48 protein-coding genes, 4 tRNA genes and 1 other RNA gene are annotated in these 55,554 nt (G+C 75.0%); 19 read left to right on the top strand and 34 right to left on the bottom strand.

The genetic code is table 11. The features are described 5' to 3' along the window. A partial coding sequence (locus tag ABD363_RS26415; protein ID WP_344607866.1) for a PAS domain-containing protein occupies positions 1 to 2,152 on the bottom strand: 2,152 nt, incomplete at its 3' end. Between the two features lie 340 nt (positions 2,153 to 2,492). Next, the gene (locus tag ABD363_RS26410) at positions 2,493 to 2,972 is read right to left on the bottom strand and encodes an SSI family serine proteinase inhibitor (protein WP_344607864.1); all 480 of its coding nucleotides are present in this window, start codon (positions 2,970 to 2,972) and stop codon (positions 2,493 to 2,495) included. A gap of 229 nt (positions 2,973 to 3,201) precedes the next feature. On the opposite strand from ABD363_RS26410, the gene ABD363_RS26405 reads away from it, so the two are divergent. Then, positions 3,202 to 3,292: transfer RNA gene (locus ABD363_RS26405), tRNA-Ser, on the top strand. Between the two features lie 208 nt (positions 3,293 to 3,500). Next, positions 3,501 to 3,573: transfer RNA gene (locus ABD363_RS26400), tRNA-Arg, on the top strand. Positions 3,574 to 3,836: 263 nt separating this feature from the next. Here ABD363_RS26400 and ABD363_RS26395 read toward each other — a convergent pair. Next, a complete protein-coding gene (locus ABD363_RS26395) occupies positions 3,837 to 4,313 on the bottom strand; it encodes a MarR family winged helix-turn-helix transcriptional regulator (RefSeq protein ID WP_344607862.1) in 477 nt (158 codons plus the stop codon). A gap of 123 nt (positions 4,314 to 4,436) precedes the next feature. Between ABD363_RS26395 and ABD363_RS26390 the strand changes: the two genes are divergently transcribed. The 5 genes from ABD363_RS26390 (at position 4,437) to ABD363_RS26370 (ending at position 10,800) form a co-directional block, all read left to right on the top strand. Continuing rightward, entirely contained in the window at positions 4,437 to 4,829 is a 393-nt protein-coding gene (locus tag ABD363_RS26390) for an HGxxPAAW family protein (protein WP_344607860.1), read from the top strand. A gap of 341 nt (positions 4,830 to 5,170) precedes the next feature. After that, positions 5,171 to 5,911, top strand: a complete 741-nt coding sequence (locus tag ABD363_RS26385; protein ID WP_344607858.1) for a response regulator transcription factor — start codon at positions 5,171 to 5,173, stop codon at positions 5,909 to 5,911. Continuing rightward, positions 5,908 to 7,527 (top strand): sensor histidine kinase, encoded by a 1,620-nt coding sequence (locus ABD363_RS26380; protein ID WP_344607856.1) that lies wholly within the window; start codon positions 5,908 to 5,910, stop codon positions 7,525 to 7,527. The genes ABD363_RS26385 and ABD363_RS26380 overlap by 4 nt, the downstream gene beginning before the upstream one ends. A 13-nt stretch (positions 7,528 to 7,540) precedes the next feature. Next, complete coding sequence (locus ABD363_RS26375; RefSeq protein ID WP_344607854.1) at positions 7,541 to 9,067, top strand: glycosyltransferase; 1,527 nt, start codon at positions 7,541 to 7,543, stop codon at positions 9,065 to 9,067. A 227-nt stretch (positions 9,068 to 9,294) separates the two neighbouring features. Beyond that, positions 9,295 to 10,800 (top strand): MFS transporter, encoded by a 1,506-nt coding sequence (locus ABD363_RS26370; RefSeq protein WP_344607852.1) that lies wholly within the window; start codon positions 9,295 to 9,297, stop codon positions 10,798 to 10,800. 261 nt (positions 10,801 to 11,061) lie between these two features. Here the strand turns inward: ABD363_RS26370 and ABD363_RS26365 are convergent, their stop codons facing one another. Beyond that, positions 11,062 to 11,541: a PPOX class F420-dependent oxidoreductase gene (locus ABD363_RS26365; RefSeq protein WP_344607850.1), complete on the bottom strand. Its 480-nt coding sequence runs from the start codon at positions 11,539 to 11,541 to the stop codon at positions 11,062 to 11,064. A 241-nt stretch (positions 11,542 to 11,782) separates the two neighbouring features. Then, on the bottom strand, positions 11,783 to 12,136 hold the full coding sequence (locus ABD363_RS26360; RefSeq protein ID WP_344607848.1) for an STAS domain-containing protein: 354 nt from the start codon (positions 12,134 to 12,136) through the stop codon (positions 11,783 to 11,785). Between the two features lie 219 nt (positions 12,137 to 12,355). Between ABD363_RS26360 and ABD363_RS26355 the strand changes: the two genes are divergently transcribed. Both ABD363_RS26355 and ABD363_RS26350 read left to right on the top strand, forming a co-directional pair. Beyond that, positions 12,356 to 13,093, top strand: coding sequence for an ANTAR domain-containing protein (locus ABD363_RS26355; RefSeq protein WP_344607846.1), 738 nt, complete (start codon positions 12,356 to 12,358; stop codon positions 13,091 to 13,093). 28 nt (positions 13,094 to 13,121) lie between these two features. Next, positions 13,122 to 13,820 carry a GAF and ANTAR domain-containing protein gene (locus ABD363_RS26350; protein ID WP_344607844.1) on the top strand — a complete coding sequence of 233 codons (699 nt, stop codon included), beginning with the start codon at positions 13,122 to 13,124 and terminating at the stop codon, positions 13,818 to 13,820. Here ABD363_RS26350 and ABD363_RS26345 read toward each other — a convergent pair. The 3 genes from ABD363_RS26345 to ABD363_RS26335 form a co-directional block, all read right to left on the bottom strand. Further along, positions 13,803 to 14,624 carry a YceI family protein gene (locus tag ABD363_RS26345; protein ID WP_344607842.1) on the bottom strand — a complete coding sequence of 274 codons (822 nt, stop codon included), beginning with the start codon at positions 14,622 to 14,624 and terminating at the stop codon, positions 13,803 to 13,805. The genes ABD363_RS26350 and ABD363_RS26345 overlap by 18 nt on opposite strands. A 134-nt stretch (positions 14,625 to 14,758) precedes the next feature. Next, on the bottom strand, positions 14,759 to 17,158 hold the full coding sequence (locus ABD363_RS26340) for an MFS transporter (RefSeq protein ID WP_486388798.1): 2,400 nt from the start codon (positions 17,156 to 17,158) through the stop codon (positions 14,759 to 14,761). A gap of 85 nt (positions 17,159 to 17,243) precedes the next feature. Further along, on the bottom strand, positions 17,244 to 17,744 hold the full coding sequence (locus tag ABD363_RS26335) for a MarR family winged helix-turn-helix transcriptional regulator (RefSeq protein WP_344607838.1): 501 nt from the start codon (positions 17,742 to 17,744) through the stop codon (positions 17,244 to 17,246). A 192-nt stretch (positions 17,745 to 17,936) separates the two neighbouring features. Here ABD363_RS26335 and ABD363_RS26330 point away from each other — a divergent pair, with 192 nt between their 5' ends. Continuing rightward, positions 17,937 to 18,131: a hypothetical protein gene (locus ABD363_RS26330; protein ID WP_344607836.1), complete on the top strand. Its 195-nt coding sequence runs from the start codon at positions 17,937 to 17,939 to the stop codon at positions 18,129 to 18,131. Between the two features lie 173 nt (positions 18,132 to 18,304). Here the strand turns inward: ABD363_RS26330 and ABD363_RS26325 are convergent, their stop codons facing one another. The 8 genes from ABD363_RS26325 to ABD363_RS26290 form a co-directional block, all read right to left on the bottom strand. After that, on the bottom strand, positions 18,305 to 19,234 hold the full coding sequence (locus ABD363_RS26325) for an RNA polymerase sigma factor SigF (RefSeq protein WP_344607834.1): 930 nt from the start codon (positions 19,232 to 19,234) through the stop codon (positions 18,305 to 18,307). Positions 19,235 to 19,500: 266 nt separating this feature from the next. Beyond that, positions 19,501 to 20,328 (bottom strand): RNA polymerase sigma factor SigF, encoded by an 828-nt coding sequence (locus ABD363_RS26320; protein WP_344607876.1) that lies wholly within the window; start codon positions 20,326 to 20,328, stop codon positions 19,501 to 19,503. 186 nt (positions 20,329 to 20,514) lie between these two features. Next, on the bottom strand, positions 20,515 to 20,808 hold the full coding sequence (locus tag ABD363_RS26315; protein WP_344607832.1) for a Dabb family protein: 294 nt from the start codon (positions 20,806 to 20,808) through the stop codon (positions 20,515 to 20,517). Then, positions 20,808 to 20,984 (bottom strand): hypothetical protein, encoded by a 177-nt coding sequence (locus ABD363_RS26310; protein WP_344607830.1) that lies wholly within the window; start codon positions 20,982 to 20,984, stop codon positions 20,808 to 20,810. Before ABD363_RS26310 ends, ABD363_RS26315 begins: the two co-directional genes overlap by 1 nt. Before the next feature lie 228 nt (positions 20,985 to 21,212). Beyond that, a tRNA-Ser gene (locus ABD363_RS26305) sits at positions 21,213 to 21,297 on the bottom strand. A gap of 59 nt (positions 21,298 to 21,356) precedes the next feature. Then, the gene (gene tadA, locus ABD363_RS26300) at positions 21,357 to 21,788 is read right to left on the bottom strand and encodes a tRNA adenosine(34) deaminase TadA (RefSeq protein WP_344607874.1); all 432 of its coding nucleotides are present in this window, start codon (positions 21,786 to 21,788) and stop codon (positions 21,357 to 21,359) included. 107 nt (positions 21,789 to 21,895) lie between these two features. Beyond that, positions 21,896 to 22,429 (bottom strand): tRNA adenosine deaminase-associated protein, encoded by a 534-nt coding sequence (locus ABD363_RS26295; protein WP_344607828.1) that lies wholly within the window; start codon positions 22,427 to 22,429, stop codon positions 21,896 to 21,898. A 300-nt stretch (positions 22,430 to 22,729) separates the two neighbouring features. Then, entirely contained in the window at positions 22,730 to 22,924 is a 195-nt protein-coding gene (locus ABD363_RS26290; RefSeq protein ID WP_344607826.1) for a hypothetical protein, read from the bottom strand. Between the two features lie 137 nt (positions 22,925 to 23,061). On the opposite strand from ABD363_RS26290, the gene upp reads away from it, so the two are divergent. Beyond that, on the top strand, positions 23,062 to 23,697 hold the full coding sequence (upp, locus tag ABD363_RS26285) for a uracil phosphoribosyltransferase (protein WP_344607824.1): 636 nt from the start codon (positions 23,062 to 23,064) through the stop codon (positions 23,695 to 23,697). A gap of 18 nt (positions 23,698 to 23,715) precedes the next feature. Here upp and ABD363_RS26280 read toward each other — a convergent pair whose 3' ends face one another. The 4 genes from ABD363_RS26280 to ABD363_RS26265 all read right to left on the bottom strand — a co-directional run bounded on the left by ABD363_RS26280 (position 23,716) and on the right by ABD363_RS26265 (position 26,152). After that, positions 23,716 to 24,333: a LytR C-terminal domain-containing protein gene (locus ABD363_RS26280; protein WP_344607872.1), complete on the bottom strand. Its 618-nt coding sequence runs from the start codon at positions 24,331 to 24,333 to the stop codon at positions 23,716 to 23,718. A gap of 122 nt (positions 24,334 to 24,455) precedes the next feature. After that, positions 24,456 to 24,752 (bottom strand): type II toxin-antitoxin system VapB family antitoxin, encoded by a 297-nt coding sequence (locus ABD363_RS26275; RefSeq protein WP_003991361.1) that lies wholly within the window; start codon positions 24,750 to 24,752, stop codon positions 24,456 to 24,458. Positions 24,753 to 24,898: 146 nt separating this feature from the next. Continuing rightward, a complete protein-coding gene (locus tag ABD363_RS26270) occupies positions 24,899 to 25,039 on the bottom strand; it encodes a hypothetical protein (RefSeq protein WP_344607822.1) in 141 nt (46 codons plus the stop codon). 435 nt (positions 25,040 to 25,474) lie between these two features. Next, the gene (locus ABD363_RS26265; protein WP_344607820.1) at positions 25,475 to 26,152 is read right to left on the bottom strand and encodes an HdeD family acid-resistance protein; all 678 of its coding nucleotides are present in this window, start codon (positions 26,150 to 26,152) and stop codon (positions 25,475 to 25,477) included. Between the two features lie 382 nt (positions 26,153 to 26,534). On the opposite strand from ABD363_RS26265, the gene ABD363_RS26260 reads away from it, so the two are divergent. Genes ABD363_RS26260 through ABD363_RS26250 form a run of 3 tightly spaced genes read left to right on the top strand, consistent with a single transcriptional unit; the run spans position 26,535 to position 29,699 of the window. Then, positions 26,535 to 28,622: a penicillin acylase family protein gene (locus tag ABD363_RS26260; RefSeq protein WP_344607818.1), complete on the top strand. Its 2,088-nt coding sequence runs from the start codon at positions 26,535 to 26,537 to the stop codon at positions 28,620 to 28,622. Beyond that, positions 28,615 to 29,223 (top strand): GNAT family N-acetyltransferase, encoded by a 609-nt coding sequence (locus tag ABD363_RS26255; protein ID WP_344607816.1) that lies wholly within the window; start codon positions 28,615 to 28,617, stop codon positions 29,221 to 29,223. The genes ABD363_RS26260 and ABD363_RS26255 overlap by 8 nt, the downstream gene beginning before the upstream one ends. After that, on the top strand, positions 29,220 to 29,699 hold the full coding sequence (locus ABD363_RS26250) for a cupin domain-containing protein (RefSeq protein WP_344607814.1): 480 nt from the start codon (positions 29,220 to 29,222) through the stop codon (positions 29,697 to 29,699). The genes ABD363_RS26255 and ABD363_RS26250 overlap by 4 nt, the downstream gene beginning before the upstream one ends. Positions 29,700 to 29,987: 288 nt before the next feature. Here the strand turns inward: ABD363_RS26250 and ABD363_RS26245 are convergent, their stop codons facing one another. The 11 genes from ABD363_RS26245 to ABD363_RS26195 all read right to left on the bottom strand — a co-directional run bounded on the left by ABD363_RS26245 (position 29,988) and on the right by ABD363_RS26195 (position 50,050). Next, on the bottom strand, positions 29,988 to 30,914 hold the full coding sequence (locus tag ABD363_RS26245; protein ID WP_344607812.1) for a DUF72 domain-containing protein: 927 nt from the start codon (positions 30,912 to 30,914) through the stop codon (positions 29,988 to 29,990). A 46-nt stretch (positions 30,915 to 30,960) separates the two neighbouring features. Further along, positions 30,961 to 33,105 (bottom strand): hypothetical protein, encoded by a 2,145-nt coding sequence (locus ABD363_RS26240; RefSeq protein ID WP_344607810.1) that lies wholly within the window; start codon positions 33,103 to 33,105, stop codon positions 30,961 to 30,963. Further along, a complete protein-coding gene (locus tag ABD363_RS26235) occupies positions 33,102 to 35,234 on the bottom strand; it encodes a hypothetical protein (RefSeq protein ID WP_344607808.1) in 2,133 nt (710 codons plus the stop codon). The genes ABD363_RS26240 and ABD363_RS26235 overlap by 4 nt, the downstream gene beginning before the upstream one ends. Next, positions 35,231 to 38,008 carry a serine/threonine-protein kinase gene (locus ABD363_RS26230; RefSeq protein ID WP_344607806.1) on the bottom strand — a complete coding sequence of 926 codons (2,778 nt, stop codon included), beginning with the start codon at positions 38,006 to 38,008 and terminating at the stop codon, positions 35,231 to 35,233. The genes ABD363_RS26235 and ABD363_RS26230 overlap by 4 nt, the downstream gene beginning before the upstream one ends. Continuing rightward, positions 38,005 to 41,706 carry a tubulin-like doman-containing protein gene (locus ABD363_RS26225; protein WP_344607804.1) on the bottom strand — a complete coding sequence of 1,234 codons (3,702 nt, stop codon included), beginning with the start codon at positions 41,704 to 41,706 and terminating at the stop codon, positions 38,005 to 38,007. The genes ABD363_RS26230 and ABD363_RS26225 overlap by 4 nt, the downstream gene beginning before the upstream one ends. 110 nt (positions 41,707 to 41,816) lie before the next feature. Next, positions 41,817 to 44,096, bottom strand: a complete 2,280-nt coding sequence (locus ABD363_RS26220; protein WP_344607802.1) for a VWA domain-containing protein — start codon at positions 44,094 to 44,096, stop codon at positions 41,817 to 41,819. Positions 44,097 to 44,170: 74 nt separating this feature from the next. Then, complete coding sequence (locus ABD363_RS26215) at positions 44,171 to 44,719, bottom strand: Pycsar system effector family protein (RefSeq protein ID WP_344607800.1); 549 nt, start codon at positions 44,717 to 44,719, stop codon at positions 44,171 to 44,173. Continuing rightward, positions 44,716 to 45,780: a hypothetical protein gene (locus ABD363_RS26210; protein ID WP_344607798.1), complete on the bottom strand. Its 1,065-nt coding sequence runs from the start codon at positions 45,778 to 45,780 to the stop codon at positions 44,716 to 44,718. Before ABD363_RS26210 ends, ABD363_RS26215 begins: the two co-directional genes overlap by 4 nt. Then, the gene (locus ABD363_RS26205; RefSeq protein WP_344607796.1) at positions 45,773 to 48,331 is read right to left on the bottom strand and encodes a hypothetical protein; all 2,559 of its coding nucleotides are present in this window, start codon (positions 48,329 to 48,331) and stop codon (positions 45,773 to 45,775) included. The genes ABD363_RS26210 and ABD363_RS26205 overlap by 8 nt, the downstream gene beginning before the upstream one ends. Further along, on the bottom strand, positions 48,328 to 49,218 hold the full coding sequence (locus tag ABD363_RS26200) for a hypothetical protein (protein ID WP_344607794.1): 891 nt from the start codon (positions 49,216 to 49,218) through the stop codon (positions 48,328 to 48,330). Before ABD363_RS26200 ends, ABD363_RS26205 begins: the two co-directional genes overlap by 4 nt. 121 nt (positions 49,219 to 49,339) lie before the next feature. Next, positions 49,340 to 50,050 carry a Crp/Fnr family transcriptional regulator gene (locus ABD363_RS26195; RefSeq protein WP_344607870.1) on the bottom strand — a complete coding sequence of 237 codons (711 nt, stop codon included), beginning with the start codon at positions 50,048 to 50,050 and terminating at the stop codon, positions 49,340 to 49,342. A gap of 567 nt (positions 50,051 to 50,617) precedes the next feature. On the opposite strand from ABD363_RS26195, the gene ABD363_RS26190 reads away from it, so the two are divergent. Together ABD363_RS26190 and ABD363_RS26185 are read left to right on the top strand one after the other, a co-directional pair. Further along, positions 50,618 to 50,995: an ArsR/SmtB family transcription factor gene (locus ABD363_RS26190; protein ID WP_344607792.1), complete on the top strand. Its 378-nt coding sequence runs from the start codon at positions 50,618 to 50,620 to the stop codon at positions 50,993 to 50,995. Between the two features lie 207 nt (positions 50,996 to 51,202). Then, positions 51,203 to 51,676, top strand: coding sequence for a GNAT family N-acetyltransferase (locus ABD363_RS26185; protein ID WP_344607868.1), 474 nt, complete (start codon positions 51,203 to 51,205; stop codon positions 51,674 to 51,676). A 24-nt stretch (positions 51,677 to 51,700) separates the two neighbouring features. On the opposite strand, the gene arsB is transcribed toward ABD363_RS26185, so the two are convergent. Together arsB and ABD363_RS26175 are read right to left on the bottom strand one after the other, a co-directional pair. Further along, positions 51,701 to 52,786, bottom strand: coding sequence for an ACR3 family arsenite efflux transporter (arsB, locus tag ABD363_RS26180; RefSeq protein WP_344607790.1), 1,086 nt, complete (start codon positions 52,784 to 52,786; stop codon positions 51,701 to 51,703). Then, the gene (locus ABD363_RS26175; RefSeq protein WP_344607787.1) at positions 52,783 to 53,091 is read right to left on the bottom strand and encodes an ArsR/SmtB family transcription factor; all 309 of its coding nucleotides are present in this window, start codon (positions 53,089 to 53,091) and stop codon (positions 52,783 to 52,785) included. Before ABD363_RS26175 ends, arsB begins: the two co-directional genes overlap by 4 nt. Before the next feature lie 137 nt (positions 53,092 to 53,228). On the opposite strand from ABD363_RS26175, the gene ABD363_RS26170 reads away from it, so the two are divergent. Beyond that, complete coding sequence (locus ABD363_RS26170) at positions 53,229 to 53,651, top strand: arsenate reductase ArsC (protein ID WP_344607785.1); 423 nt, start codon at positions 53,229 to 53,231, stop codon at positions 53,649 to 53,651. Positions 53,652 to 53,862: 211 nt separating this feature from the next. On the opposite strand, the gene ABD363_RS26165 is transcribed toward ABD363_RS26170, so the two are convergent. Beyond that, positions 53,863 to 53,950: transfer RNA gene (locus ABD363_RS26165), tRNA-Ser, on the bottom strand. Between the two features lie 72 nt (positions 53,951 to 54,022). Here ABD363_RS26165 and ffs point away from each other — a divergent pair. Together ffs and ABD363_RS26155 are read left to right on the top strand one after the other, a co-directional pair. Next, positions 54,023 to 54,121: signal recognition particle sRNA small type (gene ffs, locus ABD363_RS26160), an RNA gene on the top strand. A gap of 81 nt (positions 54,122 to 54,202) precedes the next feature. After that, positions 54,203 to 55,554: DNA polymerase III subunit gamma and tau (locus ABD363_RS26155; protein WP_344607783.1), on the top strand; the 1,352-nt coding region annotated here is incomplete at its 3' end.

Raw genomic sequence — 55,554 nt, 5'->3', positions numbered from 1 at the left:
CGGGCACGCCCTGGGGCGGCACGGTGCCGCCCAGCCCCGTGCCCGAGGCCGCGGTCCCCGCGGCGTGTTCGGCGGCCGTCACGACGGCGCCCTCGGCCACGCCCGCGTCCTCGGCGGGCCGTCCGCGCCGCCGTCCGGTGCCGCCGGACGGCTCGGTCGGTCCCTGCGCCGGCACCGGCGCGGGCCCGCCGGCCGCACGCCTCCGCCGCCGCCCGGTCGGCACGGCGGCCTCCCCTTCGGGGCCGCCGGAACCGGCAGGACCCTCGGGCGCACCGGACCCGCCGGGGACCTCGCTCTCCAGGAAGGCGTCGACGGACGCCCGCCGGGCCCGCCGCCCCCCGCCGGAGGCCTGCTCACCGGAGACCTGCTCACCGGGACCGGCCGCCTCGCCGCTCTCCGCGCCCGGCGCCGGGACCTCTCCCCGCGCCGGGTCCTCACCCGGTGCCGCGGCGGACGCCCCCGGGTCCTGGACCGAGGCCGCGACGGCCCCCGCCCCGCCCCCGAGCGGCACTTCGAGCACGTACGCGCTCCCGCTCATGCCCGGCACCTCGTGCGTCTGGAGCACGCCGCCGTGGGCCCGTACGATCCCCCGCACGATCGGCTCGTGCACCGGGTCGCCCCCGGCGTACGGCCCGCGCACCTCGATCCGTACGACCTCGCCGCGCTGCGCCGCCGCCACCACGACGGTGTTGTCCAGGTAACCGCCCGCCGGGACGGGCGTGTTGCCGGTCGCGTCGACGCCCGCGACATCCGCGACGAGATGCGCGAGGGCGGTCGCGAGCAGCCGCGGGTCGACCTCGGCCTCGATGGGCGGCGCGTGCACGGCGAACTGCACCCGCCCGGGCCCGATGAGCTCCACGGCCCCGTCGACACCGGCGGCGACGACGGCGTCGAGCATCACCTTCGTGCGGGAGATCCCCTCGGCCCCGGCGTCGAGCCGCTGGTACCCGAGGACGTTGTCGATGAGGGTGGTGATCCGCGAGTAGCCGGCCGACAGGTAGTGCAGCACCTGGTTCGCCTCGGGCCACAGCTGCCCGGCGTCGTCCGCGGCCAGCGCGGACAGCTCGCGGCGCAGCTCCTCCAGCGGCCCGCGCAGCGAGGTCCCGAGGAGGGTGAGCAGCTGCTCGTGCCGGGCGGCGAGCGCCTCGTACCGGTCCTTCTCGCGCTCCCCGAGCGCGGCGTACCGCTCCTCGCCCGCGGCGAGCTCCTCGGCGTGCCGCTCGCGCAGCTCCTCCAGCTCGGTGACGTGCCGCTGCCGCAGCGCGGTCAGCTCGGAGGCGTGCTCCTCGGCGAGCCGCTCCAGCTCCTCGGCGTGCCGCTTCTCCGCGTCCTCCTTCTCCTTGACGAGCGCGTCGTACGGCCGCCGGTCGGTGAAGGTCAGCACGGCGCCGACGAGCTGGTCGCCGTCGCGGACGGGCGCGGTCGTCAGGTCGACCGGCACCTTCTCGCCGTTCTTGGCGTACACCACCTGCCCGCGCACCCGGTGCTTGCGCCCGGAGCGCAGGGTGTCGGCGAGCGGCGACTCGGCGTACGGGAAGGGCGACCCGTCCGCGCGCGAGTGCAGGATGAGGGTGTGCAGCTCGCGTCCGCCGAGGTCGCTGGCCCGGTAGCCCAGGATCTGGGCGGCGGCCGGGTTGACCAGGACGATCCGCCCGTCCGTGTCGGTGCCGACGACCCCCTCGGCGGCGGCCCGCAGGATCATCTCGGTCTGCCGCTGCGAACGCGCCAGCTCGGCCTCGGTGTCGACGGTGCCGGACAGGTCGCGCACGACGAGCATCAGCAGCTCGTCGCCGGTGTAGCCGTAACCGTCGTAGGCCTGCTGGCCGTTCTCCAGGTTCGCGCTGGTGACCTCGACGGGGAACTCGCTCCCGTCGGTCCGCCGGGCGATCATCCGGGTCGGCTTGGTGCGCGCCCGCGGATCGAGGTGGTCGGGCCGCCGCATGGACCCGGGAATGAGCTTGGAGTCGAACTGCGGCAGCAGGTCGAGCAGTCCGCGCCCGACCAGCGCGGTGCCGGGCGTCTCGAAGGCCTCGAGGGCGATGGTGTTGGCGTTGACGACGGTGCCGTTGGCGTTGACCAGCACCAACGCGTCGGGAAGAGCGTCCAGTATGGCTGCGAGGCGAGCAGCGCCTCGGGATGGCCTGCTGCTCACGAGTCGCTTCCTCCCTGTTACCGCACTTGCCGACCGCCTGGGCCATCTTGCCAACCGGCCCGCGGCGTGTCACGCGAGGGAGTCTAAGGGCACGGACCGTGCCCGCGGCGCCGGATGAGAGGGAGGTCGCACGACGAAGTGACACAGAACATGTGACCGGGTGCCCTGACGTCGCGAGACCTTCGCGGGACCTTTACGCCTCACCTGCCTCCGCCACGGACGCCCCCGCGCCATCGCGGGCGCGGGCGGGCCGCGGGTCCCTCGGCCCCGGCCGCCCGCCGTCCCGAGTGCCTCTTGCCGCCGTCACGAGCGCCTCCCGCCGTCCCCGGCCCGCCCGTCGCTACCGCCCCGCGGACCGGACATCGGGCAGCAGCGGCACGAGCCGGTTCCAGCGGTCGATCCGGCAGCCGTCGCGGCGGTCGTACGTCGCGTCCACGGGCCGGCCGGCCCAGGTGCCGGTGACGTGCGCGGTGGCGGGCCCGCCGTACTGCAGGGTGCAGACGCCGTCCCGGGGGGCGGGGGCGAAGGCGTCCGACCCCCAGCGGGTGTTCCGCTCGACCGCGGCGCAGGCGGCCAGGGGATCGGGGTGATCGCCGCCGACGGGGTGGCAGTACAGCTCGAACGTGCCGTCCGCGCCCCCGCCCGCGCCCCGGACGGTGACGGTCAGATGGTCGCGGCCCCGGTCCTCCTCGCGGACCGGCGGGGGCGCCGAGGCGCCGGGGGCGGTCCCGGCGTGGGCGGCCGGAGGCGCGGCGATCAGCGACCCGAGGGCGGCGAGGGCGGAGGCGGCGGTGACGAGAAGACGGTTGACCTGCAACATGACCTGACTAACGCGGCAGGCCCGAGGACGTTGCGCGCCCGCCGCACGGCGGCCTCACCGACCGCGCCACCGGTGACGTCACGGGCGACACCGCCCGCGACACCCCGCGCGGAAGGACTTTGCCCTGCGGCCCGCCCGCCTAGTACCGTGGGGGGCGATTGGTGACAGCGGGCTCGCCTGTGTCATCATCGGCACGCACCAACCGCGCTGCGCGCGGGAGGCTGTGTATGGAGGCGTCGCCTAGTCCGGTCTATGGCGCCGCACTGCTAATGCGGTTTGGGCCTTAAAGCCCATCGAGGGTTCAAATCCCTCCGCCTCCGCGCACGATCCTTCGAAGCCCCGGCCCATCCGGCCGGGGCTTCGTCGTTGCCGGGCACCTGCCCGCCTCCATCGGCCCCTTCAGGGCGTTTCCGCAGGTCACAAGGGGTGGGACGAACGGATTTCACATCGCGGCGGCAGTCATGTAATGTTCTTCCTGTCGCCGCGAGCGGGCCGAAAGGAACGGAAGCGGCGAAGAAAACAGAACAAGCACTCGTAGCTTAACGGATAGAGCATCTGACTACGGATCAGAAGGTTGCAGGTTCGAATCCTGCCGAGTGCACGCAGGTCGAAGGCCCCGGAGCGATCCGGGGCCTTCGGCGTTTCGGGGGCGTACAGCGGCGAAGTACGTACAGCAGCGAAGTACGGCGACTGCCGCGGAAGGCGGGCGCGGCGGGATCAGGGGTGGCGGGCGGGTCACGGGATCCGTGTGAGCGGGGCTGGGTGCCCGTGCTCCTTGCCCGCCCGGGCAGGGCGGGCGGGTGCGGGCCCGCCCGTCGCCCCGCCGGCCTTCGACGCGGTCGCCGGTCCGGGCCGGCGGGCGGGTCAGCCGGTGCGGCAGTGCTCCTCCAGATAGGCCGCCGCCAGGGTGCTCGCGCGGGTGAACCAGTCGTGGAGGACGGCGATCTCGTCGGGGGAGTAGTCGGCGAAGAGCGCGGCCAGGCGGGCGTAGTACGGCTCGTAGACCTCGCGGACGCGGGCCACCGCGGCCGGTTCGGCCGCCACGCGGACGCGGCGGCGGTCCGCCGGGTCGGGGCGGCGGGTGATGTAGCCGGCGCGTTCCAGGCGGTTGAGGATGCCGGTCACCGCGCCTGTCGTGACATGGGCGCGGGCCGCCAGGTCGCCGGCGGTGAGCAGGTTCTCGCCCGCCTCGATGACGAAGGCGAAGCAGGTGAGGTCGGTGACGTTCAGCCCCACCTGCTGGGCGATCTCGTGCTGGCCGACCAGGTGGGTCGCGATGAGGTGGTCCATCGCCGACAGGGCCTGCTCGGGGGTGGCAGCCGGACGCGGCTTGGCTCGCATTCTCTTCCGTATTCCCTTAGCTCGTGAGAGGTTTCGTGGTTAAAATGCTTACGTTGTGAGGGAGTTTTTCCGGCCCTCCGTCCGGCGACGCGGGTTTCACCGCCCGCACAAGGAGGCAGGCACGTGAGCGCACATCCATATGACCACGGGCACACCGTTGCGGGGTGGACCGGTTTCGGGATCGCCACGGCCGGGGCCGCCGCGGTGGGGGCCGGGATCTGCGCGGGGTCGGCCGCACTGGTGGCGGGCGGGCTCGGGACCGGGGCGGTGAGCCTGCTCGTCACCTGGGCGCTGCACCTGGCCGGATGGGGCAAGCCGCCGGGGCGGCGGCCCCGGGAGCAGTGGGGGTGGCGGGTCCGGGACCTCGGCGCGCGTGCCGGGCACCCCGGGTGCCTGGGATGCCGGCTCGCGGGGCGGGGGGCGCGGCGTACGGCTCGCGCGGGCGGGGACCCCGGGGCGGTCACGGCGGCGCGTGAGGCGGCGCCGGCCGCGGCGGCCGCCGACTCCGCGGGCTGAACCCGGCCGTCCGCGAACGCGCGCGGACCCCGTTGCCGATGCCGCCCCTGCGCTCGGCGGCGGATGGCACAGGCGTGGAGGCGCTCGGGGCCGCGGTGGCCGGCGGACGGCCCCGCGCCGGTGCGGCACGGCGGGCGGCGCACCGCGCCGACCCGGGGAAGCGGGCGTCCTTCGGAGTCGTGGCAGGGAGGGGCGGCGGACCTGTGCGGGAGCGCGGGGACGTCCGTGCCCGGCGCGGGCGGGCGTGCCGGGGCGGTGCCTGGGAGAGCCCTGTGCGTTTCTCAGACAAATCACAGGATGCCGAAAGGGCGCTCTCAGAGCCTTTGGACAGGGTGGTCGCCATGACCACGACCTCGCCCCAGGGGCGCACCGAACTGCTGAGGCCGGACGGGAGCCCCGTCCGGGTGCTTGTAGTGGACGACGAGCTGTCCATCACCGAACTGCTGTCCATGGCCCTGCGCTACGAGGGCTGGCAGATCCGCAGCGCGGGAGACGGCCAGGGCGCCCTCCGGACCGCGCGCGAGTTCCGGCCCGACGCCGTCGTGCTGGACATGATGCTGCCCGACATGGACGGGCTGACGGTGCTCGGCCGGCTGCGCCGCGAACTGCCCGACGTGCCCGTGCTGTTCCTCACCGCGAGGGACGCCGTCGAGGACCGGATCGCCGGGCTGACCGCCGGCGGCGACGACTACGTCACCAAGCCGTTCAGCCTGGAGGAGGTCGTCGCACGGCTGCGCGGCCTGATCCGCCGCTCCGGCGCCGCCGACCGGCGCTCCGACTCGGTGCTGGTCGTCGGCGACCTCACCCTCGACGAGGACAGCCACGAGGTCACCCGGGGCGGGGACTCCATCCACCTCACCGCCACCGAGTTCGAGCTGCTGCGCTTCTTGATGCGCAACCCGCGGCGCGTGCTCAGCAAGGCGCAGATCCTCGACCGGGTGTGGTCCTACGACTTCGGCGGCCAGGCCAACGTCGTCGAGCTGTACATCTCCTACCTGCGGCGGAAGATCGACGCCGGCCGCGAGCCGATGATCCACACCCGGCGGGGCGCCGGTTACCTGATCAAGCCCGCTGTTTCATGAGCGGGCGACGACGGCCGCGTACGCAGCAGGCGGGCAGGGGGCGGGCGGGCACGCCGCGCACTCTGCGGACGCGGCTCGTCGTCGCGTCCGTCGTGCTGATCGCCGTGGTGTGCGCGGTGATCGGCACGGTGACGACGCTGGCGCTGCGCTCGCACCTGTACGAGCAGCTCGACGGGCAGGTCGCCGACGCCGGCAAGCGGCTGGCGGCCCCGGTCAGGCCCGACGAGGCGGACGACCCCGTGGCGCAGGACCAGCTGGAGGACTTCGTCACCCACGGGCCGACCCAGGAGTACACCGTCGCCGCCGAGATCGGCGCCGACGCCACGGTCACCCGGGCGGTCGTCGCCCGGCAGCAGTCCGACGACGGTTTCCGGCGGATGGCGGCCGTCGACCTCACCGGACTCCAGCGGACCGCGCTCGCGTCCGTCGCCCGGGACGCCGGGCCGCACACCGTCGAACTCCCCGGCCTGGGCGAGTACCGCGCCGTCTTCGTCCCCGGCGCCGGAGGCGGCTCCTACGTGGCGATCCCCACCGCGGACACCGACAACACCATCAACACCCTGATCCTCGTCGAGGTCAGCGTCACCGCCGCCGGCCTCGTCGCCGCCGGCATCGCCGGGTACGTGCTGGTCGGCGTCGCCACCCGCCCCCTGCGCAAGGTCGCCGCCACCGCCACCCGCGTCTCCGAACTCCCCCTGCACAGCGGCGAGGTCAACCTCGACGAGCGCGTACCGGAGTCCGAGTGCGACCCGCACACCGAGGTCGGCCGGGTCGGCGCCGCGCTCAACCGGATGCTCGACCACGTGCACGGCGCGCTGCACGCCCGTCAGCAGAGCGAGACGCGGGTACGGCAGTTCGTCGCCGACGCCAGCCACGAACTGCGCACCCCGCTCGCCTCCATCCGCGGCTACGCCGAGCTGACCCGGCGCGGCCGGGAGCAGGTCGGGCCGGACACCCGGCACGCCCTGGGCCGCATCGAGTCCGAGGCGGGGCGCATGACCCTGCTGGTGGAGGACCTGCTGCTGCTGGCCCGCCTGGACGCCGGGCGGCCGCTGCGGTTCGAGCAGACCGACCTCGTCCCGCTCGTCGTGGACACCGTCAGCGACGCCCGCGTGGCCGGCACGGACCACGCCTGGCGTCTGGAACTGCCCGACGAACCCGCCCCGGTGGCGGCGGACGCGGCCCGGCTCCAGCAGGTCCTCGTCAACCTGCTCGCCAACGCCCGCACCCACACCCCGCCGGGCACCACCGTCACCGCGCGCGTCCAGCGGCGCGGCCCGTGGCTGTGCGTGGACGTCGAGGACGACGGCCCGGGCATCCCGCCGGACCTGCTCCCGCACGTCTTCGAGCGGTTCGCGCGCGGCGACTCCGCCCGGTCCCGCGCGACCGGCTCCACCGGGCTGGGCCTGGCCATCGTGCAGGCCGTGGCGGCCGCGCACGGCGGCGCCGTGACCGTGGACAGCGTGCCGGGGCGGACCGTGTTCACCCTGCACCTGCCGGCGCTCGCGGCGCGGCCCGCCCCCGGGCCGGACCGGCAGCCGGCCCGCGAGACGATCCGGCGACCGTACTCACAGGCACGGCACAGCGTCACCACACGGGTGCGACAGGGCACTTGAGAAGAGTCGGGCCATGCGAACCGACTCTTCTCCCGGCACCCTGCCGGCGCGGGAGCACCTCCCGGCCGCAGGAGCCGGTACGCCTGTCCTGGACGTAGTGATCCCCGTCTACAACGAGGAGAAGGACCTCCGGCCGTGCGTCCGCAGACTGCACGAGCACCTCGTGCGCACCTTCCCCTACGCGTTCCGCATCACGATCGCGGACAACGCGTCGACGGACACCACCCCGCAGGTGGCCGCGCGGCTGGAGGCGGACATCGCGGAGGTCAGGTCCTTCCGGCTGGAGCAGAAGGGCCGCGGCCGGGCCCTGCGGACCGTCTGGTCGGCCTCGGACGCCCCGGTCCTCGCCTACATGGACGTGGACCTGTCCACCGACCTCAACGCCCTGCTGCCGCTGGTGGCCCCGCTGATCTCCGGCCACTCGGACCTCGCCATAGGGTCCCGCCTCAGCCGCAGCAGCCGGGTGGTGCGCGGCGCGAAGCGGGAGTTCGTCTCCCGCTCGTACAACCTCATCCTGCGCGGCTCGCTCCAGGCCCGCTTCTCCGACGCGCAGTGCGGCTTCAAGGCGATCCGCCGGGACGTGGCCCGGGTGCTGCTGCCGCTGGTGGAGGACACCGGGTGGTTCTTCGACACCGAGATGCTGGTGCTCGCCGAGCGCGCCGGGCTGCGCATCCACGAGGTGCCCGTCGACTGGGTCGACGACCCGGACTCGACCGTGCACATCGTCAGGACCGCGACCGACGACCTCAAGGGCGTCTGGCGGGTCGGCAGGGCGCTGGCCACCGGGTCGCTGCCGCTGGACCGGCTGGCCCGGCCGTTCGGCGACGACCCGCGCGACCGCGAGATCGAGGACGTGCCGAGGGGGCTGGCCCGCCAGCTCGTCGGGTTCTGCGTCGTCGGCGCCCTGTCCACCCTGTTCTACCTGCTGCTGTACACGGCCTTCCGGCAGTTCGGCGGCTCGCAGCCGGCCAACGCGCTCGCCCTGCTGGTCTCGGCGGTCGCCAACACCGCCGCCAACCGGCGCCTGACCTTCGGGGTGCGCGGCCGCGGCGGCGCCGTACGGCACCAGGCGCAGGGCCTGGTCGTCTTCGGCATCGGCCTGGTCCTCACCAGCGGCTCGCTCGCCGCCCTGAACGCGGCGGCCGCCGACCCGGCGCACTCCACCGAGCTGGCCGTGCTCATCGCCGCCAACCTCGCCGCCACCGTGCTGCGGTTCCTGCTCTTCCGGGCCTGGGTGTTCCCGGAGCGGCGGGACGGCGACCCCCGGCCCCCGGCCGCCGCCCGGCACGACTCGTCCCCGCCGGCCCACCGCACCGCGCGGCCCGCCCCGTACGGCGCGCCGCCGCAGCGCCCGACGGCACAGCCGTACGCCGCGGAGCCGCAGCCGCCGCACCAGGCCGGGCAGGCCGGACGGACCCCGCAGCACGGGCAGCACGGGCAGACCCCGCAGCACGGGCAGGCCGGGCGGCCTCCCCACCCGACGGCCCGGTTCCGTGCCGGTGCCGACGCGGCCGGCGCCGACCCCGGGGACCCCCGATGACGGCGCACCACGACCGGCCGGCCCCCCGGGCGGACCCGGCCCGGCCCCGGGAGGGCACGGGCCGCCCGGCCCCCGGGGCCTGAGGCCCGCCCTCCACCGCGCCCCGGAGGCCGGCGGGCCCGGGCGGTCCCCGCCCCCGAGGCGCCCGGGGGCGCCGGCCCGGCCGCCGTCGTGTCCGCCCCCGCGCCTGCTGTGCGCCGTACGAGGGCGGCTATACGGTGCACAGCATGACGACGTCCCCCCAGGAGCAGGCCCCGGGCCTGCCCCGGCCCGAGGAACAGGCCCAGGGGCACCCGCAGCGCTGGCTGATCCTCGGTGTCATCTGCCTGGCGCAGCTCACCGTGCTGCTCGACAACACGGTGCTGAACGTCGCCGTCCCCTCGCTCACCCGCGAGATGGACGCGGCGACCTCCGACATCCAGTGGATGATCAACGCCTACTCGCTGGTGCAGTCCGGTCTGCTGCTCACCGCGGGCAGCGCCGCCGACCGCTACGGCCGCAAGAAGATGCTGATCGCGGGGCTGGCACTGTTCGGCGCGGGATCACTGGTGGCCGGACTCGCCGACTCCGCGGGCCGGCTGATCGCGGCGCGGGCCGGCATGGGCGTGGGCGCCGCGCTGCTGCTGACCACCACCCTCGCCGTGGCGATGCAGATCTTCACGCCCGAGGAGCACCCCAGGGCGATCGGCATCTGGAGCGCGGTCAACGCGCTCGGCTTCGCCGTCGGCCCGCTGGTCGGCGGCTTCGTGCTGAACCACTTCCCGTGGGGTGCGATCTTCCTGGTCAACCTGCCGGTCGCCGCGCTCGGCCTGGTGGCGGTGGTGGTCCTGGTCCCCGAGTCCAGGAACCCGCGGGGCGACCGCCCCGACCTCCTCGGCGCGCTGCTCTCCACCATCGGCATGGCCTCGCTGGTGTACGCGATCATCTCCGGCCCCGAGCACGGCTGGACGTCGGGCCGGGTGCTGCTGACGGCGGCCGTCGCCGTGGTCGTCCTCGGCGCCTTCGCGTACTGGGAGACCCGGTTCCCGTACCCGATGCTCGACCTGCACTTCTTCCGGAACCGCCGGTTCACGGGCGCGGTCGCCGGGGCCGTGCTGATCACCTTCGGCATGGGCGGCGCGCTGTTCCTGCTGACCCAGCACCTGCAGTTCGTCCTCGGCTACGACGCCCTGGAGGCCGGCCTGCGGACCGCCCCGCTGGCCCTGGCGGTCGTGGCGCTGAACTTCTCCGGGCTGTCGGCGAGGTGGACGGCGAAGCTCGGGACGCCGGCCTCCATCGCGCTGGGCATGGTGCTGATGTCGCTCGGCCTGGTGTCCATCGCGACGCTGGTCTCCGGCGGTTACGCCGGGACCCTGCTGGGACTGGTGCTCATCGGCGTGGGCTGCGCGATCGCCAACCCGGCCATGGCACACGCGATCATGAGCGCGATCCCCCGGGAGAAGGCGGGGGTCGGGGCCGGGATCAACGGCACGCTGGCGGAGTTCGGCAACGGGCTGGGGGTGGCCGTGCTGGGGGCGGTCCTCACCTCCCGGTTCGCGGCGCTGGTCCCGGTGGCGGCGACGTCGTTGCCGGCGGCGCTGGCGGCGGCGGACGGCGCGGCGGCGAAGGGCCGGATCGTGGACGCGTTCTCCTCCGGTCTGCAGACCAGCCAGCTGGTGGGGGCGCTGGCCGTACTGCTGGGCGGGCTGCTCGCGGCGGCGCTGCTGCGGCGCGCGGAGCGGGCGGACGGCTGAGGCCCTTCGGAGGAATCCCCGGACGGACCCCCGTGGAGGAGGAGCGGCGTTCCGCGCCGGGCGGCGAGCGCGCGTGCCGGGCGGCGCGACGCCACTTCGCGCTGGAGCTGCTGATCGCCGGGATCGAGGCGATGGCCGACCGCGGCTGAGCCGGGCCGGGTCACGCCCGGCCGGGCCGGTCCTGCGGCCGGCCGGGCCGTGTCGCCCCGCCGGAACCGGTCCCGGCGGCGCGCCCGGCCCTCGTCCGCGGCCGGGCGGGGCTCAGTCTCCGGCCTGCTCCTCCACCAGCCGCGCCGGGAAGCCGCCCGTGGCCACCGGCCCCCACCGCTCCGGAGTGATCCGGATGATCGACTTGCCCTGCTTGACCATCGCCCGGCGGTACTCGTCCCAGTCGGGGTGCTCCCCGGCGATGTTCCGGTAGTACTCCACGAGCGGCTCCACGGAGTCGGGCGCGTCGACGACCTCCGCCGTGCCGTCGATCTGCACCCAGGGGCCGTTCCAGTCGTCGCTGAGCACGATCACGCTGACCCGCGCGTCACGCTTGGCGTTGCGGGTCTTGGCGCGGTCCGGGTACGTGGAGATCACTATTCGGCCCGCGTCGTCGACCCCGCAGGTCAGCGGCGAACCCTGCGGGCCGCCGTCGGCCCGCCGGGTGAGCAGGATCGCGCGGTGCCGGGGGCGTACGAAGTCCAGCAGCTCGTCCAGGGAGACGCGGGTGTTGGTCGCGATGTTCGGTGCCATGGGATCAGCCTAGGACCCCGCCGGCGGGTCCTCGCGACGCCGCGGCACGCGCGCCCGGTGTGCGGGGACGGCTCCGCCGGATGCCCCGTACGCCGCACGCCGGGCGCACGCGCCCGACGCCGCTTTCTCCGCCGCGCGGATCCGGGCACGAACACCTCGACGCGGCCGTCGAACCGGCCGCGCCCTCCGCCGCGCGGATCCGGGGGATCCGCCGGGAGGGCCCGGGCGCCGTGAGCGGGGGTCAGGCCCGCAGCGCCTCCGCGAGGCTGCCGTACACGGGGACGTCGCGGCGGACGCCGGTCACCTCCAGGACGTGGCTCGGCACCCCGTCCGGGGCCGCCACCACCCGTACCCGGGCCCGGGAGCGCAGCCGGTGGCGTACGTCGTTGATGAGACGGACGCCCTGGGAGTCCATGAAGCGGGTCGCGGTCAGGTCCAGCACCAGCACCCGCAGCTGGTCGGCGCGGGCGTCGGCCGCGGCCATGATGAGGGACAGCAGCTCCCCCGCGTTGCAGACGTCGATCTCGGGGGGCAGAGCGAGAAGGGTGCAGCCGGGCAGGTCGCGCGGCACGCACGGATTCGGGAGGAAGGTCACGGCACTCACCTGGCAGACGTTCGTCCGGATTCCGGCTAGGCCGCTTCCTGACCCGTTCGCTCATTCCACCATGCCGACGGCCGATCGCGAAAGGCGCCCGGGTGGACCGCCGGGCGGGCGTCACCCCCGCGCAACCGAGCGGATAGAGTTGCCCTTCGTCCTATGCTCGCAGTCAGGAATGTGCTGCGGAGCTCTCCTGCGCACGGCCCATGGCCGTGCATGCCGAAGAGGTTCGTGGTGCCTGCGTTCGAGTTTTCTGATTTGCCGCGTTCGCCCGCCGGTTTCGAGCTGGCCGAGGCCCTGACGGAGGCGGCTCGGCAACTGCACGAGACGGGCACCCCGAACAGCACCCTGCGCACCGCGGCCCGCCTGGCGGTGCACATCATGCCCGGCGCCGAGCACGTCGGCATCTCGGTGATCGACCGGGACAGCGGACCGCGCACGCTCGCCTGGACCGACGAGGTCGTGCGCTCCGCCGACGCCCGGCACGCCGGCCGCGAGTCGCCCCCGCACTGGGAGGACCTGTGGACCACGCCGGTGGTGCGGATAGAGGACAGCGCGGCCGACGGCGGTGCGGACGCCCTGTACGACCTCGGCCTGCGCTCGGCGCTGTCGCTGCGGCTGCGCGCCGACCGCCGCCGCCTCACCGTGCTCACCGCCTACGCCCGCAGGCCGCGCGCCTTCGACGAGGCCGCGACGCGGATCGGCCGGCTGTTCACCGCGCACGTCAGCATCGCCCTGGAATCGGTGACCGTGCGCGAGCAGCTCACCGAGGCGATGCGCACCCGGGACCTGATCGGCCAGGCCACCGGCATCCTCATGGAACGCCTGAACATCGACGCCGCCGGCGCCTTCGAGAGCCTGGTGAAGGCCTCGCAGCGGGAGAACGTCAAACTGCGCGACCTCGCCCGCCGCATCGTCGACGCCAACGACACCACGGGCGGGGCGGGGCGTTGACGGACGCGCGCGGGATACCCGTACGGTCATGAGACCCGAGACGCCCGAAACCCTGGAGGCGGCGATCGCGCGCGGCAGCGGCCTCGACACCCTGCTGCGGGACCTGACCGACCGCGCGGTGCAGGAGGTGCCCGGCGCGGACGCGTGCAGCGTCACGGTGCGCCGCGACGACCGGCTGCTGACCCTGGCGGGCAGCGCGGGCCTGCCCGCCGGCCTGGACCAGCGCCAGTACGAGAACGGCTCGGGTCCCTGCGTCGCCGCGGCCGACACGGGGTGCGAGCAGTACGCCCCCGACCTGGCCGCGGAGACCCGCTGGCCGGCGTACACGGCGTACGCGCTGTCCACCGGTGTGCGGTGCGTGCTGGCGCTGCCGCTCGCCGTCGGGGGCGGGACGGGCGCCGCGCTCAACTTCTACGGCCGGCAGCCCGGCGCGCTGGGCCGGCACCGCCGGGCGGCCCGCACCTTCGCGGAGCGGGCCGCGGACGCGGTGGGCACGGCCCTGCGGTTCGAGCGGCAGCGGCGGTCGGCCGCCGACGTGCGCGTCGCCCTGCTCTCCCGCAGCGTCATCGACCAGGCGATCGGCATCCTGATGGCCCGGGAGCGGATCGACGCCCGGGACGCGCTGCGGCGCCTGCGCCGGGTCTCCCAGGACACCAACGTCAGGCTGCGGGACCTGTGCAGCGACCTGGTGGCCGAGGTGGGCGGCGCCTCACGCGGGCGGCAGTGACTCGCCCTGCACCGCCTGGACGTCCAGTTCCACCCGCAGCGTCGTGCCGATGGCGGCGATGCCGGCCTGGACCACCTGGTTGTAGTGCATCGCGAAGTCCTCGCGCCTGAGCTCGGTCGTCGCGCGGAACGCCGCCCGGGTGCCGCCCCACGGGTCCGCGCCCGTGCCCAGGTAGACCAGGTCCAGGTCGACCGGCCGGACCACGCCGTGCAGGGTCAGCTCGCCGTGCACGGTGAAGCGGTCGGAGCCGGCCTCGGTCAGGCCGGTGGAGCGGTAGGCGATCTCGGGATACCGCTCGACGTCCAGGAAGTCCGGGGACCTCAGGTGCGTGTCCCGCATCCCGTTGCCGGTGTCGATGGACGCGGCCCGGATCACCGCCTCCACGCGGGACTTGGCGACGTCGTCCGGGGCGATCTCGATGGTGCCGGCGAAGTCCGTGAACCGGCCGTGCACGCTGGAGATGCCCAGGTGCTGGGCGACCGCGGCCACGCTGGAGTGCGCCGGGTCGATGGTCCACACCCCCGGCGGCGGCAGCTCGGTGCCGCCCTGCCGGGCCAGCGTCACCGTGCCGACCTCGGCCCGTCCGCTCGCGGTGACGAGCGCGCCGGCCGCGGCGGGCGCGTAGCCGACGGCCGTGACGACGACGGTGTACGCCCCCGGCGCCAGCGGCGTCGCGTCCCGTACGGCGCCCTCGGCGTCCGCCTCCGCGCGCAGCACCTGCGTGCCGGTCATGTCGGTCACCGTGACGACCGCGTGCGACACGGCCCATCCGTCCCGGGTGCGGATCCTCGCGGTCAGTCCCATCCCGTTCTCTCCCTGAAGTCATGGAACACGCTGGAAACCTCTGGAACCAGCAGAAAATGGTCATATGAGTCCGGCCCGTGGCGGGGCGCGCCCGAAACGCTCGGCGCGCTCGCCCGCCACGGGCCGGGGCCGGACTACTCGCCGGGGTGGGCGAGCTCGATGTCGTGGCCGTCGACGCCCGGACCGGAGACCGTCAGGGCCGTCGCCACCGGCGGGTAGCCCGTCGCGATGACGGTGTACTCGCCGCTGTCCAGGTCGGTGAAGGCGTACGCCCCGTCCGCACCGGTGGTGGCCGTGCCGACCACGTTGCCCGCCGCGTCGACCAGCGTCACGCGGGCGTCGGAGAGCGGGCCGTGCGGCGCCCGGACCACGCCCTGGACGTGGGCGCCGGCGTCGAGGTCGACCTCGATCCGGGTGACGCCGGTGCCGCCCACCTCGACGGGCAGGGCGCGCGGCCGGTACCCGGCGGCGTTCACCGCGACGGTCACCGCCCCCGGCACCAGCTCGGCGAGCGAGAACTCGCCCTGCTCACCGGTGACCTGGGTGGCCAGCAGGTCGCCGCGCACGTCGGTCACGATGACCATCGCGTCCTTGACCGGCAGCCCGGTCTGCGCGGCCCGCACCACACCGCTCAGGCCGCTGGTGCCGCTGAGCAGGATGTCGTACGCCACCGGCTCGCCGTCGACGACGATCGTGGACGCCTGCGGCTGGTAGCCGTCGGCGGAGGCGATCAGGACGTAGCTGCCCTCGCCCGGCGCGGCCAGCGCGTAGGAGCCGTCGGCCTGCGCGACCGACCGGCCCAGCTGCCGTCCCGCCAGCGAGATCAGCGTGACGGCGGCCTGCGGCACCGGCGCGCTCTCGGCGCCGCGGACCTGGCCGCGGACCGGGATGCCGCCGCCGGAGGCGGGTTCCTCGGAGCGGGCGGCCGTGGCGACGGCGGCCGGCCGCTGCGCGGCGGCCCGGGCGCCGTCGCCGGTGACCGCGCCGGCCGGGGCGGTGCCCGGGGCGGCGGCCTCGGCGGCCTGCGCCAGGGCGCCCGAGGTGCGCAGCGGGACCTCCTTGATGAACAGCGTCACCAGGAAGGCGAGGAACGCGATCGGCGCGACGTACAGGAAGATGTCGCCGATGCCGTGCCCGTAGGCGCTCTCCAGCCAGGTGCGGATCGGGGCGGGCAGCAGGTCCATGTCCGGGATCTGGCCGCTGCCCATGGCCTTGGCGGCCGCCGCCTGCTGCTGCGGGCTCAGCGAGCCGATGGTGTCCTCGGCGTAGTGGCTGATCCGGGTCGACATCACCGAGCCGAGCACCGAGACGCCCACCGCGCCGCCGAGGGACCGGAAGAAGGTGACCACGGAGGAGGCGGCGCCCAGGTCGCTCGGGGCCACCTGGTTCTGCGTGCACAGCACCAGGTTCTGCATCATCATGCCGACGCCGAGGCCCATCAGCGCCATGTAGAGGGCGATGTGCCAGTACGGGGTGTCGTACCGCATGGTGCTCAGCAGGCCGAGGCCCGCGGTGAGCAGCACGCCGCCGGCCAGCAGCCAGCCCTTCCACTTGCCGGTCTTGGTGATGATCTGGCCGGAGACCGTGGACGACACGAACAGGCCGCCGATCATCGGGATGGTCATGACGCCCGACATGGTCGGGGACTTGTCCCGGGCCAGCTGGAAGTACTGGCTGAAGTAGACCGTGCCCGCGAACATCGCGATGCCGACGAACAGCGAGGCGACCGAGGCCAGCGTGATGGTGCGGTTCCTGAACAGGCGCAGCGGGATGATCGGCTCGGCGGCCTTCGCCTCGACGAGGACGAAGATCAGCGTGAGGACGATCGCGCCGCCGACCATGACGTACGTCTGCCAGGACAGCCAGTCGTACTTGTCGTCGGCGAAGGTCACCCAGATCAGCAGCAGGCAGACGGCCGCGGTGACGAAGAAGGCGCCGGCCCAGTCGACCTTGACCTTGCGCTTGTCCAGCGGCAGGTGCAGCGTCTTCTGCAGCACGACCAGGGCGATCAGCGCGAACGGCACGCCGACGTAGAGGCACCAGCGCCAGCCGAGCCAGCTGGTGTCGGTGATGACACCGCCGAGCAGCGGGCCGCCGACGGTCGCGACGGCGAAGGTCGCGCCCAGGTAGCCGGAGTAGCGGCCGCGCTCGCGCGGGGAGATCATCGCGGCCATGATGATCTGCGCCAGGGCGGACAGGCCGCCGGCGCCCAGCCCCTGGATGGCGCGCGCGGTGATCAGCATCCCCGGGTTCTGCGCCAGACCGGCCACGACGGAGCCGACGACGTAGATGATCAGGCCTATCTGGACCAGCGCCTTCTTGCTGACCAGGTCGGCGAGCTTGCCCCACAGGGGAGTGGAGGCCGTCATCGCCAGCAGCGAGGCGGTGACGACCCAGGTGTAGGCGCTCTGGCCGCCACCGAGGTCGCCCACGATCTCGGGCAGGGCGTTGGTGACGATGGTCGAGGACAGGATGGCGGCGAACATGCCGAGCAGCAGCCCGGACAGCGCCTCCATGATCTGCCGGTGGGTCATCGGAGCGCCGTCGGAGGGACCTCCCCCGTGCTTGGCATGAGCCCGCACACCGGCTGGTGTGGTCGTTGCCATGGACTTCCTTTGCTTACGTGGTGATCGCGGGTGTACGGGTGGACTGTTCGGGTACGGACGGTGCGGCGGACCGGCCCGGCGCGGACCGGCAGTCGCCGAAGCTGGCGCGCAGCCGCGCCATGAGCCCGGTGAGCTGGGCCACCTCCTCGTCGCTCCAGTCGCTCAGACGCTGGGCGAGCAGCTGGGTGGTCCGCAGGGACAGCTCGTCGAGCTGGGCCCGGCCGGCGGGCGTCAGGCGCAGGATGCGCGAGCGCTTGTCGGCGGGGTCGGGGGAGCGCTCGATCCAGCCCCGGTCCGCGACGTGGGCGACATGGCGGCTGGTGACCGACATGTCCACGGCGAGCAGCTCCGCGAGCTTGCTCATGCGCATGTCGCCGTGGCGGCCGAGCAGCGTCAGGACGGCGGCGGAACCGCTGGGACAGTCGGACGGCAGGATGCGGCCCAGCTCCCGCTTCACGGCGCCGAAGGCGCTGAACTGACGGAGCAGTTCCTCGTATTGCGCCCGCTCGGCCATCGCACCTCCCGTTTGTTGCTTAGGGCAACCATAGGTCCGGTTGGTTGCTACAGGCAAATAAAATCGGGGGTCGGCGGACAAAACCTTGGCAAAGGCAAGTATTGCGACAGTAAATGTGCAGGTGGGGGCGGTCGGGACGGCGTCCGGACCCGCACTTGGGCCGCCTCCCCGGATTCGCTAGGGTCTCGGGGCATGGCTAACACCCAGGGCCCCCAGGGCAACTACGACCCCGCTGGCAGCACCCAGATGTTCCGCGCGTTCGTCGACGAGGGCGCCCCTCAGTCCCGGCAGGCTCCCGCCCCGGCAGGGCCGCGCGTCGGCCTGATCGTGGGCGTCGTCGCCGCCGTGGTGATCATCGCGGCGGTGGCCTGGCTGGCGCTCAAGTAGGCCGGCCGCACGGCCGTTCCGTGACCGCCCGCGCCCGCGGACGGTCACGGAACGGCCGTGGACGAGGCGACGGCCGGAAAAACCGGCCGTGGACAGGACGACGGCCGCCGACGCGACCATGAGGCGCTTCGGCGGCCGTGAGCCGGTGCCGGGCCCGCGGGCCCGGCACCGGCTCAGTCCGAGATCAGTCCCTCCCGCAGCTGGGCCAGCGTCCGGGTCAGCAGCCGGGAGACGTGCATCTGCGAGATGCCGACCTCCTCGCCGATCTGCGACTGGGTCATGTTGGCGAAGAAGCGCAGCATGATGATCCGCCGCTCGCGGGGCGGCAGTTTGGCGAGCAGGGGCTTGAGCGACTCCCGGTACTCCACGCCCTCCAGCGCCGTGTCCTCGTAGCCGAGCCGGTCCGCCAGCGAGCCCTCGCCGCCGTCGTCCTCCGGGGCCGGTGAGTCCAGCGAGGAGGCGGTGTAGGCGTTGCCGACCGCGAGGCCGTCGACGACGTCCTCCTCGGACACGCCCAGCACCGAGGCGAGTTCGGTGACCGTCGGGGAGCGGTCGAGCTTCTGGGAGAGCTCGTCGCTGGCCTTGGTCAGCGCCAGGCGCAGCTCCTGCAGCCGGCGCGGCACGCGCACCGACCAGGAGGTGTCGCGGAAGAACCGCTTGATCTCGCCGACCACGGTCGGCATCGCGAAGGTCGGGAACTCCACGCCCCGTTCGCAGTCGAAGCGGTCGATCGCCTTGATCAGGCCGATGGTGCCGACCTGGACGATGTCCTCCATCGGCTCGTTGCGGGAGCGGAAGCGGGCGGCGGCGTAGCGCACCAGCGGGAGGTTGAGCTCGATCAGGGTGTCCCGGACGTAGGCGCGCTCCGGGCTGTCCTCGTCGAGGGCGGCGAGCCGCAGGAACAGGGAGCGGGACAGGGTGCGGGTGTCGATGTCTTCCGCGTCCGGCAGGAGCGGGGCCTGCGCGTCCGGGAGGGCCGGGGCGGGCGCGGCCTCCAGGCCCGCGACGTCACCCGTGACGTCGTCGAGCGTGTCGAGCGCATCGGGCGCGGTGTCGCTCTCCATGAGCGTGAGCACCTTCGAGCTGCCCTGATCTGCGGACATGCCACCCCCTTTGGGTCGCGGGACGGTCGCGGCTCACACTCCCACCTCGGGAACGCAGCCTTCACCTGCATACCGGAGCCGGGGCTCCGGCAAACGCGCTTCCCGCAGAATGTCACATGTCGGCAACGCGCTGTAGTGACATGTCGACATACGAGACGTGAATCGCCCCTGGAGAAAGGGGTTCTGACGACCTTTCGGCGTGAAATCACCGGAATGGCCCCGTGGGCGGTTCGCTCGTACCGGTGAGCGTTCGCTCTCGCTTGCGGTTATGCATCGATCCGGTTCGCCGAGCGCAGCCGCTGGAAGCTACGCGCGAGTAGCCGCGAGACGTGCATCTGGGAGACGCCGAGTTCCGCGCTGATCTGCGACTGCGTGAGATTGCTGTAGTAGCGCAGCAGCAGGATGCGCTGTTCCCGCTCGGGAAGCTGGACCAGGAGGTGGCGGACGAGGTCGCGGTGCTCGACGCCGTCGAGCGCCGGGTCCTCGTAGCCGAGCCGGTCGAGCAGCCCCGGCAGGCCGTCGCCCTCCTGGGCGGCCTCCAGCGAGGTGGCGTGGTACGACCGCCCGGCCTCGATGCAGGACAGCACCTCCTCCTCGGAGATGCGCAGCCGCTCGGCGATCTCGGCGGTCGTCGGGGAGCGTCCGAGGGCGGTGGTCAGGTCCTCGGTCGCGCTGTTGACCTGCACCCACAGCTCGTGCAGCCGGCGCGGCACGTGGACGGTGCGGACGTTGTCGCGGAAGTACCGCTTGATCTCGCCGACCACGGTCGGCATCGCGAAGGTGGGGAACTGCACGCCCCGGTCCGGGTCGAAGCGGTCGATGGCGTTGATCAGGCCGATGGTGCCGACCTGGACCACGTCCTCCATCGGCTCGTTGCGGGAGCGGAAGCGGGCGGCGGCGTAGCGCACCAGCGGCAGGTTCGCCTCGATGAGCGCCCCGCGCACGCGGTGGTGCTCCGGGGTGCCCGGCCGGAGCTCCTTGAGCTGGGCGAAGAGCACCTGGGTGAGGGCCCAGGTGTCGGCGCCGCGGCGCTTGCCGACGGCCGGGGTGGGCACCTCGTCCTGGGGCGGCGCAGAACTGGCCGACACGGTCAACGCCACCTCTTCATCCGTCAGCTCATCCGTCGATCCATCCGTTAAAAACCGGTCATAGCATCACAAGACATGCGCATCATGTGCAAGCACCGCATAACACCGTGTTGTGAACAATACGGGCGTGAAGTGCGCAGCATACAGAGAAGCCCCCTGCCGGTCGGCAGAGGGCTTTCGGAGCGCCGGGGATCAGAACTCGTAGTCGGCGATCACCCAGGTGGCGAACTCCCGCCACAGGGCGACGCCCGCCTGGTGCGCCGGGTGCTCGACGTAGCGGCGCAGCGCGGCCGGGTCGTCGAAGGCGGAGTTGATGGCGAAGTCGTAGGCGATGGGGCGGTCGCTGAGGTTCCAGCCGAGTTCCCAGTGGCGGATCTCGGGGATCTCGCCGTCGAGGGCGCGGAAGGCCTCGACGCCCTTCACGACGCGGGGATCGTCGCGCTCGACGCCCTCGTCGAGCTTGAAGAGGACCAGATGGCGGATCATCACTCTCCTCCGTTGGCGACCCAGGTGGCGAAGTCGCCGAGGGCCTTGGCGGCGTCGGATATGCCCTCGAACCCTATCTGGACGTAATCCGCCGCCTTGGCCGGGTCCGTGATGATCACGTACAGCACGAAGACCACGAGAACGTAGACGGCGGCCTTCTTCGCGTTCACCGCCATCGCGGCCTCCCCTGTCGCAGCTGTCCCAACGGTCGCTCATGATTGCACGAAGGACCCCGTCTGACGACGGATTCCTCCGGCAGCGGCGGCGGGGGAGCCGGACCGGCCGGCGCGGGGCCCACTGCCGCTCTCCGGCCGGCTGGACCGCGGGGTGCGCGGCCGGGCGCGGATCGAGCCGGGAGACGGGCGAAGGGCCCGGTCCGTCGGACCGGGCCCTTCGCCCATCGGCGGTAGCGGAGGGATTTGAACCCTCGGTGACTTGCGCCACACTCGCTTTCGAGGCGAGCTCCTTCGGCCGCTCGGACACGCTACCGAGGGAGACCTTACCGCACGGTGGGGCGTGCTCTGAAATCGATGGGCGGCCGGTCGCGGTCAGCGGCCGCGGAAGAAGTCGGTGAGGCGCCGGGCGCACTCCTCGGCGAGCACGCCCTCGATCACCTCGGGCCGGTGGTTGAGCCGCCGGTCCCGTACGACGTCCCAGAGGGAGCCGGCCGCGCCCGCCTTCTCGTCCCGGGCGCCGTAGACGACCCGGTCCACGCGGGACTGGACGAGGGCGCCCGCGCACATCGTGCACGGCTCCAGGGTGACGACGAGGGTGCAGTCGGCGAGCCGCCACCGCCCGAGCCGCGCGGCGGCCCGCCGGATCGCGAGGACCTCCGCGTGGGCCGTCGGATCACCGGTGGCCTCGCGCTCGTTGTGCCCGGCCGCGAGGACGGTGGTGCCGTCCGCGGCCAGCACGACGGCGCCGACGGGGACGTCCCCGCCCCGGACGGCCCGGTCGGCCTCGTCCAGGGCGAGCCGCATCGCGGGCCGCCAGCGGTCGCGCACCGGGTCCGGCGGCGCACCCGCCGGGCCCGTCGGTCCGGTCGGTCCGGTCGGTTCCTGTGGTCCGGTCGGTTCCTGTGGTCCGGTCAGCGGACGGTCTCCAGGGTCTCCGAAGCGCCGAGGGCCTCGGCGATCTCGGTGAGCGCGTCCTCCGACAGCGACAGCAACTCCTTCTCGCCGACGCCGAGATCGTCGAGGATCGCGGCGTCCCCGACCGGGCCGTGCGGCACGGACGCGTCGGCGGAGCCGGCGTCGTCGGCGTCGTCGGCGTCGTCGGTCTCACCGTCCTCCGTGCCGTCGAGGTCGAGGGCGTCGAGGTCGGGGGCGTCGTTTCCGGGCTCCCTGCCGAGCAGTTCGTCGGTGAGCAGGATCTCGCCGTAGCTGCTGCGGGCGGCGGCGGCGGCGTCCGAGACGTAGATACGAGGGTCGTCCTCGCCGTCCACGCGGACGACGCCGAACCAGGCGTCCTCCTGCTCGATCAGCACGAGCACCGTGTCCTCGTCGGGAGAGGCTTCCCGGGCCAGGTCGGCCAGATCCGACAGGGTCTCCACATCGTCGAGCTCTGTGTCGCTCGCTTCCCACCCGTCTTCGGTGCGCGCGAGCAGTGCGGCGAAGTACACCGTGACTCTCCCACTGTCATAGGCGTGCCGGTTGGGATTCCCCCCGGCGGAGGCTGCGGGCGGGGAGTGCTCCTCACAAGTCCCACCCACTCGGAATCGTGGCAGAAACAAGGCGTTCAGGGGACGTCTTCGGCTCCCTGTGTCCGGCAGTTCTGATCGCACGTCGCTGCGTACGTCCGTGACGGACCCACCAGCGCACTCGTTGCCGCCACCTGCGGATCGTACGCGGATTTCCGCCGCACCCGCGCACACCCGCCCACGCAACGCGCCCGCGGCCCGCGATCTTCCCTCACCACCGCTCTACCAGCGGAACGTTCGCATACGCATCGCGTGCCGCAGCCGGGCGACCTTGGCGCGGCGCGGCTGGACCCGGGCGCGCAGCGCGCGGGCCTCGGCCAGCTCACGCAGGAACCGGGCCCGGCGCCGACGGCGCTCGGCCTCCGTCTCGGGCTGCTCGCCCGGGGACGGCTCGTCATGGGCTTCCCGCTCAGACACAGTCACACCACCCCAGTCCGTCCCTCCCACCTTCCCCCGGACGGAGGGGTTGACGCCAGTGAACGGGTGAAGCCGTGGTCCGGGGCGTGCACCGGCGCGGGGACGCCGGGCGCACGGGCCCGGTTACTGTTGTGGCCATGCGTCTCCACGTCGTCGACCATCCCCTGGTCGCCCACAAGCTCACCACGCTGCGCGACCAGCGCACCGACTCCGCGACCTTCCGCCGTCTCGCCGACGAGCTGGTCACCCTGCTCGCCTACGAGGCCACGCGCGACGTGCGCACCGAGCAGGTCGACATCCAGACGCCGGTCGCCAGGACCACGGGCGTCAAGCTCTCCCACCCGCGCCCGCTGGTCGTGCCGATCCTGCGGGCCGGGCTGGGCATGCTGGACGGCATGGTCCGGCTGCTGCCGACCGCCGAGGTGGGCTTCCTCGGCATGATCCGCAACGAGGAGACGCTGCAGGCCTCCACGTACGCCACCCGGATGCCGGAGGACCTCTCCGGCCGTCAGGTGTACGTCCTGGACCCGATGCTCGCCACCGGCGGCACGCTGGTCGCGTCGATCCGGGAGCTGATCGGGCGCGGCGCCGACGACGTGACCGCCGTGGTGCTGCTCGCCGCCCCCGAGGGCGTCGCGGTGATGGAACGCGAGCTGGCCGGCACCCCGGTGACGGTCGTGACGGCCTCGGTCGACGAGCGCCTCGATGAGCACGGCTACATCGTGCCGGGCCTCGGCGACGCGGGGGACCGGATGTACGGGGCGGCCGAGTAGGCCCCGCGCGGGGGGAGTTCAGCAGCTCTTGCGGCCGGTGGGCGCCGGCTGCGGCTCGGCCAGTTCGGCCAGGGCCCGCTCGGCGTCCGCCCGCTTCGCCAGCGCCGTGAAGCCGTCACCGATGATCAGGTCGACGGCGGTGCCCTCGCGGGCCGCGTCGGTGCGGCGCTCGGCGGCGGGGAGCTGGGCGGCGAGCACCGGCAGCGCGCCGTCCAGGGACGCGGCGGGGCCGAGCAGCACGCCGCTGCCCTTGACCTTCTTGTCGTACTCCTCGGGCGCGTTGCCCACGTCGCCGATCCGGAAGCCGCGCTTCTTCAGTTCCTCGGCGGTCTGCTTCGCCAGTCCGCCGCGGGTGGTGGCGTTGAGCACGTTGACGGTGATCCGGCCGGGGTCGGGCAGGGCCCGGGCGGTGGGCGAGGGGCTCGCCGCGACCGCGCAGCCCGCCTCGGCGCCGACCGCCGACGTCTTCTCGCCGCCACCGCCGCCGGTGAAGACGTCGACGAGCTGGAGCGTGCCCCAGCCGAGCAGCCCGAGGGCGGTGACGCAGGCGGCGGCGAGGACGGCGAGCCTGCCGCGCCGCCGGGGAGGACGCATGCGCGGGTACTTGTCCCCCGTGATCCGGTACTGGCCGCCCATGCCGGGGGGAGTCAGCATGCTCATGAGCGCAGCGTAGTGCGCCCGGGCGATGATGCCTACCGGATGATCATCAGACGTCGCCCGGTCCAACCCGAAAGGTCCAACTCGGACCCGCGGCCCCGTCAGTCGAGTTCGAGGACCCGCGCGTGCAGCACCTGGCGCTGCTGCAGCGCCGCGCGGACCGCGCGGTGCAGGCCGTCCTCCAGGTACAGGTCGCCCTGCCACTTCACGACGTGCGCGAAGAGGTCGCCGTAGAAGGTCGAGTCCTCGGCGAGGAGGGTCTCCAGGTCGAGCTGCTGCTTGGTGGTCACGAGCTGATCGAGGCGGACCGGGCGCGGCGCGACGTCCGCCCACTGCCGGGTGCTGTCCCGGCCGTGGTCGGGGTACGGCCGGCCGTTTCCGATGCGCTTGAAGATCACACGGAAAGCCTACCGGCCGAGACCTTCCGGGCGCAGCCATGGCGACGCAGTGCGGCGCCGAAAAAGACATTCCGCGCCGGGCGAACCCGGGACACGGCCGTGCGGCGGGCGGCGGAGGGGGGCGCTCCGCCGCCCGGGGCCGCCCGTCAGTCGCGTTCCGCGCTCCGCGCGGGCCGCTCCCGCTCCCGCTCCCGCGGGTCCGGCTTCGGCCGCTGGGACCGGGGCGCGCTGCGGGCGGCCTCCGCGCGCAGCAGGGCGCGCATGACCGCGTACGGGTCCTTGAGCATGGCTGTGCTCCTCGCTCCGTGTGTTCCGTGCAGGGGCTGCGGGGCCGGTGACCGGCCGGTCCGGTCAGCAGCGCAGCACCACGGAGCGCAGGCCGCGCGGGGCGTGCGGCGGCCCCGGCGCAACGGGCGCGGGACGGCCGGTCCCGGCGGGACCGGCGTCCGGGAGGGGCGCGGGGCGCAGGAGTGCGGGGGGCCGGCGACCGCTCCGGGCGGGCGGCCCGAGGGCGGTCCCGGGGGGATCGGGCTCGGCGGCCACGCCCCCGCTCCCGGCGGCGACCGCCGTGTCCGGCGCCGCCGGCGCGCCCCCGTACGCCCCTGACGCGAGCAGGGCGAGCAGGAGGACGAGCACCCGCAGCCGGACGCCCCGGCGGCGGGAACGCGCCCGCCCGCCGCCGGCCGGCCGCCGGCGGGCGGGGGATATGGGGCGGGGGGTGTTCACGGCGTGTGCGGGGCGTGCCGGGTGCGGGCGCGGACACGGAGCGCCGTGACGGTCTCGACGACGCCGACGGCGACCAGCCAGCAGCCGCCGACCACCGTGAGGACGGCGACCGACTCCAGCGGCGAGGCGATCAGGACGGCCCCCGCGGCGGCGGTGAGCACCCCGAGGAGGAGCTGCCAGCCCCGCGCGGGCGCCGCGGGGTCGTGGGCCGCGGCCAGGATCTGCGTGAGGCCGCGGAACAGCCAGCCGATCCCGAGCCACAGCGCGAGCAGCAGGACCGACCGCAGGGGGCCGCGGAAGCAGAGCAGGCCCAGCAGGATCGACAGGGCGCCGCTGACGAACGCGAGGACGCGCAGTGCGGCCGTCCGGTGGGTGCCGAAGGCGGCGGCGAGCTGGAGGACGCCGCTCGCGAGGAGATAGAGCCCGAACAGCACCCCGGCGGCGAGCAGGGACGCCCCCGGCCGGACCAGCACCAGCACGCCCAGCACCAGGGACGCGGCACCGGTGAGCAGGACGGTCCGCCAGGCGGAGCGGGACAGCAGGCGCAGCGGGCCCGCGAGGGGCGGCTCCGGTTCATGACCGCCCGGAGCGGAGGCGGCCGACGCGTGCCGGGCGTGGACGCGGCGGTCGTCGTACTCCGGGTTCCAGGGGGAGCCGGTCGGTGGCTCGGTCATGGTCCATGCTTGGACCGCGCGCGGCGCGTCCGCCACCGGGAGCGGGCCGGGAGGCTGACGCCCGCCCCGCCGGCAGGCCGCCGCCGGGAGGACCGGCGACGGGGAGGACCGGCGACGGGGAGGACCGGCGACGGCGGTGCGGGGTGACGCCCCGCGCGGCCGGCACGGGGCCGGCGTCCACCCGCGCGGCGGCTCGGGGACCGTGAAGTCCGCGCGGCGGCTCGGGAACCGCGGACTCCGGGCGGCGGCTTGAGGAGCGCGCCCTCCCGGTCCCGGTTCCGCTCCCGCCCCCGTCCGCGGACCTCTTCACCCCTCGCGTACGATTCCGCCACAGCCGCGTCAAACTTAGGCGAGCCTAACCTAAAAGAAAGCAGGGGCACGGGTGGCGACCGAGATCTACCGCGATGCCTGGGGCATCCCGCATCTGCGCGCCGACAGCGCGATCGAGCTCGCCCGCGCCCAGGGCCGCGTCACCGCCCGCGACCGCGCCTGGCAGCTGGAGGTCGAGCGGCACCGGGCCCAGGGCACCTCGGCGTCCTTCCTCGGCCCCGGAGCCCTGTCCTGGGACCGGTTCGCCCGGCGCGCCCGCCTCGCCGACACCGCCCGCCGCTGCTTCGCTGCCCTGGCGGAACGGGACCCGGAGACCGCCGACTGGGTGCGGGCGTACGCCGACGGCGTGACCGAAGGGCTGGCCGGGGCCACGGCCCCCGAGTTCGCCCGCGCCGGCCTCGCCCCCGGCCGCTGGGAGCCCTGGACGCCGCTGGGCGTCTGGCTCGCCACCCACATCCTCTTCGCGGGCTTCCCGGCCAAGCTCTGGCGCGAACAGGTCGTACGGCACCTCGGCGCGGACGCCGTCGCCCTGTTCGCCACCGACGGCCCCGGCACCGCGGGCAGCAACGGCTGGCTGCTGTCCGGGGAGCGGACGGTGACCGGGCAGGCGATCATCGCGGGCGACCCGCACCGCTTCATCGAGGACCCCGGCGTCTACCAGCAGATCCACCTGTCCTGCCCGGAGTTCGACGTCGTCGGCCTCGCCGTGCCCGGCGCCCCCGGCATCGCCCACTTCGGCCACACCGGCACGGTCGCCTGGGCCATCACCAACGCCATGGCCGACTACCAGGACCTGTACCGGGAGCGGCTGCGGCGCACCGGCGCCGGCGTCGAGGCGCTCGGCCCCGACGGCACCTGGCGGCGGGCCGCCCGGCACACCGAGATCGTCGAGGTGGCCGGCGAGGAGCCGGTCGAGGTCGAGGTCATCGAGACCGACCGGGGACCGGTGATCATCGGCGGTCCCGAGGGGCTCCCCGAGGGCCCGGACGGCGGGGTGCCGGACCCGGCGGTCGCGATCAGCCTGCGCTACCCGCCGCGCGTCACCGCCGACCTGGGCTTCGGCGCCCTGCTGCCGCTGCTGCGGGCCCGCCGCGTCGCCGACGTGGACGCCGCCCTGGACCGGTGGGCCGAGCCGGTCAACGTGGTGCAGGCCGCCGACACCGAGGGCGGGCTGCTGCACCGGGTCGCGGGCCGGGTCCCGGTGCGCGCCGCCGCCAACCGGGTCCGCCTCGTGCCCGCCTGGGAGCCCGGCCACGAGTGGCACGGCTGGCACGAGACGCCGCGCGCCGGACTGACCGACGGCGTCGCCGTGATGGCCAACCAGCGCGGCCCCGCCACGCCCCTCGGCGTCGAGTTCGCCCCGCCGCACCGCGCCGACCGCATCGCCGCCCTGCTGGCCCGGAAGGAGCGCTGGTCGGCCGCCGACCAGCCGGCCGTGCACATGGACACCCACCTGGCGTCCGCCGCGCCCCTGCTGGACCTGCTGGCCTCCCTGGCCGGGCTGACCCCGGGGGCCGCCGCCCTGCGCGACCGCCTGCTGCGCTGGGACCGCCGCATGGACGCCCACAGCGCGGACGCCGCCGCCTACGCGGCGGTGCGCGGCGCGGTCGTCCGGCGGCTGGCGGCGCAGGAGGCGTTCGCCGCGCTGGCCGCGCCGCCCGCGTACCCGGAGCTGTTCCTGCCCTGGCTCGCCCTCGTCCCGCGCGTCGGCTACGCCCTGGAGCACCTGCTGCGCGCCGGGGAGCTGTACGGCGTCGACCGCGCCGGGGCCGCCCGCGCCGCCCTGGAGGAGGTGGCCGCGGCGCAGCCGCCCGCGCCCTGGGGCGACACCCACCGCCTCGCCCCCTGGCGGGCCCTCGCGGGCGCCCCGCAGGACGAGCCGGGCCTGTCCGGCGACCACGACTGCGTGCTGTGCACCTCGGCGGTGCCCGGCGTCACCGACCGCGCCGCGCGCGGCCCGGCCGCCCGGTACGTGTGGGACCTGGCCCGCCGGGAGGACAGCCTGTGGGTGGTGCCGTTCGGCGCGTCGGGCGTCCCCGGCTCGCCCCACCACCGCGACCAGCTCCCCCGGTGGCTCGGGGGAGACCTCGTCCCGGTCGTCACCGACTGGGACCGGCTCACCGAGGAGAGCGATGCCTGACCCGTACACCTCCCGCACACCCGTGCACGAGCAGACCGTCGACGGCTTCGGCACCGTCCGCGTCCTGCCGCTCGACGCCCGGGCCGACGCCGCCGTGGTCCACGCCTGGACGAGCCAGGAGCGGGCCGCCTTCTGGGGCATGAACGGCCTCACCCGGGACCAGGTCGCCGAGATCTACGCCCATCTGGACACCCTCGACACCCACCACGCCTTCCTGCTGGTGCGGGACGGCGAACCGGCCGCGCTGCTGCAGACGTACGAGCCGGAGGCCGACCGGGTCGGCGAGTGCTATCCGGTCCGGCCCGGCGACATCGGCGTCCACCTGCTGGTCGCGCCCGCCGGACCGGGCGGGGCGCGCCCGGGCTGGACGGCGGCGCTGCTGGACGTCGTCACCTCCTACGTCCTGCTCGGGCTGGGCCGGACGCGGATCGTGGCCGACCCGGACGTGCGCAACGAGCGGGCGATCGCCCGGCTCCTGCGGCAGGGCTTCACCGCGGGCCCGGCCGTCGTCCTGCCGGAGGTCGACCTGCCCGACGTGTACCTGCCGGAGAAGAAGGCCCGGCTCGCCTTCCTCACCCGGGAGGTAGCCTTCCCGGCGTGAGCCCCGAAGACCTCGTCGCGCACTACGGGCTGGAGCCGATCCCGCGCGAGGGCGGACTGTTCCGGCGCACCTGGACCGGGCCCGCACGCCCCGACGGCCGGCCGGAGGGCACCGCCATCCTGGCCCTGCTGACCTCCCGCCCCGGCGACTTCTCCGCCCTGCACCGCCTGCCCGCCGACGAGATCTGGCACTTCCACCTCGGCGACGCGCTGGAACTGCTGCTGCTCGGCGCCGACGGCACGGTGGACACGGCCGTGCTCGGCCCGGACGTGCTGGGCGGCCAGCACGTCCAGTTCACCGTCCCCGCCGGCACCTGGACGGGCGGGCGGGTGGCGGCGGGCGGCGCGTGGACGCTGTTCGGCTGCACCATGGCGCCCGGCTTCACCTACGAGGACTACGAACACGGCGACGCCGCCGAACTGACGGCGCGTTACCCGGCGGCGGCCGACCGGATCGGACCCCTGTGCCGGCCGTGAGCCCGCTCCGGGGACACGCTGCCCCCGTCACGGGCGCGGGCGGCGGCAGCGGCCGGGGCAGGGCGCGGACCACCCCCGGCCCGGCCCGCACCGGCGACGACTCGGCGCAGGCCGTGGTCCTCGGACCGGACGGCGGCCCGGCCCCGGTCCCCGGACTCCGCCCGCCCTTCGTCCTCCCCGCCGAGGACACCGGCCCGGTCGACGCGCGCCTCACCGGCCCGGACGGTCACCGGGGCACCGGCACCGTCACCCTCCCGCTCGCCGGGGCCCGGACGGCGAAGGCGACGGTCAGGGCGCCGGAGCTGGACCAGGTGCCGGTGACGGTGACGGTGACGGCGCGGACCGCGGGGCGACCGGGGGAGCGGCGGCGTCCCGGCCGAGCAGCCGGGCCATGGTCTCGGCGGCCCGTACGGCGGCGTCCGCGCAGCAGTTGTTGAACAGCACGTGCACCTGCTCGGCCCGGTCGGCGAGGTCGCGCACCCGGGGCACCCACTCGGCGAGTTCGTCCTCGCGGTACTCGTGCCGGAACCGGTCCTCCTTGCTGCCGGTGCCCCAGGCCGGGCTGCGCCCGTGGAACCGCACGACGGACAGCCGGGGCGCGGTGACGGGGGTGACCGGCGGGACGGAGGACGGCAGCGTCTGCGCCATGTCGACGGCGACGGCGGCCATGCCGTGCCGCGCGAGCAGCGCGCACGTCTCCTCGTACCGCTCCTCGGCCCACCACGCGGGATGCCGGAACTCCACGGCGACGGGCCACCCGGCGGTCCGCGCGGCGCACTCCGCCAGGAACGCCTCCGCGCGGGGACCGGGCCGCAGCCACGGCGGGAACTGGAACAGCACGCTCCCCAGCCGCCCCGCCTCCCGCAACGGCTCGATCCCCGCGCGGAACAGCGCCCACACCTCGTCGAGCACCGCCGGGTCCCGGTGGTCGGCCCGCAGCCCGCGCGGCATCGCCGCGTCCCGCGTCGGATGCCCGGTGAGCAGCGAGAACGCCTTCACGTCGAACACGAACCCGGCCGGTGTCCGCTCCACCCACAGCCGGCTGTTGCGCGCGCCGGGCAGTGCGTAGTACGACGCGTCCACCTCGACGACCCCGAACCGCTCGGCGTAGTACCGCAGCCGCCCCTCGGCGTCCCGCCGCCCCGCCGGATACCAGCCGCTGCCGACCAGCGCGCGATCGGTCCAGGAACACGTGCCCACCAGGATGTTGCGCATATGGGTGCGGATACCCCGGCCCCGCGCCCGGCAGACGGCCGGCGCGTCAGAGGGCGACCAGCGTCAGGGCGACGAGTACGGCGATCACCCCCAGGAAGGCTCCGATCACGCAGCCCGGCTGGTGCGTCAGCCCGGCGAACCGGGCCGCGCGGGCGGCCGGCTCCGGCGGGCCGGCGAAGGACCGCGGGGCGGACGCGGGCGGATGCGAGGCGGAGGGCGGCGCGGGAGCCGCGGGCGGTCCGTCGGTCCGGCTGATCACGTCGCGCAGGATCTGCTGCCACAAGGCCGGCGGCAGGTCGGGGACCTGGCCGTTCGCCGGGGCGATGATGGCCCGCTGGAGCCAGGTGCCCGCGCTGGGGTGGCGGTCCCGGCTCATACGGTGCAGCAGTTCCAGCAGGTCGTGCAGATAGCGCCCGTCCCGGGCCAGCGGGGCGACGGCCCAGGTGAACAGGTCGGCGGCCCGGCCGGCCGCGGCCGTCCTCGACACCGGCGCCGACCCCTGCCCGTGCGGGGCGAGGTACAGGCCGTTGCGGAGCACTTCCGCGCACAGCTCGTGCCGCATCGCCGGACCGCGCTCCCGGACCCGGCGGGCGTCCCCCAGTTCGTCCAGCAGGAGCTCCACGGAGTCCGGCGGCAGCTCGCCGGAGCGCAGCTCGCGCAGGAGCAGCTCGTCGGGCAGCTCACGCAGCCGCGCCGCCAGGAGGCCGCGCTGCACGACGTCCCCGCGCCGGTGCTCGCACAACTCCCGGTGGAGCTCACGCGCCCGGGGATCGTCCGCCGGGTGCCCGCCGCCGGGGCCGCCGGGGGGCACGGCCGGCCCGTGGGCGGACACGGCCCGGACGGGCCCCGGAGGCGCCGACGGGAAGGCGACCGAGGACTCCGGGGGAGTGGCTCGGGGTGCGGGTGTCGGGTACGGGTCCGGAGGGGCCTGGGGGGTGGGTGTCGGGTACGGGTCCGGAGGGGTCCCAGGTGCGGGTGTCGGGTACGGGGTCGAAGGGGGCTGGTGCGCGGGCGTCGGATACGGCTCCGGAGAAGCGGCCGGAGGCGTGGGCGTCGGATACGGGTCCTGAGAGGTCCGGGGTGCGGGTGCCGGGTACGGCTCCGGGGAAGCGGCCGGAGGCGTGGGCGTCGGGTACGGCTCCGGGGGAGGGGCCGTGAGCGAGGACCGGGCCGGGCCGTGGTCGCGGTGTCCGTGCGGTGACGGGTCCGCGGCGCGGGACGCGGGCGTGCCGCGGTGCGGGCCGGGCGGCCGGTCCGGGGCGAGGATCTCCTGCAGCCGGGCGCGCCGCTGCGCCCAGCCGAGCGCCGCGCCGTCGCGGAACTCGTCGACCAGCTGCGGCACCCCGGGACCCTCCTGCGGATGGGTGAGGAGGTGGTCCACCAGCCGGGCCGCCGCCCGGTGCTCGAACCGGGGGCTGGCGGGCGCCCAGTCCATGACGCGCGCCAGCGGGCCGGAACCGCCCGTGTCCGGCTCCCAGCGCGGGACGCACGTCAGGCGCAGCGGATGGGTGTCCACCGTGTCGTACGTGGCGAACGTCCACTCCCGGTCCAGCCAGGACCCGAAGAGCAGGAACAGCCCCAGGTACACCAGCGGCGCCGCGTCCCGGTCCGGCCAGCCGGGCGACCGCTCCCGCGCGGCGAGCAGCGACACCCGCTGCGCCGGGTCGCGCAGCCACTCGGCGGTCACCAGGATCAGCGCGTGCTCGACCGTCGGGAGCAGCTCCAGCATGCCCGGCAGCCGCTTGCGCGCCAGCGCGGCGAGGTCCGAGCAGGCGACCGTGCGCTGCGGCCCGGACGCCTGCTCGGCGGACTCCCGGCTGCCCCAGCCGCCGTACGAGAGGCCGATGCACTGCCGGGTCTTCAGGACGCTGGGATCGCCGACCAGGACGTGACTGACCGTGCTGGGCCGCCCGCCCCGGTCGGTGGTGGGCCAGCGCTGCACGAGCATGACGTCGCCGTCGCGGGACAGGGTGCGCACGACGCTCCGCCGCGCGGCGTCCGCGCCGGACACCCACAGCAGCGGGCCGAGCTCCCGGCCCAGCTCCTCGGCCCGCTCGGGGGAGCAGGAGTGGGCCACGGCGTTCATGCCGGTGCCCTGGCGGCCGTGGTTGCCGTCCCACCGGAAGACGATCTGGTGCACCGTGCCGCCGGTGTCGCCGGTGCCCGTCCCGCGGTCCTGGTAGTCGCTCACTCGTACTCCCCTCCCATGGATCCCCCCGCTCCCGCCGCCCCTTCCGCCTCCTCCGGCGGCGGGGCCTCGATCGCGGGCTCCTGCCCCACGGCGAGCGCCTCGGCGCCGCCCGGCACGTCGATCAGCCCGTGCAGCGCCAGTACGGCCAGCAATGGCTCCAGCACCCGCCGGGGCCCCGCCCCCACCGGGTAGCGGCCCCGCTCCTCCAGGCCGCCGGTGGCGGACGCGACGTGCAGGGTGCACCGGCGGATCGCGTCGAAGGGGCGCAGCCAGGCCCGGCCCGCGTGCCGGCGCAGCAGCCCGTACACGTCCCGGCTCTCCGCGCGCACGAGTTCGGGGTCGAGCGAGGTGGCGGGCGGCCGGCCCAGCCAGCGGTCGACCGGCGGCTGGAACCGGAGGAGATCCGCCTTGCCGAGCACCATCGCGGCCGTCACCTCCAGATACGGGCCGTTCTTCGGCAGCCGGTCCAGCACGGTGCCGAAGGCGAGATCGCCGTCCCGGTTCACCTCCACCCCCCACCGCTGCCTGACGTGGTCCAGATGCGGCAGCGGGAGCGCCAGCGCCGGGTCGACGACGAAGACCAGCGCGTCGATCCCGAGCAGGAACCGCAGCGCCGCGTCGGTCCGCACCAGGTCCTCGCCGCCGAGGTCGAAGAAGGCGACCGGGCGGACCCGCCCGCGGGCGTCGGTCAGCAGCAGGGACTCCACGAAGCGGGCGAAGCCGTCCAGGCCCAGGCCGGTGGTGTGGTCCAGGACCCGGCCGTTGCGCAGCGGCTGCACCTGCTCGCGTACGAACCGCGCGTGCTGCTCGGGGTTGACGGACTGCCACTTCAGGCCGAACGGCTCCAGCCCGCCGTCGGCGATCGCCGCGATCATCTGGGTGAGCAGATGGCTCTTGCCGGTGGAGGACTGGCCGACCATCGCGACGGTCAGGGGGCGGCCGTGGGTGAGGTAGGGCACCGGGATGAAGTGGTCGGGGAAGTCCGGGTCCGCCGTGCACTTCTGGACGGCGGACCGCAGGACGTCCTGCCGCCGCAGGGCGTTGCCGATGCCCGAGGGATCCAGCGGCCGGTACTGCTTCCTGCTGTCGGTGACGAACAGGGACCCCGGATCGAGGCGGATCGTGCCCAGGCAGTACGGGCAGAGCACCTCGCCGGCGCCGGACCCGTCCGCCGCCGCGGAGCCGTGCGGGGGCCGGACGGCGACCGGAGCCCGCCGCTTCAGACGCAGCGCCTGCTCGAAGGCCTCGTGGTGCGGGCGGGACTCGTCGGCGGGCACGGTGAGCGCGATCCGGCGGGCGGCACCCGGCGCCAGCAGGTCCAGCAACTGGTCGGGCGTCGGCCGGTCGGCCGCCCGCGGGGCGAAGGCGCCCCGCAGCGTCCGGTCGAGCACCCGGTGCTCCCCGAGGTCGGCGGGCGCCCGCTCGGCGTGACCGGGCCGTCCGGTCACCAGCTGGTAGAGCACTTGGGCCGCGCTCCACACCCCGTCCCGGGGGTCGGCGGTCCCCTCGCCGCGGCGCTGTTCGGGCGAGCAGTACGGCGACCGGCCCCACGGGCTGCGCGGCTGTCCGGCGCGGGTCATCGCCTCCAGCCCCCACAGCTGGACCGAGACGCCGTCCCAGAGCACGGTGGCGGGCGAGATGCCGCGCGGCACCAGGCCCTGCCGGTCCAGCAGGCACAGCGCGAGCATCAGGTCCCGGGTGAGGACCCGCTGGTCCGTCGCGGACATCACATGGGTCCGCGCGGCGGCGGTGCCGCGCGGCGCGGCGTACAGCAGGAAGGGCTCGGCCACGTCCAGCTCGTAGCCGACGATCGTCGGGAAGAGCGCGGCGTACTCCGTGCCGTCGAGCACGCGGTGCAGGTGCAGGGCGGTGCCCGCCTCCGTGTCGAGCAGGGCGCGCGCCGCCGGGTTCGCCGCGTCGGCGGCACTCAGGCGGACCTGGACGCACTGCTGCCCCTCGTCGTCGAGCAGGCCGTTGCGGACCAGCTGGGGCAGCAGCGGATCGCGGCGGGACTCACGGCCGAAGCGGGCAGGGGTGACGCGACGCCGCCCCGAGGGCTCGGTGAACGCGAGCGGGGCCGGCCGCGGCCCGCCCGGCCCCGCCGGGCGGGGGTGGATCGTGCTGGTCACCGGCGGTCGCCGTCCCCTCGGTCGTACGGGTTCGTCGGGCGGTTCCGGTCGGGCGCCGGGTCGTACGGGTTCGTCGGCTCGTGCCCGCCGACCGGGTCGTACGTGCGCGGGTCGTACTCGTAGGCGATGCGCGTCCGGTCGTACCCGTCCGCCCGGTCGTACCCGTCCACCCGGTCGTAGGAGTCCGCCCCGTCGTAGGCGTCCCCCCGGCCGTACCCGTCCGCCTGGCTGTACCCGTCCCCCCGGTCGTGGTCGGCGCCCTGGCGGGGCCGGACGGTGTGCACCACGCCGAGCCGCAGCGGGGTGAGCCGCACCAGGCCCGCGTACCGGCCCGACGACGTCCACAGCACCTCCTCCGGCCGGCCCGGACCGCTCGCCTGCCAGACCTTCTCGACCTCGTCGCGCACGGCGTCCGGAGCGAACCTGATCCACACCGCGGCCGCCGGGTCGCGGCTGAGCAGCGCGCCCTGCTCGGGCGAGGACAGCTGCACCACGGCCTGCCGGTCGGCGTCCGAGCCCACCAGGGCGGCCAGCCGGCGCGGATCGGTGCCCAGCAGGCTCGCCGAGGCGGCGCGGACGCGGTGGGCCGCGGCGAACGGGGGCGGGGTCAGCACCCCGTTGTGCCGGAGGTGACGGCGGGCCGTCGACAGCAGCTCGCGGACCCGTTCCTCGGCGCGCCGGACGGCGAGGGCGCCGGCCTGGCCGCGCTCGACGGCACCCCAGTACGGCGCCATCGCCAGCAGGGCGGCGTCCGTCAGATCAGCGGCCAGGGTGGCGACCAGCTCCGGTCCGCCCTCGCCGCTCTCGCGGTCCAGCCAGCGCGGCACGCTCCCGGCGCGGTCGTCCCGGACAGCGGTGGGGAACATGTCGTCGTCCGTGCCGTCGGCGGGCTCGTCGTCCGCCGGCCCGTCCTGCCAGGCGTACACGCTCGCCCAGTCGCTCCCGCCGTCGTCGGACCCGGTGTGCGGGTCCGCCTCCAGGGCCGGGGAGCCGGCGAGCCAGTCGTCCTCGGCGGGCATCCCGGCGCCGGCCGCGAAGCCGACCGCGCCGGCCGCCGCGGGCTGGTCCGGCCCGGGCAGCGCCTCGGCCTCCGCGGCGGCGGCCGTCGCCCGCAGCATGCCGGCGACGGACCGGGCGGCGTCGGCGCAGTACAGGCGCTCCTTGACGGCCCAGTGCTCCCGCACCGCCTCGGCCAGCAGGGCGTCGAGCTCCTCCAGGGCCCGCCGCAGCGCGGCGGCCGCGCGGCCCGGAGCCCAGGAGCCGGCCGCCGACCGCCACAGCCGGCGCGCCGCCTCCACCGCGACGCCCAGGCCCGCCAGCAGACCCACGGTGCCCAGCCACACCGGGGGCGCGGCCGCGTACGCCACCGCCGCCCCGGCCACGGCACCGCCGGACGCGGCGACCCGGGGGGCCACCGCCCAGCGACCGGGGCGCCCGGCCTCCCGCAGCCGGGCCGCCCCGAGCACCGCCACCCCCACGAACAGCAGCGGCACGACGAGCGCCAGCGCGAGGAGGGGCCCCTGCCACAGCGCCCCGAGCACCCCCGCCGCGGCCGCCCCCGCCACGGCCGCCGCCGGTCCGCGGACCGGACCGGCCACCGCCTCGGACCGCCGGGCCGGGGCGTTCGCGGACCAGGCGGCGAGCTTCGGCAGCAGCGCCGTGCCCGGCACCGGCTCCACCCGGCCGGCCAGGCCGGTGAAGCGCTGGGCCACCGACCGCAGGGCCAGCCCCTGGCCCAGCAGCTTCCCGGCGAACTCCCTCAGGCCCTCACCGATCCGCTCGCCCGTCCCCTCGGCCGAGGGCACCCGCAGACCCAGGGCCGTGAGCCGGGCCGTCGCCTCGGCCGCGGACGGTGCCGTGCCGTCGTCGCCTCTCAGGGCCGTGCCGACGAGATCCCGGTACTCGTCGAGCGCCCGGCGCGCCCGGTCGAGGTCCGCCTCGAACGCCGCCCGGCGGGCGGGCCGCAGCAGCCCGGGCAGGGTCCGCAGCCCGGCCAGCTCCTCCTCGGCGAAGTCGAGGGCCTGCGCGCACGCGCGGTAGGCGTCGTCCGCCGGCCCGCCGGGCTCCCGGTGCCCCCGGTCCCGGCCGCCCCGGCCCGCAACCAGCCGCCGCAGCGGCTCCGGCAGGTCGGCCCCGGACCAGGCGGGGGCCGGCACACCGGGCGCGAGTTCGACGTCCTCGCCGGCGAACCGGGCGAGCGCGTCCCGCCAGGCCCGGTCGCGCACCTCGGGCGGCAGGTCCTGCTCCAGCAGCCGCACCCCGGGCGCGGCGACGGCGTCGGGCAGCGACCTGGCGCCGTCGAGGACCCGGAGGTAGACGTCCGGCACCGACAGCACGTCCACCAGGACCGCCAGCGCGTCCGGGTCGTCGGGCGCGGGCTGCTCCAGCGCCGTACGGGCCGAGCGCAGATCGCCCGCCCACAGCAGCGCGGTGCCCGAGGACCGCAGCACGGCGGGCCGCACCAGCCGCCGGTCGGGCTGGAACGCCTCCTCCGCACCGGCGTACGAACCCGGCGCGCTGCCCACCAGCAGCACCAGGAGCCTGACCTCGCCCACGGCCCGGTAGCCGGTGAGCAGCTCGTACTGCACCTGGTGGTCGGTGAGCCCGGCCGGGGTGTCGATCACCAGGAACAGCGGGTCGTCGGGTTCCGGCAGCCCGGCCCGGCCCAGCTGCCGGGCGACCCTGGCGCGCAGGGCCGCCGCGGTGTCGAGCCCGGCCGCCCCGGTCCGCAGGTCCAGCTGGATGACGCCGCCGAACTCCTCGGGCGTGCTCACTGCGCGTCACCGTCCCAGGGGTTGCGGCGATCCGGGTCCCGGTCGCCGGCCGCGTCGAACGACCCGGTCCCGCCGGGCTCGTCCCAGGGCGCCGGGGGCCGGCCACCGCTCCCGGCGCGGCCCTCGCCGGTGCCGTACTCCTCGTCGTCGTAGCGGGCGGCGCGGCGCCCGCCCGCACCGTCCCGGCGCCCACCGCCCGCACGCACGCCGCGTTCGTCCCCGTACGGCTCGTCGTACGCGGGCCGTGTCCGGGTGTCCGGTGTGTCCTCCCGGTCGTAGGGGTCGTCGTACGTGGCCCGTGCTCGTGCGGGTCGGGTGTCCTCCCGGTCGTAGGGCTCGTCGTACGCGGGCCGTGTCCGGGTGCCCGGTGTGTCCTCCCGGTCGTAGGGGTCGTCGTGGCCGTTCACGGGGGTGCGGCGCCCGTGCGCCCCGGTGCCGTCGCCCCGGTACTCGTGGAAGGAGTCGCGCGGCACGGTGCCCCAGTCGTCGTCCTCGGGCACGGCGCGCCGCGGCTCCGCGAGGACCTCGCGGAGCCGCGGCCGTGCCGCCGGCGTGCCGCCGCGGACGTGTTCCAGGAGCGTGCGCAGGGTCGGCTGGACGGCGCGCTGGTCGCCGAACTCGGTGTCCAGGGCGGCCGGCAGGGTCTCCGCCCAGAACTCCCACAGCGGCCGCACCCACCCCTCGACCCGCTCACCGCCGCGCTCCCGGCGGTGGGCCAGCAGCTCCAGCTGGCGCGGGGCGATCTTCTCGACCAGGTCGACGAAGAGCGGATGGGGCTCGCTGCCGGACCGGGCGAGCCCCAGCGGCTGGGTCCCCATCAGCTCGCGGCAGTAGTCCTCGACGGTCCGCTCGTCGTCGAGGACGGTCCAGCGTTCGTAACTGCGCAGCAGCTCCGCCCAGCTCGACACGCCGCCGGGGAAGTCCCCGAGCCGCAGCCGGACGCCGGGCACCTGCGCGCCCCTCTCGGGGAACAGCCGCAGCCGGATCCGCTCCGGCGACGCCGGGTCGCCGTCCACCACGTCCACCTGGCCGTTCCACATGCAGCACAGCAGCCGGTGCAGGATGGTGCGCCGGTCCTCCTCGCTGCTCACCATCCAGCTGTCCCGCCAGCCGAGCCGCTGACGCCACCGCAGCACGTCCTGGGCCTGCTCGGAGTCCTTGGCCCGCGCCCACTGGCGCAGCACCTTGCGGGCCTCGGGCACCTGCGTCAGGCTCATCTCGCTGCGGAAGAGGACCACGGTGATCGAGTCGCTCTCCACTCCCCGGTACTCCACGGAGTTCTTCGCGTCCGAGGGCAGCCGGAGCGTCTTGCCGAGGAACTCCTGCACCTCCTCCACGGCCTGGACCCGCGGATGGGTGACGAGGACCCGCAGCGGCCCGGTGCCCTCCGGGGTGAACCCCACCGGCAGCAGCCCGGCCAGCTTGCGGCCGAACAGGTCGAGCGCCTCCTTGCCGACCTGGTCGGCGGCGTCCGCGTCGCCCGCCGCGGCGGCCAGCAGCGTGCCCATGGACGGCAGCAGCGGGCGGTCCTCCAGGTGCGTGCCGCTCTCGGCGAACAGCCGCGTGATCCGGCCCTCCAGCAGCGACTTGACGGTCGCCACCGCGCCCTCGGGGTTGCGCCGGCTCTGCGTGTGGACCGCGCGCCAGGTGTCGCCGTCGACCAGCTTGAGCAGGAGCGCGGCCTCGTCGTCGTTGTCGCGCAGGCCCTCCCGGCGGAGCAGCCGGGTGACCACGTCCTCGTAGAAGTGGTTCAGGGTGCGCTGCGGCGGCAGCAGGTACGAGATGCCGGTGCGGTCCTCGTACAGTTCGAGGCCCTTCTGCTGCGAGACCTTGGGCTCCTGGTCGCCGTGGCGGCGGAAGGCGTTCACCAGGCGCCCGAGGTCGGTGCCGGCGGTGTCCGCCTGGGGCTGCCAGTGCTGCTGCTGCTCCCGCCAGGCCTCGTGCCACACGGTCCGGCAGCGCCACTGGTACCAGGCGTCCTGCTCCCGGACGGCCGCCTGCACGTCGTCGTCGCCCCAGCGGGCCGGGGACATGCCGGCCAGCCGGCCCTTGATGCGCGGCGTCCTGGGCGGCTGCTCGGTGATCCCGGGCGGGCGCTGCGGGGCGCGGGCGCGGTGGTCCAGCATGCCGAGGAAACCGAGCCGGGCGATGGGCTCGTCGCTGTCGGGGGCGCCCCGCACGACGCGCTCGGCGAGGAACGGGTCCACGGTCCGCAGCAGCTTGTCGATAGCGGGGCGCGGGGCGAACCGGTCGGCCATCGTGGCGGCCTCGCGGTCGGCGACGGCCCTGAGGTCGGCCAGCAGCCGCTGCATGTCCGCGAGCCGCTCGCCCAGCGCCTGCTCGATGTTCCTCGCGCCGCGCGGCAGCGGGTCGGGCTCCGGCACCGGCAACTGCCTGCGCTCCCAGAGCTCCTCCAGGTGGGAGTCGGCGAACAGCTGCCGGATCATCGGCACCGCCCGGTCCCGCAGCTCGCTGCGCGGCCGTTCCACGAGATCCGTGACCGCCTCCCGCAGCAGCCGGCCCGCCACCAGGTCGGCGAGCTGGTCCATCGGCGCGGTCATGGAGGCCACCAGGCTGGTGGAGACGCCCTGCCGGCCGATCCCGGTGGGGGACACGGCGCTGCGGTGCACCCCGCGGTTGATGAAGCTGGCGGCGAAGGTCTGGTAGTCGTCGTCGGCCGCCGTCGTCCGGCCCCGGGAGCGGCCGTCGCCCAGCTCGGTGCCGATCAGCGACATCACCAGGGAGACGATGGAGCGGCGCAGGTCGTCCGGGCGGATGCCGGCGGTCGGGCTGAACAGGAACGCCGTGGGCAGGATGCCGGTGCGCAGCCGGATCGGGGAGGTGCCCGGGTAGCGGACGGCGAACCCGGAGTCCTGGTCGAGGTCGCCGATCTCCGCGCCCTCCGTCGGCGCGTTCTGCCCGTCCACCAGCCGGAACAGGTCGACCAGCGCGCGGGCCGCGTTCAGCTCCGCCTCCCGCCCGCCGCCGGTGGCCGCGGAGAACGACGACGGCATCACGACCAGCGGGTAGATCTTCACCCCGTCGAAGCGCCGCAGCCGGAAGGCGTGGTTGATCAGGTGCAGGTAGTCCAGGAAGATCCCGGCGCCGGTGCCGCCCGCCACCGAGAAGGCGACGAACACGTCGCAGCCGTTGACCTTGCCGCCGCCGAGCTCGCTCAGCTCGCCCCCTGCCCTGGCCATCGCGTCGATCGCCTGGAGCAGCGGCTCCAGCACCGGGGCCAGGCCGTGCCGCAGCGTGGCGAACAGGGCGGCGCGCCCGACGGTGGGCAGCTGGCCCGCGCCGTTGTGCAGCGGGGTGACCTTCGGCTCGTCGATGCGCGGCGGCAGCCAGTCGGCGACCTCCTCGCGCAGGCTCGCCCGGAGCATCTTGGTCACTTCCGGCGAACTGTCGAAGTTGGGCAGCAGGTTGTGGGTGGCCCGGGAGGTGCGGGCGTACGCGGCCCGCAGCGACGGGTCCACGTTGAACTGCGGCAGCCGCTGCAGGTCGGTCTCGCTGAAGTCCGCGTACACGAACTGCAGGCAGTCGGGCAGCTGGTAGGGGGCGTGGCCGCTGAGGCGGCTGAGCGCGGTGCCGTCCGGGCCGCACAGCTCGGCGCGCAGTCTGCGTTCCAGTTCGGCGCCGACCAGGCCACCGGTGCCGCCCAGGCCGACGAAGAGCATCGGCTGGAAGATCTTCATGGGTTCCTCCCCGCTTGTGGCCGCCGGGGCCGCAGGTTCGTGCCGGGTACGTCCGTGGATGTCTCGCGGTGCGCGGGGGCGGGCGGAGCGCGGCGCCCGCCCCCGGCGCGTCACAGGTACGACTGGTAGGCGCTCGTGCCGCCGTCACCGGCGTCGGCCCCGGAACCGGGCGGCGGCGGTGCGGAAGGCTGCCGCCCGAGGGCCAGGCTCAGCGTGTCGGTCAGCGCCACCTGGCCGCGGGCGGGCAGCGGGGTCCGGCCGCCGCCGCGCCGGCGCAGCACCGCGCCGCCCTCGGGGCTGCGCTGGACGGCGTACGGGCCGTTGGCCCGCCGCTCGATGCGCGGACTGCGGTGGGGTTCGACGACGGCGAACTCGTACCACTGCTTGTGCCCGTGCCCGGCGGTGTGCTCGTTGAGCACGTCGCCCTCCTCGGACAGCAGGCACAGCACCAGCCCGTACGGGTCCCGGCGGGCGCGGTGCTGCCGCGTCCAGGCGACGGCCGCGGCGGCGAGCAGCGCGAGCAGTACGGCGGCGGCCACGAACGCCCACCAGTACCGGTCCCAGATGCCGGGCTCCGGCGTCACCCGCACCGAGAGCGGGGACCGCACCAGGGCCCGGCCGCCGTCGGTGGTGTCGGTGACCGTGAGGGTGCCGGCGAGCCGCAGGCCGTCCTCGCCGAGGCGGTCGCCGAAGACGGCGGCCGGGGCCACCTCGACCGTCACCTTCCTGGTCCCCGACTCGCCGGGCTTCACCTCGATCTCGGCCGGGTCGACCGACAGCAGCCCCGGCCGCAGGTCGGCGACGGACAGGCGCAGGGTGTGCGGGGTGCCGCTGGTGTTGCGGACGGCCAGGAGGCCGGTGACGGCGGCGCCGGGACGGGTGTCCGCGGCGAGCGGTTCCAGCGCGGCGGCGACGGGCAGTTCGCCGGGCGCGACCCGGCCGCCCTCGCTGCGGGTGTCGGCGCTCAGCCCCGAGGCGGTCAGCGTGCCGCTCACCTTCAGCGCCCCGTCGGCGCTCCGCGGGATCCGCACGGTGCCGGTGAAGGAGCCGTCGCTGGCCTCGGGGTCGGCCCCCTCGCCGTCGTCGGAGAGGTCCAGCGCCAGCGGGCGGAAGCCGTCCCCGGTCAGCTCGCCGCGGACGCGCAGCCCCGCGTAGTCGCGCGGGTCCTTGATCTCGTACCCCTCGCGGGTCTGCAGCCGCATGGTCACCGTGACCTTCTCCCCGGCCTGCGGCGAGGGCGGGTCCATGGTGATGGCGCCGCGCAGCTCGCCCTGCCACAGCACGCTGACGGCGACCGGCAGGGAGCGGTGCCCCTCGGGGGCCTCGGCCTTCACCTTCCAGGTGCCGGGCAGCGGGTCGACGATCTTCAGCGCCTCGACGGTGCCGGTGGCGCCCGCCAGCTCGAAGCGCGACCCGCGGAACGTGCCGGAGGTGGGGACCTCGTGGCCGTTGGGGTCGTAGTAGCTGATCCGCACCTCGGGGTCGCCCTTGTCGACGACGATGCTGCCCACGGTGGCCAGCGGCGAGATGCCGATCTCCAGGGTGGCGGGCGGCCGCTCGCTGGGGCCCTCCTCGTGCCGCATGCAGTGGGCGGCGGCGAAGATCTTCTCCAGTGCGGTGCCGACGTCCTTCGCCCCGTCGACCTTCTGCGCCCTCGGGCGGGCGGAGTCCAGGGCGACGCAGCCCTTCTGGTACCCGCCCGCGGCCATCCGCCCGAGCTGCTCCTCGTCCGGGTCGGACCCGAAGCCGAGCGGCCAGATCTGCACGTTGTGGGCGGCGGCGTTCGCCAGTTCCCGCTCCAGCTGCCGCTCGCCCTCGGCCTCGCGGTGCGCGGGGTCGCCGTACTGGGGGCTGCCGGTGACGTCCATCCGCCCGTCGGTGAGGAGGAACAGCACGCGGGGCTCGGACGGGTCGGTGCCGGTGGTGAGGTCGTGCACGCCCTGACGGATCGCGCTGGGGAAGTCGGTGCCGGTGCCCTCGTCCTCCCCGCGGCCGCGCAGCTTGTCGACGCAGGCGCCGATCGTCTTGCGGCCCGCCGCGTCCAGCGCGGTCCGCGGGCACACCGGGTCCACGGCGCGCTGGTCGCCGGACTCGGCGGCGGCGAAACCGAAGACCGTGACGTGGGACGAGGCGGAGACGTCGCCCAGCGCGATCCGGGCGGCGGCGGCCTTCTCGGCCTTGACGTCCGCGGGCGTGAGGCTGGCGGACACGTCCACGGCGACCGCGTAGTTGACCGACGGGAAGGCCGGTCCGGCCTGCGCCGCCGGCACCGGATCGTGCCCGGCGGGCGCCAGCAGGGACACGACCACCGCGGCGCCGCCCAGCACGGCCGCCGCGGCGTGTCGCAGCCGCCCCCTTCTCGTCTGCCGTCTTCTCCTGACTCTTCCCACGGCCGTCCCCCAGCTTCTGTGGCTTGTCGGTTCGTCTCTGTGTCATGCGGTGCGGTGACGCGGGCCGGCCGGGGTCACCGCGCGGTCAGGCCCCACACCAGCGCCAGCGCCGCGGACGGGGCGAGCGAGCCCACGCCCCAGCGGATGGCGCGGTACTTGGCGGCCAGGATCGAGCTGACGTCCACGGCCTGGACGAGCAGCCACTCGGCGGGGTCGAGCCCGGCCTCACCGATCCGGGCGGACAGGCCCGCCAGGTCGCGGGGCGCCACCAGGTCCCCGAAGTACGTCACGCCGTCCCGGGCGCGGAACGTGCCGGTGCGCGGCATGAGCGCCCCGATCAGCGCGGTCACCGACACCGTCCAGAACACCCCCGCGAGGACCAGCGTCACGTCGGCGGGCCCGCGCCAGCCCGGCGCGCCGTGCCAGCCCATCAGCAGCGCGGGCAGCGTGAGCGCTCCCGAGAGCAGCACGGCCGCCTTCGAGTCGGCCCGGCCGAGGTCCTCCCGGGCCGTGCTCAGCAACCGCTCGGCGACGCGCTCGCCCGCCCGGTCGGGGCGGTGCCGACCCCCGTCCGGCACCACCCCGGCCGGGTCGCCCGGCGGTCCCCCGTCGCCCGTGGTCATCGGTCCTCTTCCGCCCAGGACCATCCGTCGTCCCGGGAGCGTCTGCGGCGGCGCGGCGGCTCCTCCTCGTCCCGGCGGGCCGGGTACGGATCGTCCCGGCGGGCCGGGTGCCCCGGCCGGGAGGGCGGCTCGTCCGCCACCCAGTCCGGGACGAACGGCCCGCCGGCGGGCGGCTCGTCGGCGGACTGCTCCAGCTGCGCCGGCTCCCGGCGGGCCGGCACCGACCCGATGGGCCCCTGGACGGGGTGGTGGCGTCCCTGGTTGAGGAGGTTCAGGGCCTGGGTCTCCACGTCGTTGGAGTGGATGTGGCCGCTGGCGACCATGGCGAACAGCCGGTCGATGCGGTCCTTCTCGTCCTGCCGGCCCTCCTGGCGGATCTTCTCCAGGAAGTCCCTGGCCCCTTCCGGGTCGGCCGCCAGCATGAAGCTGAGCTGTTCCAGGTCCCCGCCCCGCAGCATGTCCCGGAACGAGCTCTGCCGCACGCGGGTCAGCTCGGCGGAGGCGTGCGCGTCCCGGATGCCGTCCATGTGCTTGATCGTCCGGTCGTCCACCCGCAGGCGGACGTACAGCCGCACCCGCAGGCCGAGGTCGGCGCCCAGGTCGTCCCAGCGGCCGCCGGCGCACGCCTGGGTGACGGCGCGGTCGGCCCTCTCGGCCTCGGTCACCGGGTAGTTCGAGGTGACCTCGCGCAGCCGCTCCAGCACCGGCGCGGTCAGGCGCTGGGCGACGTCGGTGACGACCTCCACGGCGGCCAGGTGGGGGTCGGTCACGGTCCAGTGGATGTCCACCTCGGCCTTGAAGAAGGTGGTGCCGCCGGCGGCCGGCAGCTCCATCCGGAGCGTCGTCACGAAGGTGCCGAGCGCGATCTCGCAGACGGTGTGCGGCCGGGCCAGCGCCCGCCTGCCGACGTGCTGGACCCCGGAGACGGTGACCACGCTGTAGCCGCCGTTGCGGTAGAAGAGCACCGAGGCCGTCCGGGCGCTCGTGTGCCGGAACCCGCCGGCCGGCGGACGCTCCCGCAGAAACGGACCCGCGGGTGCCGCGTCCTCGTCCTCAGCCATCCCTGTCCTCCTCGCGTATCCGCCGGCCCCGCGGCGCGACGGCGAGCCACCACAGGGAGCGCGCCTGCGCGTCGGGGAGCGGGTCTTCCGGATCGTTCATCATGCGGCGCAGCAGCCAGTCCAGCCGCCGCCGGTCGTTCTCCTCGGGGGCCAGCGCGGGCAGCAGCGCCGCCAGCCCCGGCCGGGTCCACTCCGCGCCGTCCCCGCGCACGGCCGTCCGCAGCAGGGCCTCCAGCGCGTCCTGCGCCACGTCCCTGGACCGGGCCGTGTGCAGCGCGGTCCACAGCAGGTCGGCCATGGCGGGGACGAGTTCGGGCCGGGTGGCGGCCAGGGCGAGCGGCAGCGGCCAGTCGCCCCGGTCGCCCAGCGGGGAGCCGGGATCGTCGGTCAGCACCTCGTCCACCGTGGTCAGCGCGAGCCGGACGGTGGTCACCAGCCCCAGGTCCTGGTACTCCTCGCGCTTGTGGTGGGTCCATTCGGCCATCCGCCGCAGTACCCGCCCGCCGTCCGGCAGCGCCAGCAGCCGTACGACGTTGAAGGAGGCGACGGCCAGCTGCTCCCCGCCGTCGCGGACCCCGATCCGGGCCAGGGCGTCCAGCGCGTCGTCCGTCGTCGCGGCGGCGTTGCCGTAGCCCAGCGCCATCGCCGCGGTCCAGCGCAGCGGCTTCGTGCCGGACCTGCTCCAGTCGCCGACCAGCCGGTGCACCGCCGCGCGGTGCGAGTCGTGGCCGGCCGCCTGGTCCAGCATGGTCGCCGCGAAGATCCTCCGCCGGGGCGTGGCCGCCTCGGCGAGCGGCCGGATCAGCTCCGTGTGGCCGTGGTCGAAGTCCCGTACGCACAGCTCCCCGGCGGCGACCGCGGCGCGCATCCACACCTGGGACCGCGGGTCGTCCGCCAGCAGCCGCAGCCAGCGCACCACCGGGGCCCGCACGGGGAAGTGCCGGTCCCACAGCTCGGTCAGCACCGCGGACGGCAGGGCGGAACCCCGGTACCAGATCAGCCGCGCCGGCACCTCGACGCCGGCCACCTCGACCCGGCCGTCGGTGAGTTCGGCGCGCGACAGCGCCCGGTCGGACTCCGGGTCGTCGCAGAACAGCGGGCGGGCCGGCGTGCGGTCCGGATCGCACTGGACGGACAGCTCCCAGGTCAGCAGATGGGCGGCGGCGGCCACGGCGCTGTACGAGGCGCCGCCCAGCACCGCGAGCGCGATCCGGAACGCCACCGGGTGCAGCAGGCTCGCCGTGTCCGGCCGCCCCGCGCCGCGCTCCGCCCCGGCCGGGAGCGCCGCCGGCACCCGGTCCACCCCGGCGAACCACTCCTGGGCCTGGGCGGCGGCGAGGCTGCGGCACCCGGCCAGCAGCTCCTCGTAGGGGAGGCCGTCCAGCACGTGCCTGGCCAGCAGCGACGCGAGCAGCTCCGCCTCGACGGGCCGCAGGTCGTCCAGGCCGACCGCGTCCCGGACCTCCTCCCGGACCGCCAGTTCCTCCGCCCGGGCCAGCAGCCGCTCCAGTCCGGCGGCGGCGTCCGGCACCGCGGCGGCGTGGTCCTCCAGCAGCTCCCGCAGCCGGGTGGTGAGCAGCTCCTCGGTGGGCGCGGGCGGGCAGCGCATGCCGTACCGCCCGGCCAGCAGGGGGTTCGCGGCCGAGCCGACGGCGACCACGATCACCGCGAAGGCCCGGCGGCGGACCAGGGCCGAGGCGAGTTCGTCGAGGTCCATCTCGTCCGGGGGCAGCACCCCGGGCCTGGTGAGGGTGAGCTCCAGGAGGTACCCCGTACCGTGCTCCGCGTCCTCGCCCTCGCCGCCCAGCGACTCGGCGAGCTGCCGGACCCCCCCGTCCGGATCGACCCGCCGCACCCGGGACCGGGCCGCGGGCCCGGCGTCCCGGCCGTCGGCCGCGGTGACCTCGTCGAGCAACGAGAGCGCGGTGCTGGTCCGTCCGGTGCCGGGGGCGGCGCCGAGCACCAGCAGCCGGCGGGCGGTGAGGGCGTCGCGCAGCCGTACGTACCCCTGCGGCTCCACGTGCACCCGGCGGAGCCTGCGCAGCTCCTCGTCCGGCACGGGTCCGCCGCGCAGGCCCGCGCCGGACTGGCGGGCGTCCATGCGCAGATGGATGTCGCCGATGTGGGCGCTGTGGAAGAAGGAGCGGTCGAAGGTGGTCAGGTCCCGGCCCGCGTCGAACAGCATCCGCGTGGCGCGGCGCGTACGGGAGGCGGCGGCGAGATCGGTGGGCCCGCCCTCGTCCTGCTCCTCGGCGAGGGGATCGCGGGTGTGCTCCTTGAACCGCCCCGCGGCGCGCTCCCGTTCCCGTTCCCGCTCCGCGGCCTCGTCGCCGTCGGCCCCGGCCTCGTTCTTCTCCCCGGGCTCCTTGCCCTCCTTGCCTTCTGTGCTCTCCTCGCTCTCCCTGTCTCCCCTGTTCTCCCTGTTCTCCTTGCTCCGCCCGGTCCCCCCGGCCCGGTCGTCCCGGTCCGCCCCGCCGGACCCGTCCGCCTCGCGGACCGCCTTCGGGGCCGGGCCCTCGACGGGGCCGTCCGCGCGCCGCTCGTCGCTCATGCGGCCCCGCCCTTCCGGGGCCCGGTGCCGCCGACGGTCCGGCCGATGTGCACGGACTGCTGGTAGACGTTGTCGCGGTGCACCGACAAGTCGTCCCCGGCGCGGTAGAGGACGCGGGGGGCGCCGGCCCGGTCGCCGGGGCCTTCGCCGTGCTCGGCGAGCTCGGCGTCGAGGCCGTCGCTGTCGTCGGCCTCGACGCCGTCGCTGTCGTCGTTCCCGGTGCCGCCGGCGGCGCGGCCGCCGGTGTCCGGGCCGGCGGGCGGCGGAACGGGCGACGGCACCGCCTCGGGAACGACCGGAGCGGCGCGCCCGGGCAGGTGGAACCAGGCGGTGGCCGCGCCCTCCTTGAGCTCCAGCCGGGCCGGGGAGTAGCGCGCGGGCTCGATGAACTTGCCGCCGCCGCTGACCACGTCCTCGTACAGGGACCGGGAGACCACCACCACCAGATCGGCGCCCTCGGCGTCGAGCAGCCGCCGGGCGACGGGGGAGTCGGCCAGCCGGCAGGCGAGATCGACGGCGCGCCCGCTGATGCCCCGGTCGTCGTGCCGGACCGGGCCGACGTGCATGCCGATCCGCAGCCCCAGCGGCACGCGCAGACCGCGGTTCTCGGCCCGCAGCTTCTCGTGCACCTCGACCAGCCACAGGCCGAGCAGCCGCGTCACCGCGACCCGGCCCGCCACCGACAGCAGCACCCCGTCACCGCGGTCCTCCATGTGCACGGCGTCCCGCGCCACCTTGGCGTGTCCGAACGCCGTCTCCAGCACCCGGTAGACACGGGCCCGCATCCGCGGCTTGTCGGCGTCCTCGTACTCCCCGGAACGTCTGGCGTCGACGCTGATCACCGACTCGTAGTGCGCTTCGCCGAGATCCGTCACGTCCTGGTGCACCCGTGCCCCCTGCCGTCCTGTCCGCGTGCCCGCGGGTTCGCCTGTCGCAATGCCGTCCCCCTCAGCGTCGGGCCCGGGACGAGGGCCGTCTGTAGCCGTTTACACACGGTGCGGTGGGGCCCTACTCCTGATGGCCGTCCGCGAGGAGGGCGAGCAGGGCGGGATCGCGTATCTCCACCATCCGGTTGCCGGTGCGCACGATGTCCTGGGCGCGCAGCAGCCGCAGGGCCTTGGCGACGGCTTCCCGGGTGGCTCCGATCGTGGCGGCGAGTTCGTCCTGGGCCAGGTGGACGACGGGACCCGCGGGCGACGGGCCGGCGGGGGAGGGGGCGTAGGGGCCGGCGGGTTCGGTGCGCGACAGTTCGGCGAGCCGGCCGGCCAGCCGCTGCAGCACGGTGAGCGAGGCGAGCGCGGACCGCTCCTGGTCGGCGCTGCGCAGCCGGAAGGTGAGCTGACGGATCACCAGGTTGCTGACACGGGGGTGCAGGGCGAGGAAGCGGCGGAACGCGTCCCCGGATATGACCTGGGCGTCCGTGGGGCCGAGCGCGCGCACGGTGGCGCTACGCGGATGGGGATCCAGCGCGGCCATCTCGCCGAGGAGTTCACCCGGGCCGCGCAGGCCGAGTATGAGCCGGGTGGCACCTCGGTCCGTCACCACGGAAACGGTCACCCAGCCCTGAAGTATGATCATGACGTGACTGGAGCGGTCACCTTCGGTCAGAAGGTGGGCGTCGGCCGGATAGTGCTTCCGGACCCCGAGCGCCATCACGCTCTCCCGCTCCTGGGCTGTCAGGGCGTGTGCGAACGCCAGCTCGTCGCCGAGCAGAGCCATGGTCACGCCCCCCGTCACGATCCGGACGCCTGGTTTTTCGATGGCGTCGATGGTGGCAGAGCGGCATTCCCGTTCGAGTGAATTACGCCACACCGGGGGTACTGGCCGGTATTAGATGAACCGCCAGGTGGATCGCTCCGGTTCCGGCGTCCTCACCGGCCTCATCCGGACATTCCCGCCTCCCCGCCCCCAGCGGTGCCGTCGGGCCGGACCAGGCACAAGACCCCCGCGCGGCAGGGACACGCCGAACCGGCCAGGGGAGGCGGAGTTGGCGAAAACTCGGGTTTTCCCCACCGGATTCGTGAGAAGAGGGTGGCGGCCCTGTGGGGACACAGTGATCTGTTCCGGTCTTTTCCGGTCCTTTCCCGTGCCCTCCGAAGCTCTCTTGTGAACGGAACGGTGACCGGCTCCCGGCGCCGGTCGCCGTCCCGCCGGCCCGGACGCCGGGTCGATCCGGGCGTCGGGCCGGGGCGCCGCCCGGAGTGCCGCCGGGGAGGCGGTGACCCGTGGAGCGCCTGAACCGCTTCGCCCCTCCCCCCTTGGTTCGACGTATGTCAACATAGGCGCATGTCGAACACGAAGGCGCTGCCGGTGCCGGACCCGGCCGACGCGCGGGCCGTGGCGCCGTGCTGCCCCCCGCTCACCGAGCGCCCGTTCACCGCGGAGGAGGCCGAGACGGCCGCGCGGATGTTCAAGGCCCTCGGCGACCCGGTGCGGCTGCGGCTGTTCTCCGCGGTCGCCTCGCACGAGGGCGGCGAGGCGTGCGTGTGCGACATCTCCGACGTCGGCGTCTCCCAGCCCACGGTGAGCCACCACCTGAAGAAGCTCAAGGAGGCCGGTCTGCTCGCCTCCGAGCGGCGCGGCACCTGGGTCTACTACCGCGTCGAGCCGTCCGTACTGGCCGCGATGGGCAAGCTGCTGACCGGCCCGTCGGCCGCGGCCTGACCACGCCGGGAACCGGCCGGCCGCGCCCGCGAAGCCTTCGGAAGCGGGCCCGTGAAGCGGCCCGGACCGCGCAGCGGCCGCACCCGCGACCACGACCGGAGACAGGACCGGAACCCGGAACCCGGAACCCGGAACCCGCCGCCGAAGTCCCCAGGAGAGGCCACCGTGTCCCACCCGTCCCCCGCGCCGGGCCCCGCCGTCGTGCCGATGACCGCCGAGCACGCCGGCCAGGTCCTGGCGATCTACCAGGCGGGCATCGACGAGGGCGACGCCACCTTCGAGACGGCGGCGCCGACCTGGCAGGCCTTCGACGCGGCGAAGCTGCCCGCGCACCGCTTCGTGGCGCTGGACGAGGCCGGCGCGGTCCTCGGCTGGGTCGCCGTCACCAGGGTCTCCGACCGCTGCGCCTACGCCGGCGTCGTCGAGCACTCCGTCTACGTCGCTCCCGCCGCCCGGGGCCGCGGCGTGGCCGGCGCCCTGCTCGGGGCGCTGATCGCCTCCACGGAGGCGGCCGGGATCTGGACGATCCAGTCCGGGATCTTCCCCGAGAACACCGCCAGCCTCGCCCTGCACCGGCGCGCCGGCTTCCGCGTCGTCGGCACCCGCGAGCGCGTCGGCCGCCACCACGGCCGCTGGCGCGACGTCGTCCTGGTCGAACGCCGCAGCCCCGCCGTCGTCTGACGGCCGCTCCGGCAGCCGGGGCGCTCAGGCCGGCCCGCGGGCGAACCGGCGTCGCCAGGCCAGGGAGACGTACACGAGCGCGATCAGGACGGGCACCTCGATCAGCGGCCCGACCACACCCGACAGCGCCTGGCCGGAGGTCACGCCGAAGGTGGCGACGGCGACCGCGATCGCGAGCTCGAAGTTGTTGCCCGCCGCGGTGAAGGCGAGGGTGGCGGTGCGGTCGTAGGCGAGGCCGATCGCCTTGCCGAGCGCGAAGGTGCCGAACCACATCACCGCGAAGTACCCCAGCAGCGGCACCGCGATCCGGGCCACGTCCAGCGGCCGGGAGGTGATCGTCCTCCCCTGCAGGGCGAAGAGGACGACGATCGTGAAGAGCAGGCCGTACAGCGCCCAGGGGCCGATCCTCGGCAGGAGGCGCCGCTCGTAGCCCTCACGGCCCATCCGCCGCTCGCCGACGCGACGGGTGAGGAACCCGGCGAGCAGCGGGACGCCGAGGAAGACGACGACGTTCAGGGCGATCTCCCCCGTCGAGATGTCCAGGTGCTCGCCGTCGCCGAGGCCGAGCAGGCCGGGCAGCAGGTCGAGGTAGACCCAGCCGAGCAGACCGAACGCCAGGACCTGGAAGACCGAGTTCAGCGCGACGAGCACGGCCGCGGCCTCGCGGTCGCCGCAGGCGAGGTCGTTCCAGATGACGACCATGGCGATGCAGCGGGCGAGGCCGACGACGACCAGGCCGGTGCGGTACTCGGGAAGGTCCGGCAGGAAGATCCAGGCCAGCGCGAACATCACCGCGGGCCCGACGATCCAGTTGACGATCAGCGACGAGACCATGAGCTTGCGGTCGCCGGTGACGGCGTCGAGTCCGTCGTAGCGGACCTTGGCCAGGACCGGGTACATCATGACCAGCAGGCCGAGGGCGATGGGCAGGGAGATCCCGCCGACCTCGACCTCGGCCAGGGCGTCGTCCAGACCGGGGACCGCGCGCCCGAGCCCGAGGCCCACGGCCATGGCGATCAGGATCCAGACGGCGAGGAACCGGTCGAGCGTCGACAGCCTCGCGGCGACCGAGGAGTCCTCGCCGGCCGCGGGTGCTTCGGTGCGGGTCACGGGCAGGCCCTCCGGTGGCCGGCGGTGTCGCGGGCGGACTCGGCCAGTGCGGCGAACCGGCCGGCCAGCCGCTCGATGACGTCGGGGCGCAGCCGGTAGTACGTGTACCGGCCGCACGGCTCGGTCTCCACGACCCCGGCCTCGCGCAGCACTCGCAGGTGGTTGGAGAGGTTGGTCTGCCGGGCCCCGGTCTCCTCCACCAGATGGGTGGTGCACAGCGTCTCGCGGGCGAGCAGGGTCACGATGCGGAGCCTGAGCGGGTCGGCCAGCACCCGGATCAGATCAGTGTCGGCTGATGTCAGCATGGGCTGATACTGTCACGGCGCCCGGAACCGGTACCGGCCCGGACCGATCCCGCCGTCACGAGGGCCCCCGGCGCCGCCCGCACCCCTTTCGCCCTCGCTCGCCCCGCCCGCCCACGTGCGAAGGAAGCCCGAACCCGATGTCCTCCACCACCCCGCTCGCCTCGGTCCTCTTCGTCTGCGTCCACAACGCGGGCCGTTCCCAGATGGCCGCCGGCTTCCTGCGCCACCTCGCGGGCGACCGCGTCGAGGTCCGCTCCGCCGGCTCCCTCCCCGCCGACCGGGTCAACCCGGCCGCGGTCCAGGCCATGAAGGAGGCCGGCGTCGACATCTCCGGCGCCGAGCCGAAGATCCTGACCACCGAGGCCGTCCAGGCGTCGGACTACGTCATCACCATGGGCTGCGGCGACGCCTGCCCGGTCTTCCCCGGCAGGACGTACCTCGACTGGACCCTGGAGGACCCGGCCGGCAAGGGCGTCGAGGCCGTCCGCCCGATCCGGGACCAGATCCGCGAGCGCGTCGAGGCCCTCGTCGCGGAGATCGACGCCCGGCGGCGCGGGTGACGCCGCTCACCGCGGCGCGGCCCGCGCGCGGAGGCGCCCGGACCGGCGGGAGCGGGCCGGTCCCCCGGCCGGGTACGGACACGGGGAGCGGGCGCGCCGCCTTCGCGCGGATGTGACACGGACCACGGGAACGGCCGGTCCCGCCGGGCCGCGCGGCGGCCGAGTGCGACGCCAGAGGGGCGGACCGCTGATGCGGTCCGGCCCTCTGGGCTGGCGGAGGATACGAGATTCGAACTCGTGAGGGGTTGCCCCCAACACGCTTTCCAAGCGTGCGCCCTAGGCCTCTAGGCGAATCCTCCGCCGGAAACATTACATGACCGAGAGGAGTGCTCGCGAACTCGTTCCCGGCCGGTCGGATCGGGTAGGCTTGGCGAAGCCCCTCACGCGGCGCTATCTGACTGAACTCCCCCAGGGCCGGAAGGCAGCAAGGGTAGGTTGGCTCTGGCGGGTGCGTGGGGGGCGCTCGCGTTTCCGGGAGGGGCGCCGCCGGGGGATCCGGGCGGGCTCGCGGGCGAGGTCCTTTGTCGGTGGGCGCCTATAACCTCGTAGGCGTGTCGTCTCTCGCGCTGTACCGCCGCTATCGCCCGGAGTCGTTCGCCGAGGTCATCGGGCAGGAGCATGTCACCGACCCGCTGCAGCAGGCGCTGCGGAACAACCGGGTCAATCACGCGTACCTGTTCAGCGGTCCGCGCGGATGCGGCAAGACGACCAGCGCGCGGATCCTGGCCCGCTGCCTGAACTGCGAGAAGGGACCGACGCCGACGCCGTGCGGCGAGTGCCAGTCCTGCCGCGACCTGGCCAGGAACGGACCCGGCTCGATCGACGTCATCGAGATCGACGCCGCTTCGCACGGTGGTGTGGACGACGCCCGTGACCTGCGGGAGAAGGCGTTCTTCGGGCCCGCCCACAGCCGGTACAAGATCTACATCATCGACGAGGCCCACATGGTCACGTCGGCCGGCTTCAACGCGCTGCTGAAGGTCGTCGAGGAGCCGCCCGAGCACCTCAAGTTCATCTTCGCCACGACCGAGCCCGAGAAGGTCATCGGGACGATCCGGTCCAGGACCCACCACTATCCGTTCCGGCTCGTCCCGCCCGGAACCCTCCGGGAGTACCTCGCCGAGGTGTGCCGCAAGGAGGACATCCCCGTCGAGGACGGGGTGCTGCCGCTCGTCGTGCGGGCCGGCGGCGGGTCCGTGCGCGACTCCATGTCCGTCATGGACCAGTTGCTGGCGGGCGCCGGCGCCGAGGGCGTGACGTACGCCATGGCGACCGCCCTGCTCGGATACACGGACGGATCGCTGCTCGACTCCGTCGTCGAGGCCTTCGCCTCCGGTGACGGCGCCGCGGCCTTCGAGGTCGTGGACCGCGTCATCGAAGGCGGCAACGACCCGCGCCGCTTCGTCGCCGACCTGCTGGAGCGGCTGCGTGACCTGGTCATCCTGGCCGCCGTGCCGGACGCCGCGGAGAAGGGGCTCATCGACGCGCCGGCGGACGTCGTGGAGCGGATGCAGGCGCAGGCGCGTTCCTTCGGCGCCGCCGAGCTCAGCCGCGCCGCCGACCTGGTCAACGAAGGGCTGACCGAGATGCGGGGCGCCACCTCGCCCCGCCTCCAGCTCGAACTGATCTGCGCGCGCGTCCTGCTGCCCGCCGCCTACGGCGACGAGCGGTCCGTCATGGCCCGCCTGGACCGCATCGAGCGGGGCGTGAGCTTCTCCGCGGGAGCGGGCACGCCCGCGATGGGATACGCGCCCGGGCCCGAGGCCCACGGGGGAGCCGCGGCGATGCCGGTTCCGCCGGGCGGCGGGCCCGCCGCGGCACGAGCGGCGGTGCGGGGCGCCGGCGCGCCCGGAACCGGCGGTGCGGCGCCCGGAAGCGGCGGCCCGGCCGGGGGGAACGCGCC

Origin of the sequence: Streptomyces glaucus (assembly GCF_039533365.1) — a bacterium.
In the GTDB taxonomy this organism is placed as follows: Bacteria; Actinomycetota; Actinomycetes; order Streptomycetales; family Streptomycetaceae; genus Streptomyces; species Streptomyces glaucus.
This window is presented reverse-complemented; position numbering and strand designations above follow the sequence as displayed.

Coding starts and splice junctions, on each gene's coding strand:
- ABD363_RS26175 (WP_344607787.1), bottom strand. CDS start 53,091: ATGCTGACATCAGCCGACACTGATCTGATCCGGGTGCTGGCCGACCCG.
- ABD363_RS26195 (WP_344607870.1), bottom strand. CDS start 50,050: ATGGCTCTGCTCGGCGACGAGCTGGCGTTCGCACACGCCCTGACAGCC.
- ABD363_RS26205 (WP_344607796.1), bottom strand. CDS start 48,331: ATGAGCGACGAGCGGCGCGCGGACGGCCCCGTCGAGGGCCCGGCCCCG.
- tadA (WP_344607874.1), bottom strand. CDS start 21,788: ATGCGGCTCGCCCTGGACGAGGCCGACCGGGCCGTCCGGGGCGGGGAC.
- ABD363_RS26270 (WP_344607822.1), bottom strand. CDS start 25,039: ATGCTCAAGGACCCGTACGCGGTCATGCGCGCCCTGCTGCGCGCGGAG.
- ABD363_RS26190 (WP_344607792.1), top strand. CDS start 50,618: ATGTCGAACACGAAGGCGCTGCCGGTGCCGGACCCGGCCGACGCGCGG.
- ABD363_RS26375 (WP_344607854.1), top strand. CDS start 7,541: ATGCGAACCGACTCTTCTCCCGGCACCCTGCCGGCGCGGGAGCACCTC.
- ABD363_RS26335 (WP_344607838.1), bottom strand. CDS start 17,744: ATGGCCGAGCGGGCGCAATACGAGGAACTGCTCCGTCAGTTCAGCGCC.
- ABD363_RS26340 (WP_486388798.1), bottom strand. CDS start 17,158: ATGACCCACCGGCAGATCATGGAGGCGCTGTCCGGGCTGCTGCTCGGC.
- ABD363_RS26210 (WP_344607798.1), bottom strand. CDS start 45,780: ATGGCTGAGGACGAGGACGCGGCACCCGCGGGTCCGTTTCTGCGGGAG.
- ABD363_RS26385 (WP_344607858.1), top strand. CDS start 5,171: ATGACCACGACCTCGCCCCAGGGGCGCACCGAACTGCTGAGGCCGGAC.
- ABD363_RS26245 (WP_344607812.1), bottom strand. CDS start 30,914: ATGCGCAACATCCTGGTGGGCACGTGTTCCTGGACCGATCGCGCGCTG.
- ABD363_RS26170 (WP_344607785.1), top strand. CDS start 53,229: ATGTCCTCCACCACCCCGCTCGCCTCGGTCCTCTTCGTCTGCGTCCAC.
- ABD363_RS26350 (WP_344607844.1), top strand. CDS start 13,122: ATGAGACCCGAGACGCCCGAAACCCTGGAGGCGGCGATCGCGCGCGGC.
- upp (WP_344607824.1), top strand. CDS start 23,062: ATGCGTCTCCACGTCGTCGACCATCCCCTGGTCGCCCACAAGCTCACC.
- ABD363_RS26215 (WP_344607800.1), bottom strand. CDS start 44,719: ATGACCACGGGCGACGGGGGACCGCCGGGCGACCCGGCCGGGGTGGTG.
- ABD363_RS26395 (WP_344607862.1), bottom strand. CDS start 4,313: ATGCGAGCCAAGCCGCGTCCGGCTGCCACCCCCGAGCAGGCCCTGTCG.
- ABD363_RS26310 (WP_344607830.1), bottom strand. CDS start 20,984: ATGGCGGTGAACGCGAAGAAGGCCGCCGTCTACGTTCTCGTGGTCTTC.
- ABD363_RS26315 (WP_344607832.1), bottom strand. CDS start 20,808: ATGATCCGCCATCTGGTCCTCTTCAAGCTCGACGAGGGCGTCGAGCGC.
- ABD363_RS26345 (WP_344607842.1), bottom strand. CDS start 14,624: ATGGGACTGACCGCGAGGATCCGCACCCGGGACGGATGGGCCGTGTCG.
- ABD363_RS26355 (WP_344607846.1), top strand. CDS start 12,356: ATGCCGAAGAGGTTCGTGGTGCCTGCGTTCGAGTTTTCTGATTTGCCG.
- ABD363_RS26330 (WP_344607836.1), top strand. CDS start 17,937: ATGGCTAACACCCAGGGCCCCCAGGGCAACTACGACCCCGCTGGCAGC.
- ABD363_RS26280 (WP_344607872.1), bottom strand. CDS start 24,333: ATGGGCGGCCAGTACCGGATCACGGGGGACAAGTACCCGCGCATGCGT.
- ABD363_RS26225 (WP_344607804.1), bottom strand. CDS start 41,706: ATGAAGATCTTCCAGCCGATGCTCTTCGTCGGCCTGGGCGGCACCGGT.
- ABD363_RS26255 (WP_344607816.1), top strand. CDS start 28,615: ATGCCTGACCCGTACACCTCCCGCACACCCGTGCACGAGCAGACCGTC.
- ABD363_RS26185 (WP_344607868.1), top strand. CDS start 51,203: ATGACCGCCGAGCACGCCGGCCAGGTCCTGGCGATCTACCAGGCGGGC.
- ABD363_RS26265 (WP_344607820.1), bottom strand. CDS start 26,152: ATGACCGAGCCACCGACCGGCTCCCCCTGGAACCCGGAGTACGACGAC.
- ABD363_RS26325 (WP_344607834.1), bottom strand. CDS start 19,234: ATGTCCGCAGATCAGGGCAGCTCGAAGGTGCTCACGCTCATGGAGAGC.
- ABD363_RS26365 (WP_344607850.1), bottom strand. CDS start 11,541: ATGGCACCGAACATCGCGACCAACACCCGCGTCTCCCTGGACGAGCTG.
- ABD363_RS26380 (WP_344607856.1), top strand. CDS start 5,908: ATGAGCGGGCGACGACGGCCGCGTACGCAGCAGGCGGGCAGGGGGCGG.
- ABD363_RS26370 (WP_344607852.1), top strand. CDS start 9,295: ATGACGACGTCCCCCCAGGAGCAGGCCCCGGGCCTGCCCCGGCCCGAG.
- ABD363_RS26410 (WP_344607864.1), bottom strand. CDS start 2,972: ATGTTGCAGGTCAACCGTCTTCTCGTCACCGCCGCCTCCGCCCTCGCC.